The organism is Bradyrhizobium icense, from assembly GCF_001693385.1.
Lineage (GTDB): Bacteria > Pseudomonadota > Alphaproteobacteria > Rhizobiales > Xanthobacteraceae > Bradyrhizobium > Bradyrhizobium icense.
Genome location: NZ_CP016428.1, coordinates 7,430,001 through 7,487,346 on the forward strand (window position 1 = coordinate 7,430,001; position 57,346 = coordinate 7,487,346).

General features: G+C 63.4%; 47 protein-coding genes, 2 tRNA genes, 2 rRNA genes and 1 riboswitch (2 of these 52 only partly in view). Of the genes, 22 read left to right on the forward strand and 29 right to left on the reverse strand.

From position 1 onward, the window contains the following. The 4 genes from LMTR13_RS34460 to LMTR13_RS34475 all read right to left on the reverse strand — a co-directional run. Positions 1-250, reverse strand: a 23S ribosomal RNA gene (locus LMTR13_RS34460) (it extends 2,594 nt beyond the left edge of the window). A gap of 393 nt (positions 251-643) precedes the next feature. Continuing rightward, a tRNA-Ala gene (locus LMTR13_RS34465) sits at positions 644-719 on the reverse strand. A gap of 35 nt (positions 720-754) precedes the next feature. Next, positions 755-831, reverse strand: a tRNA-Ile gene (locus LMTR13_RS34470). Between the two features lie 240 nt (positions 832-1,071). Further along, a 16S ribosomal RNA gene (locus tag LMTR13_RS34475) occupies positions 1,072-2,560 on the reverse strand. Together the 16S and 23S rRNA genes with 2 tRNA genes alongside form the textbook arrangement of a ribosomal RNA operon. Positions 2,561-3,400: 840 nt before the next feature. On the opposite strand from LMTR13_RS34475, the gene LMTR13_RS34480 reads away from it, so the two are divergent. From LMTR13_RS34480 to LMTR13_RS34495, 4 genes are all read left to right on the forward strand, one after another. Then, positions 3,401-5,470 (forward strand): M23 family metallopeptidase, encoded by a 2,070-nt coding sequence (locus LMTR13_RS34480; RefSeq protein ID WP_065731629.1) that lies wholly within the window; start codon positions 3,401-3,403, stop codon positions 5,468-5,470. A 152-nt stretch (positions 5,471-5,622) separates the two neighbouring features. Continuing rightward, complete coding sequence (locus LMTR13_RS34485; protein WP_065731630.1) at positions 5,623-7,248, forward strand: SMP-30/gluconolactonase/LRE family protein; 1,626 nt, start codon at positions 5,623-5,625, stop codon at positions 7,246-7,248. A 286-nt stretch (positions 7,249-7,534) separates the two neighbouring features. Further along, complete coding sequence (locus tag LMTR13_RS34490) at positions 7,535-7,894, forward strand: SPW repeat protein (protein ID WP_065733214.1); 360 nt, start codon at positions 7,535-7,537, stop codon at positions 7,892-7,894. A 77-nt stretch (positions 7,895-7,971) separates the two neighbouring features. Next, positions 7,972-8,235: a hypothetical protein gene (locus LMTR13_RS34495; protein ID WP_065731631.1), complete on the forward strand. Its 264-nt coding sequence runs from the start codon at positions 7,972-7,974 to the stop codon at positions 8,233-8,235. Between the two features lie 71 nt (positions 8,236-8,306). On the opposite strand, the gene clpB is transcribed toward LMTR13_RS34495, so the two are convergent. Further along, on the reverse strand, positions 8,307-10,946 hold the full coding sequence (clpB, locus tag LMTR13_RS34500; protein WP_065733215.1) for an ATP-dependent chaperone ClpB: 2,640 nt from the start codon (positions 10,944-10,946) through the stop codon (positions 8,307-8,309). A gap of 222 nt (positions 10,947-11,168) precedes the next feature. Here clpB and LMTR13_RS34505 point away from each other — a divergent pair, with 222 nt between their 5' ends. Then, a complete protein-coding gene (locus LMTR13_RS34505) occupies positions 11,169-11,954 on the forward strand; it encodes an MOSC domain-containing protein (RefSeq protein WP_065731632.1) in 786 nt (261 codons plus the stop codon). 443 nt (positions 11,955-12,397) lie between these two features. On the opposite strand, the gene LMTR13_RS43925 is transcribed toward LMTR13_RS34505, so the two are convergent. From LMTR13_RS43925 to LMTR13_RS34520, 4 genes are all read right to left on the reverse strand, one after another. Next, positions 12,398-12,649, reverse strand: coding sequence for a transposase (locus LMTR13_RS43925; protein ID WP_083219346.1), 252 nt, complete (start codon positions 12,647-12,649; stop codon positions 12,398-12,400). Continuing rightward, entirely contained in the window at positions 12,544-13,497 is a 954-nt protein-coding gene (locus tag LMTR13_RS41440; protein WP_065731633.1) for a transposase, read from the reverse strand. Before LMTR13_RS41440 ends, LMTR13_RS43925 begins: the two co-directional genes overlap by 106 nt. Positions 13,498-14,129: 632 nt before the next feature. Continuing rightward, on the reverse strand, positions 14,130-15,419 hold the full coding sequence (gene fsrB, locus LMTR13_RS34515; protein WP_065731634.1) for a siderophore utilization protein FsrB: 1,290 nt from the start codon (positions 15,417-15,419) through the stop codon (positions 14,130-14,132). Positions 15,420-15,514: 95 nt separating this feature from the next. Then, positions 15,515-17,506, reverse strand: coding sequence for a TonB-dependent siderophore receptor (locus tag LMTR13_RS34520; protein WP_065733216.1), 1,992 nt, complete (start codon positions 17,504-17,506; stop codon positions 15,515-15,517). Positions 17,507-18,925: 1,419 nt separating this feature from the next. On the opposite strand from LMTR13_RS34520, the gene LMTR13_RS34530 reads away from it, so the two are divergent. Next, on the forward strand, positions 18,926-20,254 hold the full coding sequence (locus LMTR13_RS34530; RefSeq protein WP_197520869.1) for an IS1182 family transposase: 1,329 nt from the start codon (positions 18,926-18,928) through the stop codon (positions 20,252-20,254). A 109-nt stretch (positions 20,255-20,363) separates the two neighbouring features. Here LMTR13_RS34530 and LMTR13_RS34535 read toward each other — a convergent pair whose 3' ends face one another. Further along, positions 20,364-21,239 (reverse strand): TIGR02594 family protein, encoded by an 876-nt coding sequence (locus tag LMTR13_RS34535; protein ID WP_065731636.1) that lies wholly within the window; start codon positions 21,237-21,239, stop codon positions 20,364-20,366. A gap of 253 nt (positions 21,240-21,492) precedes the next feature. On the opposite strand from LMTR13_RS34535, the gene LMTR13_RS34540 reads away from it, so the two are divergent. Continuing rightward, complete coding sequence (locus tag LMTR13_RS34540; protein ID WP_065731637.1) at positions 21,493-22,365, forward strand: alpha/beta fold hydrolase; 873 nt, start codon at positions 21,493-21,495, stop codon at positions 22,363-22,365. 12 nt (positions 22,366-22,377) lie between these two features. Here the strand turns inward: LMTR13_RS34540 and metW are convergent, their stop codons facing one another. Next, positions 22,378-23,046 carry a methionine biosynthesis protein MetW gene (gene metW / locus LMTR13_RS34545; RefSeq protein ID WP_065731638.1) on the reverse strand — a complete coding sequence of 223 codons (669 nt, stop codon included), beginning with the start codon at positions 23,044-23,046 and terminating at the stop codon, positions 22,378-22,380. Between the two features lies 1 nt (position 23,047). Then, positions 23,048-24,250 (reverse strand): homoserine O-acetyltransferase MetX, encoded by a 1,203-nt coding sequence (metX, locus tag LMTR13_RS34550; RefSeq protein ID WP_065731639.1) that lies wholly within the window; start codon positions 24,248-24,250, stop codon positions 23,048-23,050. An 84-nt stretch (positions 24,251-24,334) separates the two neighbouring features. Next, positions 24,335-24,414: riboswitch (SAM riboswitch) on the reverse strand. Positions 24,415-24,625: 211 nt separating this feature from the next. On the opposite strand from metX, the gene LMTR13_RS34555 reads away from it, so the two are divergent. Genes LMTR13_RS34555 through LMTR13_RS34565 form a run of 3 tightly spaced genes read left to right on the forward strand, consistent with a single transcriptional unit; the run spans position 24,626 to position 27,549 of the window. Then, positions 24,626-25,474 (forward strand): chorismate mutase, encoded by an 849-nt coding sequence (locus tag LMTR13_RS34555; RefSeq protein WP_065731640.1) that lies wholly within the window; start codon positions 24,626-24,628, stop codon positions 25,472-25,474. Between the two features lie 27 nt (positions 25,475-25,501). Next, positions 25,502-26,599 (forward strand): histidinol-phosphate transaminase, encoded by a 1,098-nt coding sequence (gene hisC, locus LMTR13_RS34560; RefSeq protein WP_065731641.1) that lies wholly within the window; start codon positions 25,502-25,504, stop codon positions 26,597-26,599. An 8-nt stretch (positions 26,600-26,607) separates the two neighbouring features. After that, positions 26,608-27,549, forward strand: a complete 942-nt coding sequence (locus LMTR13_RS34565) for a prephenate/arogenate dehydrogenase family protein (protein ID WP_065733217.1) — start codon at positions 26,608-26,610, stop codon at positions 27,547-27,549. 103 nt (positions 27,550-27,652) lie between these two features. Here the strand turns inward: LMTR13_RS34565 and LMTR13_RS34570 are convergent, their stop codons facing one another. Continuing rightward, positions 27,653-28,840: a DUF2125 domain-containing protein gene (locus LMTR13_RS34570; protein WP_065731642.1), complete on the reverse strand. Its 1,188-nt coding sequence runs from the start codon at positions 28,838-28,840 to the stop codon at positions 27,653-27,655. Between the two features lie 111 nt (positions 28,841-28,951). On the opposite strand from LMTR13_RS34570, the gene LMTR13_RS34575 reads away from it, so the two are divergent. The 4 genes from LMTR13_RS34575 to LMTR13_RS34590 all read left to right on the forward strand — a co-directional run bounded on the left by LMTR13_RS34575 (position 28,952) and on the right by LMTR13_RS34590 (position 34,052). Beyond that, the gene (locus LMTR13_RS34575; protein ID WP_065731643.1) at positions 28,952-29,557 is read left to right on the forward strand and encodes a gamma-glutamylcyclotransferase; all 606 of its coding nucleotides are present in this window, start codon (positions 28,952-28,954) and stop codon (positions 29,555-29,557) included. A 153-nt stretch (positions 29,558-29,710) separates the two neighbouring features. Further along, positions 29,711-29,953, forward strand: a complete 243-nt coding sequence (locus LMTR13_RS34580; protein WP_065731644.1) for a hypothetical protein — start codon at positions 29,711-29,713, stop codon at positions 29,951-29,953. Positions 29,954-30,045: 92 nt separating this feature from the next. Then, entirely contained in the window at positions 30,046-31,479 is a 1,434-nt protein-coding gene (locus LMTR13_RS34585) for a methyltransferase domain-containing protein (RefSeq protein ID WP_065731645.1), read from the forward strand. Then, positions 31,476-34,052: a sulfatase-like hydrolase/transferase gene (locus LMTR13_RS34590; protein WP_065731646.1), complete on the forward strand. Its 2,577-nt coding sequence runs from the start codon at positions 31,476-31,478 to the stop codon at positions 34,050-34,052. Before LMTR13_RS34585 ends, LMTR13_RS34590 begins: the two co-directional genes overlap by 4 nt. A 37-nt stretch (positions 34,053-34,089) precedes the next feature. On the opposite strand, the gene LMTR13_RS34595 is transcribed toward LMTR13_RS34590, so the two are convergent. The 3 genes from LMTR13_RS34595 to ftsE form a co-directional block, all read right to left on the reverse strand. Then, positions 34,090-34,803 (reverse strand): YdcF family protein, encoded by a 714-nt coding sequence (locus LMTR13_RS34595; protein WP_065731647.1) that lies wholly within the window; start codon positions 34,801-34,803, stop codon positions 34,090-34,092. A 116-nt stretch (positions 34,804-34,919) separates the two neighbouring features. Continuing rightward, positions 34,920-35,891 (reverse strand): cell division protein FtsX, encoded by a 972-nt coding sequence (locus tag LMTR13_RS34600; protein ID WP_065731648.1) that lies wholly within the window; start codon positions 35,889-35,891, stop codon positions 34,920-34,922. After that, positions 35,884-36,543, reverse strand: coding sequence for a cell division ATP-binding protein FtsE (ftsE, locus tag LMTR13_RS34605; RefSeq protein ID WP_065731649.1), 660 nt, complete (start codon positions 36,541-36,543; stop codon positions 35,884-35,886). The genes LMTR13_RS34600 and ftsE overlap by 8 nt, the downstream gene beginning before the upstream one ends. A 252-nt stretch (positions 36,544-36,795) precedes the next feature. Here ftsE and LMTR13_RS34610 point away from each other — a divergent pair, with 252 nt between their 5' ends. Beyond that, positions 36,796-37,695 carry an MJ0042-type zinc finger domain-containing protein gene (locus LMTR13_RS34610; protein WP_065731650.1) on the forward strand — a complete coding sequence of 300 codons (900 nt, stop codon included), beginning with the start codon at positions 36,796-36,798 and terminating at the stop codon, positions 37,693-37,695. A gap of 37 nt (positions 37,696-37,732) precedes the next feature. Next, entirely contained in the window at positions 37,733-38,110 is a 378-nt protein-coding gene (locus LMTR13_RS34615; protein WP_065731651.1) for a response regulator, read from the forward strand. Between the two features lie 152 nt (positions 38,111-38,262). Here LMTR13_RS34615 and LMTR13_RS34620 read toward each other — a convergent pair whose 3' ends face one another. Then, the gene (locus LMTR13_RS34620; RefSeq protein ID WP_065731652.1) at positions 38,263-40,896 is read right to left on the reverse strand and encodes a TIGR02302 family protein; all 2,634 of its coding nucleotides are present in this window, start codon (positions 40,894-40,896) and stop codon (positions 38,263-38,265) included. Positions 40,897-41,065: 169 nt separating this feature from the next. On the opposite strand from LMTR13_RS34620, the gene LMTR13_RS34625 reads away from it, so the two are divergent. The 3 genes from LMTR13_RS34625 to LMTR13_RS34635 all read left to right on the forward strand — a co-directional run bounded on the left by LMTR13_RS34625 (position 41,066) and on the right by LMTR13_RS34635 (position 44,167). Next, complete coding sequence (locus LMTR13_RS34625) at positions 41,066-41,446, forward strand: carboxymuconolactone decarboxylase family protein (RefSeq protein WP_065731653.1); 381 nt, start codon at positions 41,066-41,068, stop codon at positions 41,444-41,446. Between the two features lie 142 nt (positions 41,447-41,588). Further along, positions 41,589-42,497 (forward strand): NAD(P)-dependent oxidoreductase, encoded by a 909-nt coding sequence (locus tag LMTR13_RS34630; protein ID WP_065731654.1) that lies wholly within the window; start codon positions 41,589-41,591, stop codon positions 42,495-42,497. A gap of 227 nt (positions 42,498-42,724) precedes the next feature. After that, entirely contained in the window at positions 42,725-44,167 is a 1,443-nt protein-coding gene (locus tag LMTR13_RS34635) for a L,D-transpeptidase family protein (RefSeq protein WP_236843228.1), read from the forward strand. A gap of 73 nt (positions 44,168-44,240) precedes the next feature. On the opposite strand, the gene lysA is transcribed toward LMTR13_RS34635, so the two are convergent. From lysA to argH, 3 genes are all read right to left on the reverse strand, one after another. Beyond that, positions 44,241-45,506 carry a diaminopimelate decarboxylase gene (lysA, locus tag LMTR13_RS34640; RefSeq protein WP_065731656.1) on the reverse strand — a complete coding sequence of 422 codons (1,266 nt, stop codon included), beginning with the start codon at positions 45,504-45,506 and terminating at the stop codon, positions 44,241-44,243. A 174-nt stretch (positions 45,507-45,680) separates the two neighbouring features. Further along, complete coding sequence (gene lptM, locus LMTR13_RS34645) at positions 45,681-45,944, reverse strand: LPS translocon maturation chaperone LptM (RefSeq protein ID WP_065733218.1); 264 nt, start codon at positions 45,942-45,944, stop codon at positions 45,681-45,683. A gap of 123 nt (positions 45,945-46,067) precedes the next feature. Beyond that, positions 46,068-47,465: an argininosuccinate lyase gene (gene argH / locus LMTR13_RS34650; protein WP_065731657.1), complete on the reverse strand. Its 1,398-nt coding sequence runs from the start codon at positions 47,463-47,465 to the stop codon at positions 46,068-46,070. A 123-nt stretch (positions 47,466-47,588) separates the two neighbouring features. Here argH and tlpA point away from each other — a divergent pair, with 123 nt between their 5' ends. Then, entirely contained in the window at positions 47,589-48,266 is a 678-nt protein-coding gene (gene tlpA / locus LMTR13_RS34655; protein WP_418219735.1) for a thiol:disulfide interchange protein TlpA, read from the forward strand. 150 nt (positions 48,267-48,416) lie between these two features. Here the strand turns inward: tlpA and LMTR13_RS34660 are convergent, their stop codons facing one another. From LMTR13_RS34660 to LMTR13_RS34685, 6 genes are all read right to left on the reverse strand, one after another. Then, complete coding sequence (locus LMTR13_RS34660; protein WP_065731658.1) at positions 48,417-48,605, reverse strand: putative motility protein; 189 nt, start codon at positions 48,603-48,605, stop codon at positions 48,417-48,419. Positions 48,606-48,813: 208 nt separating this feature from the next. Next, a complete protein-coding gene (locus LMTR13_RS34665; RefSeq protein ID WP_065733220.1) occupies positions 48,814-49,695 on the reverse strand; it encodes a 3-hydroxybutyryl-CoA dehydrogenase in 882 nt (293 codons plus the stop codon). Positions 49,696-49,846: 151 nt separating this feature from the next. Further along, on the reverse strand, positions 49,847-50,791 hold the full coding sequence (locus LMTR13_RS34670) for an electron transfer flavoprotein subunit alpha/FixB family protein (RefSeq protein ID WP_065731659.1): 945 nt from the start codon (positions 50,789-50,791) through the stop codon (positions 49,847-49,849). Beyond that, positions 50,791-51,540 (reverse strand): electron transfer flavoprotein subunit beta/FixA family protein, encoded by a 750-nt coding sequence (locus tag LMTR13_RS34675; protein WP_065731660.1) that lies wholly within the window; start codon positions 51,538-51,540, stop codon positions 50,791-50,793. Before LMTR13_RS34675 ends, LMTR13_RS34670 begins: the two co-directional genes overlap by 1 nt. Positions 51,541-51,678: 138 nt before the next feature. Next, on the reverse strand, positions 51,679-52,251 hold the full coding sequence (locus LMTR13_RS34680; protein WP_065731661.1) for a cob(I)yrinic acid a,c-diamide adenosyltransferase: 573 nt from the start codon (positions 52,249-52,251) through the stop codon (positions 51,679-51,681). A gap of 23 nt (positions 52,252-52,274) precedes the next feature. Beyond that, on the reverse strand, positions 52,275-52,469 hold the full coding sequence (locus LMTR13_RS34685; RefSeq protein WP_065733221.1) for a twin transmembrane helix small protein: 195 nt from the start codon (positions 52,467-52,469) through the stop codon (positions 52,275-52,277). A gap of 147 nt (positions 52,470-52,616) precedes the next feature. Here LMTR13_RS34685 and LMTR13_RS34690 point away from each other — a divergent pair, with 147 nt between their 5' ends. Further along, positions 52,617-53,510 carry a YihY/virulence factor BrkB family protein gene (locus tag LMTR13_RS34690; protein WP_065731662.1) on the forward strand — a complete coding sequence of 298 codons (894 nt, stop codon included), beginning with the start codon at positions 52,617-52,619 and terminating at the stop codon, positions 53,508-53,510. Here the strand turns inward: LMTR13_RS34690 and LMTR13_RS34695 are convergent. Then, a complete protein-coding gene (locus LMTR13_RS34695; RefSeq protein WP_065731663.1) occupies positions 53,434-54,699 on the reverse strand; it encodes an ATP-binding protein in 1,266 nt (421 codons plus the stop codon). The two genes, LMTR13_RS34690 and LMTR13_RS34695, sit on opposite strands and share 77 nt — an antisense overlap. 64 nt (positions 54,700-54,763) lie before the next feature. Beyond that, positions 54,764-55,666, reverse strand: coding sequence for a tRNA glutamyl-Q(34) synthetase GluQRS (gene gluQRS / locus LMTR13_RS34700; RefSeq protein ID WP_065731664.1), 903 nt, complete (start codon positions 55,664-55,666; stop codon positions 54,764-54,766). A 37-nt stretch (positions 55,667-55,703) separates the two neighbouring features. On the opposite strand from gluQRS, the gene LMTR13_RS34705 reads away from it, so the two are divergent. Further along, a complete protein-coding gene (locus LMTR13_RS34705; RefSeq protein WP_065731665.1) occupies positions 55,704-56,351 on the forward strand; it encodes a DNA-3-methyladenine glycosylase family protein in 648 nt (215 codons plus the stop codon). A 116-nt stretch (positions 56,352-56,467) separates the two neighbouring features. On the opposite strand, the gene LMTR13_RS34710 is transcribed toward LMTR13_RS34705, so the two are convergent. Beyond that, on the reverse strand, positions 56,468-57,346 hold the 3' portion of the coding sequence (locus LMTR13_RS34710; protein ID WP_065731666.1) for a LysR family transcriptional regulator. It continues 9 nt past the right edge of the window; 879 of the gene's 888 nt are visible here — the last part of the coding sequence; the start codon falls outside the window, past its right edge; the stop codon is at positions 56,468-56,470.

Sequence of the window (57,346 nt, forward strand, 5' to 3'; positions counted from 1 at the left end):
TGAATTCAGAGATTTCATACCTTCACTTGATAACTGGAAATCCAAAACCTCACGGCTTGGTCTCACACATTGCTGTCCGAACCCCAAGATAGAGATCTTGGAGTTCCAGCTATCGAAGGTGGGTTTCCCCATTCGGAAATCCGTGGATCAAAGCTTCTTCGCAGCTCCCCACGGCTTATCGCAGCGTAGCACGTCCTTCATCGCCTCTCAGCGCCAAGGCATCCACCGAACACCCTTAAGGCACTTGATTGCTCTCATTATCAATGTCCACACACTCGGCAGAATGTTGTCTGCGCAATTGCCTCAAGATCGAAATCAAAAGGCACGCACCCTCGATGAATGCTATGCGCAGCCGGACACTGATTAGAAAGACCAGCTTGCTTCGTAAGATCGAACCGATAGCGAGGCGGTCAAGCTTCGCTAAAAAGATCATTTACAACCCGATCATCTTGCGATGAGCGAGCGCCGAAATGACCTGGAGATTATGAGTGAGAGCCCGCAAATTGCTTTGCAGATCCCAAACTCGGATCGATCTCCTCTTTACGATGTCAGATATCACGCATGACGCCGTCCATCCGGACTGCGCATGCGAAGTGATGTTTCGCGGACGATTATTCGAGGCATCTCGATCTTCGATTTCATCTGGTGGAGCCAGACGGGATCGAACCGACGACCTCATGCTTGCAAAGCACGCGCTCTCCCAGCTGAGCTATGGCCCCGTACCAGAAGACGAATGCTCCGCACTCGATCAAAGTGGTGGGCCTGGGAAGACTTGAACTTCCGACCTCACGCTTATCAAGCGCGCGCTCTAACCAACTGAGCTACAAGCCCCTAACGCTCCTTCCATGAAGGATCAGGGACATGCTCGCACAATCGGCTCACGCCAATGCATCGCACAAGCGCCAAACCTTCGCACAGCGCTAAGCCCCTGGCGCGTGTTCGTCCGCGAAGAAAGAGAAACGTAGACGGCGAAATCCCGCCAATGCAGCTCAACAATCCTGACGATTGTTGGCCACTGATGTTTCTAAAACGATCCGATAGATAGCAAGCTATCTGAAGGATCATCCTTAGAAAGGAGGTGATCCAGCCGCAGGTTCCCCTACGGCTACCTTGTTACGACTTCACCCCAGTCGCTGACCCTACCGTGGCCGGCTGCCCCCTTTCGGTTAGCGCACCGTCTTCAGGTAAAACCAACTCCCATGGTGTGACGGGCGGTGTGTACAAGGCCCGGGAACGTATTCACCGTGGCGTGCTGATCCACGATTACTAGCGATTCCAACTTCATGGGCTCGAGTTGCAGAGCCCAATCCGAACTGAGACGGCTTTTTGAGATTTGCGAAGGGTCGCCCCTTAGCATCCCATTGTCACCGCCATTGTAGCACGTGTGTAGCCCAGCCCGTAAGGGCCATGAGGACTTGACGTCATCCCCACCTTCCTCGCGGCTTATCACCGGCAGTCTCCTTAGAGTGCTCAACTAAATGGTAGCAACTAAGGACGGGGGTTGCGCTCGTTGCGGGACTTAACCCAACATCTCACGACACGAGCTGACGACAGCCATGCAGCACCTGTCTCCGGTCCAGCCGAACTGAAGAACTCCGTCTCTGGAGTCCGCGACCGGGATGTCAAGGGCTGGTAAGGTTCTGCGCGTTGCGTCGAATTAAACCACATGCTCCACCGCTTGTGCGGGCCCCCGTCAATTCCTTTGAGTTTTAATCTTGCGACCGTACTCCCCAGGCGGAATGCTTAAAGCGTTAGCTGCGCCACTAGTGAGTAAACCCACTAACGGCTGGCATTCATCGTTTACGGCGTGGACTACCAGGGTATCTAATCCTGTTTGCTCCCCACGCTTTCGTGCCTCAGCGTCAGTATCGGGCCAGTGAGCCGCCTTCGCCACTGGTGTTCTTGCGAATATCTACGAATTTCACCTCTACACTCGCAGTTCCACTCACCTCTCCCGAACTCAAGATCTTCAGTATCAAAGGCAGTTCTGGAGTTGAGCTCCAGGATTTCACCCCTGACTTAAAGACCCGCCTACGCACCCTTTACGCCCAGTGATTCCGAGCAACGCTAGCCCCCTTCGTATTACCGCGGCTGCTGGCACGAAGTTAGCCGGGGCTTATTCTTGCGGTACCGTCATTATCTTCCCGCACAAAAGAGCTTTACAACCCTAGGGCCTTCATCACTCACGCGGCATGGCTGGATCAGGCTTGCGCCCATTGTCCAATATTCCCCACTGCTGCCTCCCGTAGGAGTTTGGGCCGTGTCTCAGTCCCAATGTGGCTGATCATCCTCTCAGACCAGCTACTGATCGTCGCCTTGGTGAGCCATTACCTCACCAACTAGCTAATCAGACGCGGGCCGATCTTTCGGCGATAAATCTTTCCCCGTAAGGGCTTATCCGGTATTAGCCCAAGTTTCCCTGGGTTGTTCCGAACCAAAAGGTACGTTCCCACGCGTTACTCACCCGTCTGCCGCTGACGTATTGCTACGCCCGCTCGACTTGCATGTGTTAAGCCTGCCGCCAGCGTTCGCTCTGAGCCAGGATCAAACTCTCAAGTTGGACTTGAAACCTTGAACCGGCTGATCACAACGTTTGACGAGGTCCCACCATATATATCGCCGACGATTCACATCGCTGACGACGATGGTGTAACCTTTAAAACGTGTACCGCCGAAGTCTTTCGTCCAGCCTCAATACTTCAATACTTGCGTATTCAAGTGATCGAGACTCGCAAGGACTCCGCCGTCCACGTTTCTCTTTCTTCATCTTCACTTGTCAAACAGCCCGGGACCCCAGGGATCCCACCCTTCCATCTCTGGAAGGTTCCGCGCCCACCCATCCGACGACAAATGACAACCGACTTGTATCGGCTGCTGAGTCACTCATCGTAATGAGGAGCTTACGGGGCGCGAATAGATGCCTTGGCCTCGGGGCCAATGCATCGCCGCGCTCAGTGGCCGGGTTATAGGCCCGCCCGATCGGGGTTGTCAACGCCCTTCGTCAACAAATTGTCGCATCACGTCGAAGAATTTTGAGACGCCAAGAAGTCCCTATGTTTCGGGCCTTTGGCCGCACTTGAGCCACAATCCTGCGACGTTCTGACTATAAGGTATGCATTGAATCACCGGATGCCAGTGGGGGCTGCCGGGAGTTCATCTACCCGGGACAGGCGATCTCGATGAACCCGTCGCCTTTCCCATGCGGCCAGGAAACTTCGAGAGACCTGCTGACCATTGACGTTCGAGAGTGTGGCCGGTCTTCTTCTGGCCTCTGATTCCCGAATTTCCATGCGTGCGGCAACGCCATGCTCCGGAATCGCTCCCTCAAAAGGGCGAAAACGTGGGGTCTGGGTCGGGCGAGGTCTTGTCGGATGTTAATGGAAATTGGGGGGACACAGGGTTGAGCCAGAAGGCGCCACGCGGAAGCGGCTACGGACGCGAGATCGGGATCATTGATCTCGGTCACGAGCCGCCCCTTTCCGTCGATGGCTCCGAGGCTGCGGTGATCGATCGCCGCCGTGTCTCCGTACAATGGTTTAGTGGCACCATCCTGACCGGTCTGTGCGGCGCGGCCCTCATCGGCGGCGCCGTTTTCGCTTCCCTCGATGGCGAAATGACCTTTGCCAAGGTGCCCGAGCGCGTCGAAGGCGCGCTGCGCGGTGCGTTCAGCGCCAACGATCGCACCGCTACCCTGCACAAGAGCGACCGCCTGCCGCCGCCCGGCGAATCCACCGCCTCGCGCAATGTGGTGCGGGTATCGACGGTTACCCGCGTCGGGAACCGCGACGTGATGCGGGTGCGGCCATTCGTTCGCATCTCCGGCAATCTGTCGATGACGACGAGCGATCTCAGCTCTAAAATCCCGCCGTTCAACGCGCAGCGCATGCTGACCGATGTCGGCACCACGACGCAGACGGCTTCCGAGGATCCGAACAATCCCGAGGCGGTCGAACCCGACGCCGAGGTTTCTTTTGTCACCAAAGACCTCGCAGCGGTGTTGCCGAAGGCGAAACTCTCCGCCGTGGTCGCGCTGGACGAAGTCTTGATGCGGGTACGGGATGCCGCGAATTGGCGGGGCTCGGGTGGCGTCCGCTACACGGCGCTTGCCAATGCCGCCGCCGACGCCAGCGGCGCCCAGTCCGATCTCAAGCTCGCCTACGCCACCGAAGGCAACGTCTCCGATCCCTATGCCGGCTTTGAAACCCGCATCGTGCCGGAAAATGTCACCCTGCTGCCGAAGACCAAGGATCAGATCACCGGCGGCAATCCGACCGGCGAGCGCGTTCACATCGTGAGGAAGGGCGACAGCGTCGCTTCGATCCTCCGCGACCAGGGCGCGACGCCCGATGAAGCCAGGGCGATCGCGTTGACCCTTGGCGCCCGCGGGCGCGACGGCGGACTGAAGGAAGGCCAGAAAGTCCGCATCCTGATGGCGCCCTCGGGCCTCGGCCCTGCCGCCCGGCTGCAGCCGTATCGCGTGATCGTCGCCAACGACACAACCGTCGAAGCCGTGGCCGCGCTGTCGGACGTCGGCAAATATGTCGCGGTCGACGTGCAGAGCATGAATACCGTCGCCGAAGCCCCCGCCGGCAAAGATGACGACGATGACGATGAGGATGACGGCAGCGGCGTCCGGCTCTACCAGAGCATCTACGAGACCGCCATGCGCAACAAGGTGCCGGCCGCCGTGATCGAGGACATGGTCCGCATCTATTCCTACGACGTCGACTTCCAGCGCAAGGTGCAGCCAGGCGACTCCTTCGACGTGTTCTTCGCCGGCGACGACGAAGCCACCCCCAGCACCGAAAAGACCGAGGTGCTGTTCGCTTCCCTCACCGTCGGCGGCGAGACCAAAAAATACTATCGCTTCCTGACCCCCGACGATTCCGTCGTCGACTTTTACGACGAGACCGGAAAGAGCGCGAAAAAGTTCCTGGTCCGCAAACCCGTCAACAACGCGATCATGCGATCGGGCTTTGGCGGACGCCGCCACCCGATCCTGGGCTTTACCAAGATGCACACCGGCGTGGACTGGGCGACCCCCTACGGCACGCCGATCTTCGCCTCCGGCAACGGCGTGGTCGAGAAGGTCGGCTGGGAAGGCGGCTACGGCAAATACGTTCGGCTGAAACACAACAACGGCTATGAGACCGCCTACGGCCACATGTCGGCCTTCGCCAAGGGCATGGAGCCCGGCAAGCGCGTTCGCCAGGGCCAGGTGATCGGCTTCGTCGGATCGACGGGCATGTCGACCGGCGCCCATGTCCACTACGAAATCCTGGTCAACGGCCGCTTCGTCGACCCGATGCGCGTCAAGCTGCCGCGCGGCCGCTCGCTCGAAGGCTCACTGCTAACGAGCTTCGAAAAGGAGCGCGACCGTCTCGACGCCCAGATGAGCAACCGCGGCACCTCGGCGCGGGTTTCCGAAGCCACCGGCACCACGCCGCAGACGCGCCAGGTCAGCCGGTGAACCTTCGATAACATATCTGGAAGGCCGGCAGGACTTCTCACGCCGCGCGTCGGACTTGTGGCAGCACTCTGCGCAAGCGCCCGACGGTTTCGTTTGCCAAACCTCCCGCCGCGACAAATACTGCCTCCCATAAAATCCGTGGGAGGTACGTCATGACGAGCAGGCTTGCACTCGCAGCCACTGTTGCGGCGATTGTTTTTGGATACGCGGCTGGCGCATCGTCGCAGACCTATGAGGTCACCAAGCTGGTTCCGGGCTCGGCGTTTCATGGCGTGCACGGGCTCGGGGTCGACAAGGCCGGCCGCCTGTTTGCCGGCAGCGTCGCGGGCGCCGCGCTCTACGAGGTCGATCGCGCGAGCGGCACGGCGAAGATTGCGGTCCCCTCCCCCGAAGGCATGTCCGACGACATTGCGTTCGCACCCGATGGCACCATGGCATGGACCGCCTTCCTCACTGGCGATCTCTATTCGCGTAAGGGCGATGGGCCGGTGAAGAAACTCGCCTCCGGCCTGCCCGGGATCAACTCGCTCGCCTTCCGCAAGGATGGGCGGCTGTACGCGACGCAGGTGTTTCTCGGCGATGCGCTGTACGAGATCGATGTCGACGGGGTGAAGCCGCCGCGCAAGATCATGGAGAAGATGGGCGGCCTCAACGGTTTTGAATTCGGGCCGGACGATAGACTGTACGGCCCGCTGTGGTTCAAGGGCCAGGTCGCCAGGGTCGACGTCGACAAGGCCGAACTTTCCGTGGTCGCCGACGGCTTCAAGATTCCGGCCGCGGTCAATTTCGATTCCAAGGGCAATCTCTGGGTGGTCGATACCGCGCTCGGCCAGTTGGTGCGGGTCGATCCGAAGACCGGCGCGAAGAAGATGGCCGCCCAGCTCAAGCCTTCGCTCGACAACCTCGCGATCGATGACAAGGACCGCATCTTCGTCTCCAACATGGCCGACAACGGCATCCAGGAAATCGATCCCCAGACCGGCGCGGCGAAGCAGGTCATATCAGGCAAGCTGGCGCTGCCCGGCGGCATCGGCGTCGTCTCCGACGGGGCGAAGGATACGATCTACATCGCCGACGTCTTCGCCTACCGCACCGTGGACGGCGCAACCGGCGAAGTCTCCGAACCGGCGCGCATGCATGCCGACGGCGTGACGCTGGAATATCCGATGAGCGCCACCGCCAAGGGCGACGACGTGCTGCTGTCGAGCTGGTTCACCGGCACGGTGCAACTGATCGACCGCAAGACCGGCAAGACCAAGGAGATGCTGCACGGTTTCAAGGCGCCGCACGACGCGGTCAAGCTCAGTGACGGCTCCATCCTCGTCAACGAGCTCGGCAGCAAATCGCTGGTCCGCGCCAGCGGCGAGCATGGCAAGGACCGCACCGTGGTGATCGGCAACCTCGAAGGCCCGGTCGGCCTTGCCGCCGGATCGGGCGGCACAATCTATCTGACCGAAGCCTTCGCCGGACTGGTCGCGAAGGTCGAAGCCAACGGCGAGAAAACCGTGGTCGCGAAGGACCTGAAGGGACCCGAAGGCATTGCAATGGCGCCCGACGGCAAGCTGATCGTCGCCGAGGTCGGCGCCAGGCGAATTGTTCAGATCGACCCGGCCAGCGGAGCCGTCACTGAAATCGTAGGCAACCTGCCGATCGGATTGCCGGCCGCGCCCGGCGGCCTGCCGAGCAACATTCCGACCGGCGTCGGTGTGGGAGCGACGGGGACGATCTATTTCTCGTCGGATATCGAGAACGCGATTTACAAGGTGGTGAGGAAGTAGGCGCATTACCAGCAACGGGTCTGTTGTGTAGGACTATTTCCTTAGTTATCGGAGCGAACCCTGCCTTTGGGCTATCCGGGGCCGAACAGTCTGCATGCCCCCGGCAAATCGATTGGCCGGGCCTGGTGAACTGGCTTGGCACGCCGCAGCCGACGGCCCGTACCTGCCACGGGGGCAATCGCAGCACCCCGGCGGTTTCATTAATTTGCGTCCCGCCGCAGCCCCGATGGAACCCGAACGGCCGTTGCCCGGTTGATTAACTGGCAAATCTTCAATGGAGGATGCCATGGAGAATTGGAGCAACGCAAAACTGTGCGACGTCGCGAACTTCGTCCTCGGCGCGGTCCTGTTCTTCTCGCCCTGGATGTTCGGCTTCGACGCTGGAGCGGCTTCCGGCAACGCCTATGTCACGGGTCTCGCAATCGCAATTCTGGCGATCGCGGCGCTGGCGGCATTCGCGGTGTGGGAGGAGTGGCTGAACCTGATCGTCGGCCTGTGGGCGCTGGTATCGCCTTGGGTGCTGGGCTTCCAGGGGACCACGGCGATGACGGTGCACGTGTTGATCGGCGCTGCCGTGGCGGTGCTGGCGGCGATCGAAATCTGGATCATGACGCAAAATCCGCCGCGGCTCACCACGGGCCGCTGAAGCGCCTTGCCCGCGCACCGCCCGCCGCATGCTGGCGGCGGGCGGTTGTTGGCGCGACGTGAAGGGAACGAGCAGCAATGAACCGCATTACCCGGGACGACGTCATCAAGGCAGTCAGCGGGGCTGACGAAGTCACGATCGCCCAGATCATCGGAACCGGCGCCACAGTAGATGAGCTGGCGGAGGCTCAAGCCTGGATGGCCAATGACGAGCCGATGCTGAATGCGGGCCGGCCGCTGGCGACCGGCCGGGTCCGCGAACTCGTGGATATATTGACGGAGCTCGAGCCCGAGGACGACGATCCCGGCGAGCCGGGGCCTGCCGTCAGTTCAACGGAATGATGCAGCCACGGAACCCCTAGCCGAAAGCCCCGAACCTCCCGTGTTCGGGGCTTTCGCGTTGGTGTAGCGCCTCAATTCAGCTTCCGCTTCGGCACCGGCGCTTCGAACTGCGCGATCTCCGCGGTCTGCGCGGCCTTGCCGTTGAAGGTCAGCACATTGCCTTCGCTCGAGATCACGACACGGTCGCCGTCGGCGATCTCGCCGGCGAGGATCATCTCGGCCAAGGGGTCCTGCAGGTTGCGCTGGATCACCCGCTTCAGCGGGCGGGCGCCGTAGGCCGGATCCCAGCCCTTGGCGGCCAGCCAGTCGCGCGCCGCAGCATCGAGCGTCAGCGTGATCTTGCGATCCTCCAGCAGCCTCTGCAGGCGAGCGAACTGGATCTCGACGATCCGGCCCATCTCGCTCTTCTGCAAACGGTGGAACAGGATGATCTCGTCGACGCGGTTGAGGAATTCGGGCCGAAAATGCGCCCGCACCATCCCCATCACCTGTTCGCGCACCGCCATCGTGTCCTCGCCTTCCGGCTGGTTCACCAAAAACTCCGAACCGAGGTTCGAGGTCATGATGATCAGCGTGTTGCGGAAGTCGACGGTGCGGCCCTGGCCGTCAGTCAGCCGGCCGTCGTCGAGCACCTGCAGCAGCACGTTGAAGACGTCGGGATGCGCCTTTTCGATCTCGTCGAACAGCACCACCTGATAGGGCCGCCGCCGCACCGCTTCGGTGAGCGCCCCGCCCTCGTCATAGCCGACATAGCCGGGAGGCGCGCCGATCAGCCGCGAGACCGAATGCTTTTCCATGAACTCGGACATGTCGAGGCGGACCATCGCGGTCTCGTCGTTGAACAGGTACTCGGCCAGCGCTTTCGTCAGCTCGGTCTTGCCGACGCCGGTCGGGCCTAAGAACATGAACGAGCCCATCGGGCGGTTCGGGTCCTGCAGCCCGGCGCGCGAACGGCGCACGGCGGTTGCCACCGCACGCACGGCTTCGGCCTGACCGACCACGCGCTTGCCGAGGCTGTCCTCCATCTTCAGGAGCTTGTCCCTTTCGCCTTCCAGCATCTTGTCGACGGGAACGCCGGTCCAGCGCGACACCACCTGCGCGATGTGGTTGGCGGTCACCGCCTCCTCCATCATCTCGCCCACGTCTTCCTTGGCTTCGATTTCGGCGAGCTTCTTTTCGAGTTCGGGAATCCGGCCATAGGCGAGCTCACCGGCACGCTGGAATTCGCCGCGGCGCTGGGCATTGGCGAGTTCGATGCGCAAGGTGTCGAGTTCGCTCTTCAACTTCTGCGCGTTCGACAGCTTGTTCTTCTCCGCGCTCCAGCGCGAAGTCAGGTCGGCCGATTGCTTCTCGAGCTCGGCAAGTTCCTTTTCCAGGGTCTGCAGGCGGGTTTTCGAGCCGAGATCGGTTTCCTTCTTCAGGGCCTCCTGCTCGATCTTCAGCCGGATGATTTCCCGGTCCATCGAATCGAGCTCTTCCGGCTTGGAATCGACCTGCATCTTCAGCCGCGCCGAGGCCTCATCCACGAGGTCGATGGCCTTGTCGGGCAGGAAACGATCGGTGATGTAGCGGTTCGACAGTGTGGTCGCGGCGACCAGTGCGGAATCGGTGATGCGAACGCCGTGGTGCTGCTCGTATTTGTCCTTCAGCCCACGCAGGATCGAGATGGTGTCCTCGACCGTCGGCTCGGAGACGAAGATCGGCTGGAAACGCCGTGCCAGCGCGGCGTCCTTCTCGACATGCTTGCGGTATTCGTCGAGCGTGGTTGCCCCGATGCAGTGCAGTTCGCCGCGCGCCAGCGCGGGCTTGAGCAAGTTGGACGCGTCCATCGCACCGTCCGCCTTGCCGGCGCCGACCAGCGTATGCATCTCGTCGATGAACAGGATGATCGAGCCTTCGGCTGAGGTTACTTCCTGCAGCACCGCCTTCAGCCGCTCCTCGAACTCGCCGCGGTACTTGGCGCCTGCAATCAGCGCCCCCATGTCGAGCGACAGCAGTTTCTTGTCCTTCAGGCTCTCGGGCACGTCGCCGTTGAGGATGCGCAGCGCCAGGCCTTCGACGATGGCGGTCTTGCCGACGCCCGGTTCGCCGATCAGCACGGGATTGTTCTTGGTGCGGCGGGAAAGCACCTGGATGGTGCGGCGGATTTCCTCGTCCCTGCCAATGACTGGGTCGAGCTTGCCGTCGCGCGCGGCTTGCGTGAGATCGCGGGCATATTTCTTCAGCGCGTCATAGGCGTTTTCGGCCGATGCGCTATCGGCTGTACGACCCTTGCGCAGCGATTCGATTGCCGCATTAAGGTTTTGCGGCGTGACGCCGCCCTTGCTCAGAATGGTACCGGCCTCGCCGCTCTTCTCGAGCGTCAGGCCGAGCAGCAGCCGCTCGACCGTGACAAAGCTGTCGCCGGCCTTCTCGGCGGCTTTTTCCGCCGCGTCGAAGGCGCGCGCCATATCGGGGGCAAGATAGATCTGCCCGGCGCCACTGCCCGAAACCTTCGGCAGCTTCTTCAGCGCATCCTCGGTGGCCTTGAGAATGGCGCGGGAATTACCGCCGGCGCGGTCGATCAGACCGCCGGCAAGCCCCTCGCTGTCGTCCAGCAGCACCTTGAGCACATGCAGCGTCGAGAACTGCTGGTGACCGTCGCGCATGGCGAGCGATTGCGCAGACTGGATGAAGCCGCGCGCCCGCTCGGTATATTTTTCAATATTCATCTTTTTGCTTCCCTCGGCATGCCGCTCCCACCCCTGAGGCATGATTGCGGCATCTTCATTGGGTATCCGCGGACCGCATTGACATTCCTCAACCGGCCGCAGTCGTCGCCCGCTTTCCGCGGCTTGCCTCGAATGTGGGCATCGCGGGGGAAAAACGGAAGGTGCTCACTCACAAATTCGGGAACGGTTGGCGAAAGCCGCAGGAATCCCTTAAGAAGCCGCATGGACGCCATTTCCCCCGCCCGGATCGCCGGGATTTACCGTTACCCCGTCAAAGGCCTGACCCCGGAGCAGCTCGACCGCGCCGAGCTCAAGCCCGGGCAAACCCTTTTGGCCGACCGCCGCTATGCCATCGAGAACGGCCCCTCCGGTTTCGACCCGGCGGAGCCGAAATGGCTGCCGAAGCCGCACTTCCTGATGCTGATGCGGGATGAGTGGCTGGCCGGCCTGCACACCCATTTCGACGACGCGAGCAGCGTTCTCTCGATCCGCCGGAACGGCGAGATTGCAGCCCAGGGCGACCTCACGACGGCCGAGGGCCGGCGGACAATCGAGAACTTCTTCGCCACCGCCTTTGCCGGCCAGATCAAGGGCCCGCCAAAGGTACTGGAAAGCCCCGGCCACAGTTTTTCGGATGTCGCCCGCAAAGTCGTCTCGATCATCAACCTCGCCAGCGTGCGCGCCGTCGAGGATATCGTCGGCGCGCCGGTCCATCCGCTTCGCTTCCGCGCCAATCTCTATGTCGAGGGCTGGCCGGCCTGGCACGAATTCGACCTGCTCGACCGAACGCTTGCGATCGGCGATATCAGGCTGAAGGTGGTGAAACGCATCGTCCGCTGCGCCGCCGTCAATGTCGATCCCGATACTGCCCAGCGCGACCTCGCGATTCCTCCGGCGCTGCAGCGCCGGCTCGGCCACGGTGATTGCGGGATCTATGCCGAGGTGATCACCGGCGGCAGCATCAGCACCGGCGACGCGATCGCGGCGGAGCAGCCGGAGTTGCTGTAGGGCGTCTCCTGCCATTGCAAGTACGACGCTCACGCGTTCGTCATCCCGGCCAACGGTCGCGAATGCGCGCCCGATGACAGGCTCCGGCGGGGATCCAGTACGCCGCGGCTTATCGATTCAATCACTGCTGTCTCTGGAATGCGGGGTCGCCCGGTCAAGCCGGGCGATGACAATTGAGTGTAGGTCGGCGATCTCGCGACATGAACTGCCCGAGGTTTGCCTAAGAATCTCCCGCCCTCTCATTTAGAGGGCGCAGGGAAGACCGCATAGGCGTTAAGGTAGCGCGAGCATCGATTGATACCGACGTTTTCGAGGAGGCTCGCGCAGGTGCCGCCCAAGCGCTCGTTTTCTGCGGCGGAAGCAACGGATGGTTGGTTGTGGAATGATCGCTTGTAGCAAGGATGCAACGAGTTGTTGCAGAATACGCCAAGCGCCAGGTGTCGTCAGGCGGCCTGCATCCAGCGGGGAGAGTCCTCGAAGTCGCAGGCAAGCGGCTCGAGCAGCAGGATGATCAAGAGGTGGGCCAGCAGGTAGGGCTTGGCGGAGCGCGGATCGGTTCCAGGTGGCGTCTTGAGACCAATCAGGCTCTTCAGTCGCTTGAAGCCAAGTTCGATGCGCCATCGCAGTCGATAGAGCGCGAGTACATCCTTGGTGGAGGACTCGTCCCGTGCGAGCGACGTGACAGAATGACCCAATCCGCGGCTTCCAGAGTTTCTTTGGAGATGACGCGGTTTTCGTCTTGTGCGTCTCGCCGGGCTTTACGACGCGAAGCCGCGACTGCACCGGCGGGCTTCTTGACTGCGACCAGACGCATAGCCAGAGGCGCACCGTCCTTGCGTTTGATCCAAATCCTCCGATCGATCAGTCCGTGCGCCTTCGCCGCACGCAATTGGGCCATCAGATCGAACGGAAGGCCTTTGGCATCAAGCCAACGTGCGTTCTTCCAGCCCGCTCGGATCAAAACGTCTGCCCCGGCGTCGCGGACAGCGGCGATGCGGTCAGGTTGCAGATATGCGCGGTCAGCAATGCGGATCTCGTTCTTGACCACCGGTATCCGGTCAAACGTTTCGCCCTCTTGCTGATCTGTCAGCTCGAAGTGACCAAAGCGCTCATATGGCAGATCGAATGCACTATGAACGCGCCAAAGCTCACTGTACCTGCGCGCAGCCGGTCCTGCCTGAGGCACTGTCGTCGCATCGATAATACGGATCAGGCGGCCTCGGCTCGCCTTCGGGGCTGCCGCAGCGAGCAAGCCCTCCACCAGCACTGCAAACCAATCGCCACATTGACGCAGGCGATAGAACAACGCCACGCTGCTGAGGTCGGCAAGGCCAACAGAAGCGGCCCACGCGGCTGTCGATCTCAACCCTCTTTCACCCAGACAATAGGCCAGCATCAGCCGAAGTAACGACACCGCATCTGGAATTTGGCGCCGCCGCACGAAAGCCTTCGTCTGGCGCGCACTTATCTCAAGCTGCGCAGCCCCGCCGAGCTGCGTAACCACTCTCGTCCAGTCCTCGTTCAGAAGCGATTCGTCTGCCATCCCGCCTTGGAATCACACGTGATTCCAACACTCAAGGATAAACTTAACGCCTATGGGGAAGACCGGGCGCGCGCCGCACCCGCGGTCTCGTGTGCAATTGCGCATAGGAAAAACGCACACGAGCATACAGGTACAGCGGGAGCATCCCGGCCTTCCCTGCGCAATGGCTTTACGGCTTACTTCGTGCTCTTCCCGGAGAACGGCTTTCTTGCCTCCGTCGCCCCCGAGAAGCTTCGCTTCTCTCGGACTTAACGCCAGCACCGCGGCGCCAGAACCACACGACTTCGCCGTACGCGTCGGGCGCCACCGTCTTGTGCGCCATTCGCGTCCATCGCATCTCACCGCACGTTCGTGACGATCGCGAAGCGCCCCTCATCCGCCGTGAGACGGGCGGATTTATGCGGCTGATTTGGGTGAGAACGAAAGCAGTATATTTTTGATTCGTGGGCTTGACACGATTTCTGAAAATCCGAAGCGATTTGCCCCGTCGTGTTGATTTGTCGCAGCTCCGGCGTGAAAGCGTGCTTGCAGGGCAGGCAAATCAGTAGCGGTAGGGTGGGCGAAGGGCTCCTGGCCGTGCCCACCATTCTCAATCCCGATCCCGATTCGGAGGCCCGACCGGCTCGATGGAGCTATTCCGCCGGCGCGAGGTGTCCGCTCGCGCGTGCTGCAGCGGTCTCGCGCACCCGGACCCGGGCACGGCGCTTGCGCCACCAGATCACGACGCCGGTCACCGATAGCGCCGCAACCACCAGCCCCATCACCGAGATCAGGATGCGGCCGGGCAGCCCCACGATACGTCCGGAATGCAGCGGGAACTGCGCCTGCACGAAGATGTCAGCGGCGGTGCCGACCCACGGCAGTCGCTCGCCGATCGGGCGTCCATCCTCGCTGTCGTAATAGAGCTGCGCGGGGCCGACGCCGCCGGCGCCATGGTCGTCGCCGGGGTGGAAGAAAGCCGCGGCATACACACCGTGCGCCGGGCCGTAGTTGATCGAGCCGACAGGCGTGGTCCATCCGCGCCTCTTGCCGTCGGCCGCGGCGCGCGCGGCGATATCGGCATACGTGACCTTGGGTTCGATCGGATCGTCGAGATGCCGATACGGACGCTGCTCATACGGCGTCGGGGTGTAGTTCGATACCGTCTTCATCAGCGGCGAGAACACCTCGAAATACAGGTTGAGCGAGAACGCCGTGAAGGCAATGACGAACAGCAGCGCCCAGGTCCACAGGCTGAAAGCGCGGTGGATATCGAAATTGATCCGATAGGCACTGCCTGAGGTCTTGATCTTCCAGGCCGGCGCCCAGCGCGTCCAGAAGCCACGGCCGAGTTCGCGCGCAACGGCAGGTGCCCGCTCAGCCCTGGCGCGGCGACGGGACGGCAGCGTCAGATAAAAGCCGACGAAGCAATCGATGGTCCAGATGATCGCGATGACGCCGAGCACGCGCATGCCCCAGCGATCGCTGCCCCAGAACTCCGGAATGTGCATGGTGTAGTGCAGCTTGTAGAGGAACGAGACGAAGTTGGCGCGCGTCACCGGCCACACCGCTCCCCAGTGGCGCCGCCCGAGCTCTACGCCGGTGTTGGGATCGAGGAAGATCTGATTGTAGTCGAGCTCATATCGCTTGCCGGTGGCGGGATCGATCCGCGGCAGCACGAAGAACCACAGCGAATGGTCTTTCTCCGGGGTCATGAACATGTGGACGACGCGCGCACGCGGATCGCGCTGCTCGATCAGCTTGACAAGCTCGACGGAAGGAATCGCGGGACCGCTGCTGGTCACATCGAACAGATTCTTGTTCAAGAGGTCATCGATCTCGTGATCCCACGAGATGATTGCGCCGGTGACGCCCGAAAAAAACAGAAAGCCGGCGGTGAGAAGGCCGGCCCAGCGATGCAGTCGCCCGAAGATTGATTTCATGGCTTCGCCCGTGCTGTTGGTGCCTCAATTAGCAAACGTCATCACCGCCGGTCGACCGACCGGCGGTGATGTATCCATCGCATTTCGCAGCCGACCTACCATCGATAGGTCAGCTTCGCGATCGCCTTGCGGCCCTCGGCATAGAAGCAGCTTGTGTAGCCGTAGCAGGCTGCGACATAGCGGGTGTCGGCGATGTTGGTGACGTTCAGCGCCAGGCGATAGTTGTCTTTGGTGTAGGCCAGCAGCGCGTCGACCGCGGTCGAGGCCGGCACCTTGAAGGTGTTGGCATCGTCGCCGAAGGTCGAACCGACATAACGGACGCCGCCACCTATTTGGACGCCAGCGAGCGGCCCACTCTGCAGCGTGTAGTCGGTCCACAGCGCGAACCGGTTGAGCGGCACGGTGGTCGGCGCCTTGCCGACGTTTACGGGGTCCTCCGTGACCACGGCATCGATGTAGGAGTAGGCGCCGCGGACGTTGAAACCTTCGATCAGCGTAGCAGTACCTTCGAGTTCGATGCCGCGCGAGTTCACCTGCCCCCTCTGCTCGGCAGTGTACGATGGAGGCGCGAAGGTCACGACATTGGAGCGCGTCAGATCGAACGCCGCCAGAGTGATCAGCGCATTGATTCCGACCGGCTGGTACTTCACGCCGACTTCATACTGGACGCCGGTTTCCGGCTTCAGCAGCTCGCCCGCGGCGTTGACGTTGAGCACCGGCAGGAACGATTCGGCGTAGCTGAAATACGGCGCGATGCCGTTGTCGAAATTGTACATCACGGCCGCACGAGCGGTGAAGGCCGAGGCGTCGGTCGTAGCGAAAGACTTGTTGAAACGGTCGTCGAGATCGGTCGAGGCGAAGTCCTGCCGGCCGCCCACCAGGAACGAGAGACGGCCGAGTTTGATCTGGTCCTGCGCGTAGAACCCGATCTGCGACTGCTTGATGGCCTTGTCGTCGTAGGGGCCGTCATTGGTCCATGTGTTGGTGTAGACAGGCGCAAATACGTTGATCTTGCCGGTGCTGTACCCTGAAGCGGCGTCCCGGAACGACGTGTTGCGGTAGTCGATGCCGAACAACGTGGTGTGGCTCAAAATGCCGGTGACGAACTTGCCCTGGAGCTGGTTATCGACCGCGAAGGAGTTGATGGTCGATGCACCGCCTGCGCCATAGCGCGACATCAGGCCTGCGGCTTCGTCGGCCGCGGAGGCGTAGCCCAGGCCGTAGAAGCTCTGCTGTTCGTTGTGCATCCACGCATAACGCAGGTTCTGCCGGAACGTGAGGGCCTCGTTGATGTCGTGCGACAGCAGGTATCCGGCCGTGGCCAGTTCGGTATCGAACCGGTTGAAATTGGGTTCGCCGCCGAAAAACGTGTTCCGGATGAAGCGGCCGTTATTGGCAAACGCCGTGCCCGATGCCGGCAGGAATTGCAGGCCCCAGCCCGTGGTGTCCTTTTGATAATTGGCCAGCAGGGTAATGGTGGTGGCGTCGTTCGGCTTGAACGTCACGGAGGGCGCGATGAAGACGCGGTTGTCCTTGGTGAAATCAACCTGGGTTTCGCCGTCGCGGACGACGCCTGTCAGGCGCCACAACACGGTGCCTTCCTTGTTGGCGGAGCCGCCGATGTCAAATTGGCCCTGGTAGCGATTGAAGCTGCCGCCCGAGACGGAGATCTCGCCGAACTGGTAGGCCGTGGGCAGCTTGCTGACATAGTTGAGAATGCCGCCGGTGCCGCTGCCGCCGTACATCACCGAGGATGGCCCCTTCAGCACTTCGAGACGTTCGGCGCCGTAGGGCTCCAGACCAAGGAAGTGCACATACTGACTGCTGGGCAGCCGCAGGCCGTCCAGATAAAGGCCCGGCATGGTCATGTCGAAACCGCGGATCTGCAGTCCGCCGAATCGCGTATCGGAACCGCCGTTGACGTCGCCGCTGACGCCCGCGGTATAGCGCAGCGCCGCGCCGACCGACTCGGCCCCCTGGTTTTTGATCTGGTCTGTCGTGACGACCGAAATCGACTGCGGGGTTTCGATGATCGGCGTGTCGGTCTTGGTCGCGGTCCCGGTGCGGGTTGCGACGAAGCCGCGCACGGGACCGTTGGCGCGTTCGCCGGCACCTGGGCCCGATGCAGGCACAGCCGGTGCCGCCTGCGGGTTGGCAGCGGCGCGAGAGATGCGCGTCGCGCGCGTGGTCGCGGCGCGGCGGGATGGCTGGGCCGCCGCCGGGCGCGCGCGCTCCTGCGGCGCGTCCACGGTGACCGGCGGCAGTGACGACTGCGCCAGCGCAGCGCCTGTCGGCAGGGAGAGGGTGAAACTGCTGACTGCCCCGAGGCAGATCGTTCGCAAGAGTTGAAGTCGAGTGGCGGAAAACGAATGAAATGCTGTTGGTGTCAACCTTAGATGCCCCGAAGTCTGCCGGCTTTGGCCGGTAGGATTTTTGATGCCTCGCTCTAACGCAGACATCCTCGGAGTTCGATGGGTGTGGTTGCTAGAATCGCTCCAGATCGCGCGGTTCCATGCAAGCGGCCGCCGCAATGCGACTTGGAGGAATTCTAATTCGCTGATGACGCCCCGCGATCTTCAGATCATCGACGCAAATGTGTGCCAGCTAGCCCGCCGAAAAAGATTCAATATGCGATACATCACCCGTCTTGCGGTTGAGCCGGTCTCGATGGTGACGCGCATCGACGCTGCGCGGACGTGAGGTCGCCCCCGATTGGACTTTCAGATCCCAAGCGCGAGAAAGCCGCGACAAACCACGATCAAACCCACGGCAATAGCCTTGTTGAGAGCATTCAAATTGAACGGAACGGCTTAACGCAGCCGATCTCAGGCAGCTCAGGCGTCCATCACTTCGCCTATTAACTCAAGGCAGACAACGCCGGTGTTCTTGCCATATAGTTCAGCACTCAGACGAGCGGGATGTCTGTTCGGAGGATTGAGGTCATGCGTAAAACACAGGGATCGTTACTCCTGGCTATCGCTGCTGTCCTTTTCAGCCCACCGGTAGGGGCGCAACAGGTTGCGGCCGAAACGCCGCAGACAATGCTGTCGGCTCAGATTCGTACGCAGGGGTTTACCTGTGACAAGGCGCTCGGCGCCACCAGGGACAGAAAGCGATCCCAGCCGGACCGTGTCGTCTGGGTCCTCAAATGCAGCAACGCGACATACCGCGTCACACGCGCCCCCGACATGGCAGCGAAGGTCGAACCGCTCCCGTAAGCGGATCACCTGCGCTCAAACGAGCGCCGGGAGATGGATCTTCTGACCACGGCTGCCTCTCCCCATTAGCGCCGTAGGGTGGGCAAAGCCACGGGTCGCGCGAATGCGCGCGCGATGACAGGCTACGCGTGCCCACCGTGCGTGCGAACCGTCGGCGATGGTGGGCACTGCGCTTGCGCGCCTTTGCCCACCCTACGAGGCTGTGAATCTTTCATTTCGGCTTGGCGGATGTAGCGGAGATCAAGGCGGTCGTGATTCTCTATGTGCGTTGATTCGCCGGAGAGAATAATGGCTGACGAAGGGCTCTTTGGAGAATTGCCGGAACAGGTAAAGCCCCGAGCGGGTGCGGAGCCGCGTGGAGCGCCGCGACTGCGCGAGCCAATGCGCGAGCAGATCGAACTTCGCGCTGTGGATATCGAGAGCCTGATCGGGCAAGAGCATCCGGCGCGCGTGATCTGGGGCTATGTTGAGGGGCTGGACCTGAGCGAGCTTGAGGATCGGGTCAAGGCGCGGGAGAATACGCCCGGCCATCCGCCGCCATCGCCACGACTGCTGCTGGCTCTTTGGCTTTACGCCACGAGCGATGGCGTGGGCAGCGCGCGTGCCTTGGCCCGCCTCTGCGAGAACCATGACGTCTATCGCTGGCTCTGTGGCGGGGTGTCGATGAACTATCACACGCTGTCGGACTTCCGGGTCGGTTGTGCCGACCTGCTCGACCGGTTGCTGAGCGAGCATCTGGCGGCGCTGAGCAAGGCGGGGCTGGTCGATCTGGAGAAGTTGACCCAAGACGGGGTGCGGATACGGGCCAATGCGGGGACCGGATCGTTCCGGCGCGAGGCGACGCTGGATCGGCAGATGGCGCAGGCCCAGGCGATAGTGGAGGAGCTGAAGCGCGAGGTCGATGCGGATCCGGAAGCCAGCAATCGGCGCATCCGGGCCGCCAGGGAGCGCGCGGCGCGCGAACGCAGCGAGCGCGTACAGGCTGCGCAAGCGGCGCTGGCCGAGATCAAGCGCAAGCGAAAGCAACTCGACGAGAAGGGCGGCAATGGCAAAAAGCCGAAGGAACCGCGGGCCTCTACCACAGACCCGCAGGCACGGGTGATGAAGATGGCGGATGCCGGCTTCCGTCCAGCCTACAACGTGCAGGTGGCCAGTGCAGCGGGCGAGCTGATCGTGGTCACGGTCGATGTCGATAACAATGGATCGGATCGCGGCCTGATGCGGCCGATGCTGGAACGAACGCGCTCACTGCTGGGCTGCTTTCCCCGCCGCCACCTCGTCGATGGCGGGTTCTGCAGCGCCGAGGACATCGAGTGGGCGCATGGCAAAGGCGTTGACGTCTACTGCCCACCAACACAATCCAGGAGTGGCATCGATCCTTATTTGCCCCGGCCCGGCGACAGCCCGGGCGTGTTGGCCTGGCGTGCCCGCATGGCCAGCGAAGATGGCAAGGCGCAGTACCGAGCCCGCACGATCTGCGAATGCATCCATGCCCGCTGGCGCAACTGGGACCTGCGGCAATTGACCGTCCGCGGCATCGACAAGGTCCGCGCCGTCGTGCTCTGGTTCGCGCTCACCAACAACATCTTGCAGGGCCACCGTCTCGCCAAAACCTAGTGGCACCGCCAACGTCCGTCTCTTCACAACGGTCGGATCAACTCACACCCTGACCTCGCCTTGCCAATCCCCGCGGACCCAAAAGCTTCACAGGCTCTACGGGTTCGCCTCAGTTCGTCGGCATGACGTAGGCGTAGATCCGGCCGCGCGAGACCGGCATCTCGCGGACGCGGTTGCCGCTGTTGCCGGAGATCATGATCGGATTGCCCTTGGCGTCGATGCCGGTGATGACGCCGACATGGCCGCCGCGGCGGCCGCGCGACATCACGGCGATGGCGCCGACCTGCGGGCCGGAAATGCGCTGACCGTATTTGGCGAACGAGCTCGCCATGTCCGAGCCGGTGCCGCGATACCCGGAATGCTGCAGCACCATATTCATGAAGCGGGCGCACCACAGGCTGCCGCGTCCCGTCGGATTGCCGCCGAGATATTTCCGTGCCTCGGCGACGACGTTCGATGAGGTGTAGCCTGAGGCCATCGCGCCGGCGGTCGGCGTTACCGTTGAACTGGATTCGACGCTCGTTCCCGGCGTGACGCTTGCGTTGGCATCGGCAAGGCCGCGCGCGTGCATCTGGGTGACCGCGCGCTCCCAGCGCGATGCGTGCGCGGCGTGCCGGAGCCGGGCACGACGGCCGGCGCGATCGGCGCGCGCTGCCTTGTTGGACGAGACGAAACCGCCGGGTGTCACCATCTCGGCGCTACTTCCCATGAAGCTCGTTCCCATGAAGCTCGGGTTGTTCTCGGCAAAGCCGCCCGCCTGCATGTGTGCACCCCTGCGCTCCCAGCGCGACATCCTGAGAGCATGGCGATGGTGGCGATATGTGTAATGCTTGACGTGATGGCCGGCGCGATGGGCGCGAGCGTGTTGCCCTGCGCCGTGATTTGGTTTTGCTGAAGCCGGAGAGACAAATACGAAGATGGAAGCCGAACATAGTGCCAACGCGACGAAACGAAGCGACCGGCGAAACGCAAACAACTGACTCATACTTGGTCCTCTAACACTCCCAAACTTTGCGTTCGTCTACGAACGAACGCGGCCGGCGTTTTGCGTTTGGCGATGTGACGAGAGGAAGATTTTGTGTGGCGGTGCGGGAACAATTCCAGGGTGATTCCGCGACGATTCGATGGCAAAAATGAACCTTTCCTGCCGCATTGCAGCCCCGAGAATTAATTGCAATTTTGTGGGTTAGCTGCGCAAAGAAGTTACGTAAAAACAAGAAAATCGAGAGGAATCCGAAATGCCCTATGCCGTCGCCAAGGATAGCGTCCGTCTTCATTATGAAGAGGCCGGAAACGGGACGCCGATCATCTTCCTGCACGAGTTCGCGGCCGACCACACCAATTGGGAGCCGCAGATGCGCTACTTCTCGCGCGGCCATCGCTGCATCGCCTATTCGGCGCGCGGCTATCCACCCTCCGACGTGCCTGATACGGCCGACGTCTACACTTACGAGCATTTCTACACCGACGCGCTCGCCGTGCTCGATCACCTCGGCATCGCGAAAGCGCATTTCGTCGGCCTGTCGATGGGCTCCTATTCCTCGCTGCAGGTCGGCCTCAATTCGCCGGAGCGTGCGCTGTCGATGACGCTCGCCGCCGTGGGCGCCGGCTCGTCACTCGAACATCTCGACGCCTTCCGCGCGCAATGCGTCGCCAATGCCGCGCAGTATGAAACGATCGGTTCAGTTGAAGTCGCAAAGGTGACGCGCGAGGCGCCGAGCCGGATTCCGTTTCTGCTGAAGGACCCGCGTGGCCACGCCGATTTCTACGCGGCACTGGCGCGGCATGACGCCAGGGGCTCGGCCAACACCATGCGCAGCTTTCAAGGCAAGCGGCCCTCGATCTACACCATGACGGATGCGATCCGACGCGTGCCGACGCCGGCATTGATCCTGTGCGGCGACGAGGACGACAATTGCATCGGGCCGAGCCTGTTCCTGAAGCAGCATCTGCCGGCCGCGGGGCTTTCGTTCTTTCCGAAGTCAGGCCACGTGCTCAATCTCGAAGAGCCTTCGCTGTTCAACGAGATGGTCGAGCGGTTCATCGCGCTGGTGGAAGCCGGCCGATGGCCGGTGCGGGACCCGAGGTCGATGGTGGCCGCGATGGTCTGACCGCAGCGATCCCTATTTCCCCTTCCCGCCCCGGCTCAGCAAAAACACGCCCTGCTCGCCGAACATGTTCCAGACCCACCAGGGCAGGTTCAGCGGCACCGGGCGGCCGTAGAGATCCAGCGCCACCGCGCGCTCCATCTTGACGTTGATCTCGTCGCAGAGCTGGACGAAGTCCTTGATGGTGCAGAAATGGATGTTCGGCGTGTCGTACCATGTCGCCGGCAGGTTCTCCGTGCGCGGCATGTGGCCGCCGACGAGCAGTTGCAGCCGCATCTTCCAGAAGCCGAAATTCGGGAACGACACGATCGCGCGCCGGCCGATGCGCAGCAGGTTTTCCAGCACCGGCTTCGGCTGTCGCGTCGCCTGCAGCGTCTGCGAAAGGATCACGTAATCGAAGGCATCGTCTGGATAGTTGACGAGGTCGGTATCGGCGTCGCCCTGCACCACGGCCAGCCCCTTGGCGACGCAACGGTTGACGCCCTCGCGCGACAGCTCGATGCCGCGGCCGTCGATGCCGCGGCTCTCCAGGAGCTGCAGCAGTTCGCCGTCGCCGCAGCCGACGTCGAGCACTTTTGAGCCGGCCGGAATCATTTCGGCGACGAGGAGATGATCGGTGCGATACTTGCCGGTGCGATCGGGCGCTATGCCGCCGAGCGGCAACGCTTGTTCCTGAAGGGCCATATCAACCGCCTGTACTATCAAGGCCGCGCGCCTTGCCCGCGGATTCCAGGAAGGCGCGAGAAATGTCGAAGAACTCGGGCACGTCGAGCAGGAAGGCATCGTGGCCGCGGTCAGTCTCGATCTCGGCGAACGACACCCGCGCACTGGAGGCGTTCAGCGCATGCACCAGCGCGCGCGATTCCGAGGTCGGAAACAGCCAATCGGAGGTGAACGACACCACGCAGAAGCGGGTCTTGATGCCGCGAAATGCTTCCGCCAGCACGCCGTCATGGTCGGCGGCGATATCGAAATAGTCCATCGCGCGCGTCAGATAGAGATAGCTGTTGGCGTCGAAGCGCTCGACGAACGACGAGCCCTGATAGCGCAGATAGCTTTCGACCTGGAAATCCGCATCGAACGAAAACGTCGGCAGCTCGCGATCCTGCATCCGCCGACCGAACTTGCGATGCAGCGCGGCGTCGGAGAGATAGGTGATGTGTCCCGCCATCCGCGCCACCGCCAATCCGCGATGCGGATGCGTGCCGCGTTCGAAATAACGCCCGTGGTGCCAGTCCGGATCGGCCATCACGGCCTGCCGGCCGAGTTCGTGAAACGCAATGTTCTGCGCCGAATGACGCGTCGAGCAGGCGACCGGCAGCGCGGAAAACACCCGTTCCGGATAGGCTGCCGTCCATTGCAGCACCTGCATGCCGCCCATCGAGCCGCCGATCACGCACAACAACGTTTCGATGCCCAGCCGGTCGAGCAACATGGCCTGCGCGCGGACCATGTCGGGGATGGTGATGATCGGAAAATCCAGCCCCCACGCCTTGCCGGTCGCTGGATTAGTCGAGGCCGGACCGGTCGATCCCATGCAGCCGCCGATCACGTTCGAGCAGATGATGAAATATCTATCGGTGTCGAGCGGGCGGCCGGGGCCGACCATGATTTCCCACCAGCCGGCCTTGCCGGTCAGAGGGTGCACGTTGGCAACATGCTGATCGAGCGTCAGCGCGTGGCAGATCAGGATCGCGTTGGAGCGGTCGGCGTTCAGCTCGCCATAGGTCTGGTAGGCGATCTGGAATGGCGCGAGATCGATGCCGCAATCGAGCTTCAAGGGCTGATCGATGCCGAATTTGGCCACCGGCGAGGTCGGATGATCGGCCTCGTGGGCGCGGTCCTCGCTGTGAATCGACGGACTGGATACCGACTGCAATTGTGTCATCCCGACCTTCCTCCTCGCGGAGGTCCTTACAGACAGAAATCAGGCCGTAAAAAAACCCGGCCTGAACGAAAGGTTCGGCCGGGATCAAATCTGTCCCCGGCCTGTTTAGCGAGTTGTTTAACGTGGCTGCAAGCCGGCCGGCTCAAATGACCACGGAATGGAACAAAACTAGTCCGAAGCACGCCCCCCGTCAAGGCAGCCGCATGGTTAACCGGGGTCATAGATGTCCTCATGATGACGAGGCGCTTGCGCCGTCTCGAACCATGAGGGAGAACGGGCCTCCATCCTTCGAGACGCGGCGCAGGCGCCGCTCCTCCAGCAATAACGGCGAAGCCGTTATGCGGGGATGAGGATCACGATTTGCCGAGTTGAAACATGTCCAAGGCTCCCCCGGCTCCGCCCTCGCTGCAGGAATTGCGCAAGGAGATCGACGCGATCGACGAGCAGGTCCATCGCCTCTTGATGGCGCGCGGCGACATCATCGACCGGCTGATCCAGGTGAAACAGACCCAGGAAGTGGGCTCGGCGTTCCGGCCCGCGCGCGAGGCCAGCATGATGCGCAGCCTGGTCGAGCGCCACCGCGGCATCCTGCCGCTCGACACCATCGAGAGCATCTGGCGCGTCATCATCTCGACCTTCACTTACGTCCAGGCGCCGTTCTCGGTGCATGCGGATGTCTCGGTCGGCGAGCCCGCGATGCGGGATTCGGCGCGGTTTCACTTCGGCTTTGTGGTGCCCTATGTCGGGCATTTCAGCGCACAGGCCGCGGTGGAAGCGGTCGCGAAGTCGAAGGGCGATCTGGCGCTGGTCTCGGCGGTCTCGAGCCGCACGCCGTGGTGGAGTGCGCTGGAAGCCGAAGGGGCGCCAAAAATCATTGCCCGGCTGCCGTTCCTCGAACGCGCCGATCATCCGGCGGCGCTGCCGGTGTTCGTGATCTCGCGCGTCGCCGATGATGCCATGGTGACGGAGGTGCAGATGTGGAGCGTGCGCGTCTCGGGGTGGAACGCCGATATCGCCCGCGCGCTGGCGCCGCTCGCCGAAATCGTCGCGGTGCCCGATACCGCTTTCGACGGCGCGGCGCTTTTGGTGTCGGATGCCGGCACCGGGTTCGAAAAGATCAAGGCCGCCCTGATCCAGGCCGGCGCCTCGGTGCGCTCTTCGGCTCTCGTCGGCAGCCACGCAACGCGCTATACGGTGCCCCCGAACGGGTCGGCGAAGCCTTAAACGCCGCCCGAAATTCCGGAGTTGAAGATGAACCGCCCCGTGCCGAATCCCGGCATTCTCGATATTGCGCCCTACACGCCCGGCAAGACGCCGGTGCCGGAGCCGGGCCGCAAGGTGTTCAAGCTGTCGGCCAACGAGACCCCGTTCGGGCCGTCGCCGAAGGCGATCGAAGCCTACAAGGACGTGGCTGATCATCTGGAGGACTATCCGGAAGGAACCTCGCGGGTGCTGCGCGAAGCGATCGGCCGCGCCTACGGGCTCGATCCCAGCCGCATCATCTGTGGCGCCGGCTCGGACGAAATTCTCAACCTTTTGGCGCACACCTATCTCAGCCATGGGGATGAAGCGATCTCCACCACGCACGGCTTCCTGGTCTACCCGATCGCGACCATGGCGAACGGCGCCAAGAACGTCATTGCGCCCGAGACCAATTTCACCGCCGACGTCGACGCCATCCTCGCGCGCGTGACGCCGCGCACGAAACTGGTGTGGCTCGCCAACCCGAATAACCCGACTGGCACCTACGTGCCGTTCGATGAGGTCAAGCGGCTGCGCGCTGGCCTGCCATCGAATGTGCTGCTGGTGCTCGACGCTGCGTACTCCGACTACGTGTCGCGCAACGATTACGAACTCGGCCTGGAGCTGGTGGCCACCACCGAAAATACCGTGATGACGCATACCTTCTCCAAGATTCACGGGCTGGCCAGCTTACGGATCGGCTGGATGTTCGGCCCGGCGCACATCATCGATGCCGTCAACCGCATCCGAGGTCCCTTCAACGTCTCGACGCCGGCGATGCTGGCAGCGGTCGCCGCGATCGAGGACACCGCGCATGTCCAGAAGTCGAAGGCGTTCACCGAGGAGTGGCGCAACTGGCTGACGGAAGAGATCGGCAGACTCGGACTGAAGGTGACGCCGAGCGTCGCCAATTTCGTGCTGATCCACTTCCCGACCGAGAAGGGCAAAACCTCAGCCGACGCAGACGCGTTCCTCACCAAACGCGGCCTGGTGCTGCGGGCGTTGAACAATTACGGCCTGCCGCACGCGCTACGCATGACCATCGGTACCGAGGAAGCCAACCGCCTCGTCGTCGACGCCTTGCGCGACTTCATGGCGGCCAAGTGAGCAGCCAAGTGAGCGCGGTACCGATCTTCCGACGCGTCGCGCTGATCGGCTTCGGCCTGATCGGCGGCTCGATCGCGCGCGCGGTGCGGGCCCAGGGGCTTGCGAGCGAAATCGTCACCACCGCGCGTTCGGAAAAGACGCGCGCGCGGGTTACCGAACTCGGCATCGTCGATCGCGTGCTGGAGACCAACGCCGAGGCCGTCAACGACGCCGACCTCGTCATTCTCTGCATCCCGGTCGGCGCCTGCGGCCCAGTCGCGCAGGAGATAGCGCCTTTCCTGAAAGCCGGCGCGATCGTTTCCGACGTCGGCTCGGTCAAGGGCGCCATCGTCCGCGAAATGGCGCCGCATTTGCCGGGCCATGTTCATTTCGTTCCGGCACATCCGGTCGCGGGCACCGAGCACTCGGGTCCCGATTCCGGCTTCGCCGAACTGTTCATCAACCGCTGGTGCATTCTCACGCCGCCCGAGGGCACCGATCCTATGCCGGTCGAAACTCTGCGCGCGTTCTGGGCCGGCATGGGCGCCAAGGTCGAGATCATGACGCCGGATCATCACGACCTGGTGCTGGCGATCACCAGTCATCTGCCGCATCTGATCGCCTACACCATCGTCGGCACCGCGGACGAATTGGCGCAGGTGACGTCGTCGGAAGTGATCAAATTCTCCGCCGGCGGCTTTCGCGACTTCACCCGCATCGCAGCCTCGGACCCGACGATGTGGCGCGACGTGTTCTTGAACAACAAGGAGGCCGTGCTGGAAATGCTCGGCACCTTCAACGAGGATTTGTCAAAACTCACCCGGGCCATCCGCCGCAACGACGGCGAGGCGCTGTTCGAGCATTTCACCCGCACCCGCGCCATCCGCCGCGGCATCGTCGAGATCGGCCAGGATTCGGCCGCGCCGGATTTCGGCCGCCCGCATCCGCCGCTGGAAAAGAAGGCGGAGTGAGGGAGCGTCGTCGTTCCTGCGAACGCAGCGCTGGAGCCCCAGCTCCGCTCAACAATTGAGATCGGTGATTATGGGTCCCTGCGTTCGCCGGGACGACGGAGAGTCAAAACAGCGGCGGCACCTGGCCCACTTTCAGCGGGCCCAGAAACACCGCGCCGTCGACAAAGCGCAGCGGGAAGGCGCGCGCTTTTCGCCCCTCCAGCTCCGCCTCCTTGCCGAGCGAATTGATGCCTGCCGCGACGCCGGCATTGGCGTTCTGCTTGACGACCCTGCCCAGCCCCGGGATCGCCTTGTCGAGCGCGCCGAACAGATTGTTGAGGTCCTGGCTCTTGACGCCGGGTGCGACGCGGTCGAGCGTTGCCTGCGGCACGCCCTCCTCCAGCATCTTTTCAAGACCGAGTGCCGGGATCACGCGCTCCAGTCCCGTCACCGTCATCTGCAATTCGCCGTCGATCCGTCCCTGGGTGTTGAGGCTCAACGTCCCCGCGGCCACCGAGATCAGATCGCCCTGTTGAATCCGCGACCGCACGATCTCGACATGGCCGCCCGCCGCCTGCAATTCCCTGAACCGCTCGGGCCACGGCTTCGGCGTAAAATCCTTCAAGCCGGTGAGTTTTGTCTGGATGTCGGCGTCGAAGGGCGCGGCGAGTATCGGGTGCACCTCCTGCACGCTGCCGCCTGTTATCTGCAGCACCGCTTCGATCACGGGCTTATCCCTGGTCGAGCCATCGGCGAGGCGGCCGTGCAGCTCGATATGGCCGGCGCGTGCGAGCGGCGTCGCCACCTGTGCGTTGACACGGTCGATCGAGGGATTGTCGAACACGATGGACGCGCGCTGCGGGATGTCAGGCAGCCCCGACACGCTGCTGCGGCCGGTGGTCCAGTTCACCTTCATCGACGGCGGCTGGCCGCGATCGGCGAGCGTGGCCGGCGCCTTGAATTCGGCGATCAGAAGTTTCGGCTGGTAGATCTGCGCGATCACCATGATCTCGCCGAGCCGCGCGGTGAACGGCACCTGCGCGCCTGCGGTCTGCGACACCAGCGATACGCTGGCGTCATCGCAGCGGACTTCGAAGCGGAACGGGAAGCCGGCCACCGAACGCTTGCCGCACGCATAGACCCGGCCGGCTTTCGCCTCCTGTGCGGCCCACGCATCAGCGCGCACGCCGACTTCGGAAGCGGCATAGAACCAGAAGGCGCTCCATGCCGCGGCAACAACAAGGAGCAGTGCAGGCGCGATGAAGAGGCGCCACAGCGGGCGCCGGCGCGGCGCAGGGGTCATGTCAGGCATGCGGCGTCCTTTGGCTAGCGATTTTGGCGAATGTAAGTATCCGCTCGCCGCAACAAAAGGCATTGAATCCACTTCGCTTTGTCGCGCCGTTCTGGTAGCGGTGCACCCGGCATGTCCGCAATTGAGTTCAACAATACGGAATTCTCGCAAGGCGACCTCTGGGTGTTCGGCTACGGCTCCCTGATGTGGCGCCCGGGCTTCGAATTCGTCGATCGGGTTCCGGCGCGGCTGATCGGCGAGCACCGCGCGCTCTGCGTCTACTCCTTCGTCCATCGCGGCACGCCGGAAAAGCCCGGCCTCGTGCTCGGGCTCGACCGCGGCGGCGCCTGCCGCGGCATTGCGTTCCGGGTCGCGGAGAAGAACCGCGCCGCCACCATCGCCTATTTGCGCGAGCGCGAGCAGGTCACCTCGGTCTACCGCGAGGTGATGCGGTCGGTGTGGCTGGAGAACGATGCGCGTCAACGCGTCAGCGCACTCGTCTACGTGGTCGATCGCGGCCACGTGCAGTATGCCGGCCGGCTGTCGGTGGCGGAACAGTTACGTCACGTGCTGCAAGGGCACGGCCAGTCCGGCGTCAACCGCGACTATGTTATCGCCACCGTCAAGGCGATCGAGGCGGAAGGCTTTCGCGATTCGCAACTGCACCGGCTGGCGGCAATGCTACACACCCAGCATCCGCTCCATCCGCCTGTTCAGGATGCGCAAGACGCGACCTAGCCTGGCTCGCACGGAACCTGTGGTTACCACCCCACATGCCGCCTTCTGAAATTGCTAACGGGTTCGCTTGTTGATAGAATCTCGCGCTTCTATCGCAACCAGCGATATTAGCTATTCCCTCGTCGACCCCCCTTTGCCAAAGGCCTTGCCGGAATGACCGAACGCCTGAACAACATCAGTGGGACTGCCCTGCTGGGCAGCACGTTCTATTTGATCTCGATCGATCCGAGCTTCGCCTATCTGGATCCGGGTTCCGGCAGCATGCTTCTGACCGCCATCCTCGGCGTCATGGCTGCGGCGACCTACACGTTGAAGGGGTACTTCTACAGGGCAACCGCCCTGTTTCGCAAAGATCGCCCCGAAGCCGACGCTCCCGCCGGGCAGACCAAAGATTGAGTGCTTCATCCACTGCGTGAGATCAGGCTTCCCGAGTTAGACGCGAAGAGCGTGCTCTCGAATCGGCGCGCAACGAATAGAATTCGAAGGACATGACCCCCGAGCCTGGCTCATTTCGCGACGCGAGCAATCGAATTTTCTATCACCAGGGCGAGGTGTTCCGGAGCTTGAGCGCGGAAGCAACCGCCAACTGGCATCAGCTCCGGCAAACGGCCTTCTTCCAGGAGCTCGTGAAAAGCGGCGCGGTGGTCGGCACCGAAACGGAAGACCGCCCAGAGATCACGGCGCCGGTCTCCAGCCATTGGACCGGTGTTTTGCGGCACGAACGGCTGCCGTTCATCTCATATCCCTATGAGTGGACGTTCGGGATGTTGAAGGATGCGGCGCTACTGCATCTCGAGGTTCTCGAGCGGGCGCTGGAGAACGGTTGGACGCTGAAGGACGGCTCCGCCTACAACGTGCAATGGCGCGGCCAGCGGCCGGTCTTCATCGACGTCTCATCGTTCGAACCCTATCGCGCCGGCGATTCCTGGATTGGATATCGGCAGTTCTGCATGATGTTCATCGTTCCGCTGCTGCTCAAGGCGCATCGCGACATCCAGCTTGCTCCGCTTTGCCGAAGCAATCTGGAGGGCGTCGATCCCGAAGAAGGAATGAAATTCATTTCGATGCGCGACATCTTGCGGCGCGGGGTCTTCACGCATCTCTATCTGCACGCACGGCTGCAGGGGCGCGCCAAACAAGCCGAGACCCGCATGCAGGCCCCGGCTAGCTCGCCGGGAAAGTGGCCGATACGGCAAACCCGCGAGATGACGCTTGGCATGGTCCAATCGATAAGGCGGATGGTCGGAAAGCTCGAACGCAAAGGCGGCGCCACCGTCTGGTCGGACTACGAGAAAACCCATTCCTACGACAACGTTTCGCTCGCCGAAAAGAAGCACTTCGTCGAACGGCACGTCCGCGGCAAGCGATGGCGGATGGTCTATGATCTCGGCAGCAACACCGGAACATTCGCACGGCTGTGCAGCGATCACGCCGATCAAGTCGTCGCCGTCGATCAGGACGAGCTTGCCGTCGACACGCTCTATCGCCGCCTGAAGGCGGAGAAGCCAGGTAACGTCACGCCGCTGGTGATGCCGTTGAGCAACGCATCGCCGGACCAGGGCTGGCGCGGCCGGGAAAGGAAATCGTTCGACAGCCGTGGCAAGCCGGATCTGATCCTGTGCCTCGCGCTGATCCATCACATGGTGATATCGGCGAACATTCCGATGCGGGATTTTCTGCAGTGGCTTTGCGGCTTTGCGGCTGCAGTCGTTGTAGAATTCGTGGGCCCGGACGACGAGATGACCCTGCAACTATTGAAGAACAAACGAAACGCGTATCCCGACTACACACAAGGCCAGTTTGAATCCATCGCCGCTTCGATGTTCGAAATCATCGATTCCGCGCCGCTCAAAGAAGGCCGCCGCCGCATCTATTTCCTTCAACCGAAGCTTCCGTCGGTTCAATCCCAGACTGCGACATGAGTGCACCTGTCATCGAAAGCACCGCACCGAAGCCGAACTCGTTCCTGCTGCATCTCGCGCTATCGGCGGTTGCCGTCGCGCAGCCGCTCTATTCCGTCACCGGAAAGACCCTGAACTTTTTCGTCGCATGGCGAATGAGCGGGGTCGAATATACGCTTTGCATACTGTTCGTCTATTTCGTCCCGCCGATCATCACATGGCTGCTCGTCTCGCTCGGATACCGCTTGCACAGCTATCTGGGGCGAGCTCTATCGTTCCTGGTTTTCTGGCTCTACATTTCTCTGACCTGCCTGGTGCCGTCGCAACAGCTTGCGCGGACCATGCACGTTTCTCCGAGTTACGAGGCGATGCTCGGGATTGTCGCCCTGCTGCTCGCGGGAGCGGCGTTCCTCGCGAGCGTTCTGCTGGCAAAGCCGAAGGCACAGGGCTTCGTCCGCTTCTTTGCGGCAGTCACCATTGTTTTTCCCGCGATCATGATGCTACGTGCCCACGATGCGGGCGTGATCGAATTCTCCGAGGCGCCCCCGGCAGAGAAGATGACGGCCGCAGACCGGCCCAACGTCATCCTGATCATTTACGACGAACTGCCGCTCACCACGATTCTCGATGCAAACGGACTGATCGACGGGGAAAAGTTTCCAAACTTTCACGCGTTCGCGCAGGGGGCAACCTGGCTGCCAAACGCACGCGCGATGTCGGGCTTTACCGAGACAGCCGTGCCACCCATTCTTGCGGGACAGGTGCGGCAGACCGGGGTTCCGGCGACCTACAAGAGCTATCCGGAGAATATCTTCCAGAGGCTCGGCCCAAGCTACGACGTTCTCGATCTGCAATTCGCGACCGATTTGAATCCGGCGAGACCACCGGGCGAATCGGCGGGTGCGATGATTGAGGATGAACGCCGTTGGAAGATCGTCTCGGACGCCGCGATCATCTATGCGAACGTCGTAACGCCGCCACCGCTGGCTATCGGGCTTCCGGCCATCAACACCCAACATAATCGGTTCGGCGAGGACGTCCACAGGTCGTGGCGCGGCACCCGACACCAGGAGAAGTTCATCGCGGCGCTGGGACAGGCCAGGCAACCGTTTCTGGCCGTCTACCACAACGTCTACCCGCACAATGGCTGGAACCATTATCCGGCGGGACGCCCCTATCCCGACTCCCGATGGGGCGATTACATTTCGCTAGACCGCCGAACTACCATGCTGGGCGACGACAATGCCCGGATCATGCACGACTACCAAGCCCATCTACTTCAATCGATGCATGCGGACAAGTTGCTCGGCGAACTGTTCGCGCAGCTGAAAAGCAACGGCCAGTACGATCACTCCATCATCGCCGTGGTGGCCGATCACGGCGTTTCGCTATGGCCGGGTGGGAGCCCGCGCGATCCCAGCGACTTCCGGCTGCCCGACGTTCTCAACATTCCGCTGATCATCAAGCTTCCCGGACAGACCGGCGGGAAGATATCGTTCGATACCGTACGAACGATCGACATCTATCCTTCCATCCTCGATCATCTCGACGTTGCCATTCCGCAGCGCTTGCAAGGCAAATCGTTCATGCAATCCGTTCGGAACGCGGCACCGGCTGAAGGGGTCAAGTCGACGCCGCACCGTGACGATGTGACGTTGAGACGCCGGCTAGATTGGTTTGGAACGGGAACGTCGATGGCCGACCTGTACGGGTTCGGCAGGTTTAGCCGATATGTCGGGCGCCATGTCGGCGAGTTCCAGTTCACCCACTTGTCCGACGCCGCCGTGCGTCTGTTCGGCACCCGCTTCAACCGCACCGGCCCGCAGCTTTCATCGCGCATCGATGCGCAGATCAATGGCGGGGCGCAGGACGGTCAAACCCGCAACATCCTGGTCGCGCTGGGGGACCGAATCTGCGGTGCCACCCAGACGACGGATCTCGAGGTGAGCGGGCTGGCGAACTCGTTTACACTCGTCGTCGCCGACGAGTGCGTTGACCTGCTGAACAAGGGAATCAGGGTCTTCGTCGTCGGCTCCGACGGGCAACTCGCAGAAATACCCGTCGAAGGCGAGCAATCCACGACGGTTGCGACAATCGATCGGACGCTCGCAAGTCTGGCCGAGTTGATCGGGAGCCTGCAGCGCGCAGGAGAAAACGGTCAAGGGCCGGTGGAACTCGGCGCGCTACGCGAAGGCGGCGTAGCCGTGCCCGATCTCCTTGTGCGGGACGGCTGGCTGGTAACGCCCTGGGGCGACGTCGTGCTCACGCGCGACGGGCAGACATGGGTGGTGGATTTGTACTCCGCCCCGAAGGACGTCTGTAAGGCGGTTTATCTCGGCGCCAACAATATTCCCGGCGTGGTCCGCATTGCGACATCGGCCTTCGCGCGGGACGAGACCAACATTCCGGTAACGGCCGAGCAGGCCGATCTCGCTTGTTCGAATACGGAATCGGACATCGTCCGGATCATCGCGGTCGAAGCACGTACGCCCGTCGACCGCTCCATCACGACCGATGCATCGATGGCCCGCCTCGCGCTGGATAAACTCGCAGCCGTCTGGAGAAGACTAAAGACAACGCTCGGCGAGAATTAACCTCACGGGCATTGGCAGGCTGAGCACGAGGGGCCCATCAGTTGACGTGCGCCGTCGCCGGCCGGCGCGGCGCAGGCGGGGGCTGATCGGAAGGTTCGGGCACGAGATCGATGCCCGCACTGGCCAGCCGCACCCGCACCTCCGCGGCGACATATTTCGCGTATTCCGACAGCAACAGGCGCAGCGTGGCGCCGCTGGTCCACCACGGCTCGTCGCGCCATTTGTCGCCGATCACCGCGAACGGAATCAGCGTGACATCCGGCATCGCATGGGACAATTCCAGGATGGCGCGCGGCATGTGGTAGTTCGATGTCACCACGATCAGCGACTTGAAGCCACGCTCGCGAGCCCAGCGCCGCGTCTCCGCGGCGTTGCTGCGGGTGTTGACGGCGGAGCGGTCGAGATCGACGCAGCAGCCGAGCAGCGACTGGTTGTCGGGCAGCGAACGCGAAATATCGCGCGCGGCGTTGGTCGGATGCACGCCGGAAATCAACAGCCGCTTGCCGTAGCCGCCGGCCAGCAATTCCATCGCATCCGACACCCGCGACGAGCCGCCGGTGAAGACCACGATGCCGTCGGCGTTGCGCGCCGGCTTGATTTCGGCGCCGCGCAATTGCGAGAGAAAGGCGATGAAGCCTACCGCCGCGCCGACGAACAGGATCGCCATGGAGCCGACGATGGCCGCGCGCAGCCATCCGCGCGGCCGCGCGGCCCGCGCTCTCGGCGTGCTATCGTCGTGCTGCAAATCCATATCGTGCGGCAACCCTCGTCCCACGGATAATTCTAGAACGTTTTCAGGCGAAGTGGAGTCCCGATCCCCTCGTCAAGTCCGTGACTTGCTTCACTGCAAACGCCATTAGCCTCACGTCAATCGATATCATCGAGCGTCGCAAACAGCGTCCGCCGCGACGCCCAGGCGGTAATGGCGGCGATCGCCACGGCCTGTACCGCCAGCGCCAGATAGCCCGACGGCGGCAGCGAAAACGTCCCGAGCAGCGCCGCGAACTGATCGCCGACGGGGGTGCCCGAGAACCAAGCGGCGATCGATTCGGAAAAGCCAAAACCCAGCATCGCGGCGCCGCCGCCGATCACCCCGCCCTCCAGCCCGAGCCTGAGAAAGTGCCGCAGGAAATGGTTGGCGATATAGCGGTCGCCGGCGCCGACGAAGTGCAGCACTTCGACGATCGGGCGGTTCGCCGCCATCGCGCCGCGGGTCGCGAACGACACCGAAATGATCGTCGCCACGATCACCAATGCGAGAATTCCGATGCCGGCGAATACGGTGGCGCCGGTCATCGAACGCATGCGCTCGATCCAGGCGCGGTGATCGTCGACGCTTGCCGACGGCGCCACTTGCGTCACCCTGGAGCGCAGCGCAGCGAGGTCGAGCGTGGTGCCGGGCTGCACGCGCGCGACGACGACGCGCGGCACGGGCAACTGCTCGATCGACAGCCCGCTGCCGAGCCACGGCTCCAGCAAGCTGGCCGATTCATCCTTGCTGAACGGCTTGACCTGGACGATGCCGGGCTGCGCCCGCATCGCCTCCGCCGCCGCGGTCACGTCGCGCTCGAGATCGCGCCCTGCCTGGGGACGCACCTGCATGGTGATTTCGCTGGCGACTTCCGACTGCCATTCCGCGGCCGATGCGCTGACGAGCAGCACGGTTCCGGTGGTGATGGATGCTAGGAACGTCATGATGGCGACGACGGCGACCAGCGCGCGGCCGGAGATCGACGCCCGCGGCACGATCGGCGACATGTTGCGCGCCCGCGCCGGCACCTGCGGACGCTCGGTCCCGAGGTCCACCAGTGGCCCATGCTCGTCACCGGCCCTACTCATAGATGTGCAACCGTCCCTGGTGCAGCACCATCCGCCGCGCCTCGTACTGGTCCATCAGCGTGATGTCGTGGGTCGCGATGATCACCGCGGTGCCCAGCCTGTTCAATTCGATAAACAGCCGCAGCAGGCGCCGGCCGAGCGTCGGATCGACGCTGCCGGTCGGCTCGTCCGCCAGCAGCAATTGCGGCCGCGAGATCACCGCGCGCGCGATCGCCGCGCGCTGCTTCTCGCCGCCCGACAGGATCGGCGGCAGGGCGTCCATGCGCTCGCCGAGGCCGACCCACTTCAAGAGGTCGATCACCTCCCGGCGATAGCTGGATTCGTCACGGCCCATCACGCGGAACGGCAGCGCCACGTTCTCGTAGGTCGTCATGTGGTCGAGCAGGCGAAAATCCTGCAGCACGATGCCGATGCGCGTGCGCAGATCCGCGATCTGATCCTTGCCGAGCAGTGAGACGTCCTGGCCGAACAGGTTGACGAGGCCGCGGGTCGGCTTGAGCGACAGAAACAATAGCCGCAGCAGCGAGGTTTTGCCCGCGCCTGAGGGACCGGTGAGGAACTGGAAGGAATGGGCCGGAATCATGAAGGAGAGGTCGCGCAAAATCTCCGGGCCGAGCCCGTACCGCAAACCGACATTTTCGAACCGAACCAAGCTCAGCTCCGCTCGACATGGACCGCGACCGAGCTCCGCTCGGCATGGACCGTGGCCGAGCTCCGCTCGGCGTGGACCGCGGCCGGAAACCCCGGACTTGAACCTGAACCCGGACCCGAACCTGAACTTCGGGCTCGTGGCCCGCTGGTTTGGGCGCCAACCGGACAAAACGGTTTTGCGGCCGTTATGGTTTCCGATTCGTTAACGGTCGGTATGTAGCATCCGGGCGAAGACACTGGTGAGCTGGGCTCCATGCATATCGTTTGTCCCCATTGTACAACATCTTACGCCATCAATCCGGCCACCCTGGGCACCGCCGGGCGCACCGTCCGCTGCTCCCGCTGCAAGGAAACCTGGCTGGCGCGGCCCGAGGACGCGATCGAACTGGCGGCCGCCGTGCCGGCAGCCATGCCGGCCCCGGCGCCATCGAGCCAGCCGGCCGCCAACGACGCCGCGGCCGAATGGGAAGCGATGGCGCGCGAGGAGGAGGAGGCACAGGACACCCCGGTGGTCGACAGCCCCTCGATTTCGCCCCGTTGGCCGGCCGAGGGCGAAGGATCGCGCCAAGGTGGCAACAGCGGCGGCGATAGCGACTGGCCAGCGGTTGCCCGGCGGGATGCGGAAGGCCATGAGGATATCCCGATCACCACGCATCGCGAGCGGCTGGCCCGTCTTTTCCGGTTGCCTTCCCTGCCCCGTATTCCGTTCATGCCGTCCGTCGGCCTACCGACCGCCTGCGCCGCAATGGGCGCGCTGATACTGGCGCTGATGATCTGGCGCACCGACATCGTGCGGCTTCTGCCGCAAACCGCGACGTTCTACAAGATGGTCGGGCTGGAAGTGAACCTGCGCGGGCTGGCGTTCAAGGACATCAAGATCACCAACGAGACCGTGGACGGCAAGCCGGTTCTGGTCATCGAGGGCGTGATCGTCGGCGAGACCCAAAAGCCGGTCGAATTGCCGCGGCTGCGCTTCTCCGTCCGCGACGCGCAGGGCGCCGAGATCTACGCCTGGAACGCGGTGCTGGAGCAGCCGGTGCTCAAGCCCGGCGAGCGCGCCTATTTCAAGTCGCGGCTGGCTTCGCCGCCGCCCGAAGGCCGTAATATTGACGTACGCTTTTTCAACAAGCGGGATCTGGCCGGCCACGCCTGAACCCGGCCGCGCTTCCGCAAGGCGAGATCAAGACTTCATGCCACGCGTGCTGATTGCCGATGACGAAGACTCCATGCGCTCGCTGGTGGCGCGCGCCATCGCCATGGATGGCCACGAGACCGTCACCGCCGAGGACGGCGCCGACGCGCTCGATATCCTGACGCGCGAGCAAGGCCTGTTCGACCTGCTCTTGACCGACATCCAGATGCCGGTCATGGACGGCATCGCGCTGGCGCTGACGGCGGCGCGCGATTTTCCCAACCTGAAGATCCTGCTGATGACGGGCTTCGCCGACCAGCGCGAACGCGCCTCCGGCCTCAATGCGATCGTGCACGACGTGGTGACGAAACCGTTTTCGGTGCACGACATCCGCACCGCGGTGGCGGATGCGCTGGCGGCAAGGGAGGCGGGGTAAGCCCCATCAACGGTTGTCGTCCCTCGCGAAGGCGGGGGACCCAGTACGCCGCGGCTTCTCGATTCAAATACTGATGTCTCTGGGATACTGGGTCACCCGCCTTCGCGGGTGACGACAGTTTGGGGTGATGACGGCCGGTTGAGCCACGCCCCTCAATAATCCTTCAGCAGCCGCTCGATGTAATCGAGCTCGATCTGCGGGCGGGACGGATCGCCGAGACGGCGGCGCAGTTCTTCCAGGATCCGGCGGACCCGCTGCACGTCGATCTCGCCGGGGATCTTCACCGTATAGTCGTCGGTGAATTCGTTATGGCGCATCGGCCGTCCCAGCGGATCGGTCGAGTTGGCCGCGCCCTGCTGGCGGCCTCTGGGGTTGCCGGGGCCGTCGCCCGGCTGGTCGCCGTCACCCTGCTGCATGGCTTCCGCAAGGCTCTGAGCCCCCTTGCGCAGCGCCTCCAGCGCGCGGCCCTGCGAGTCCACCGCGCCATCGGCATTGCCCTCGCCGAGCCGGCCGGTGGCATCGCCCATCGCCGAATCGGCCTGATCGAGCCCGTCCTCGCCGTCGCCTTGCTCGCCGCCCTGCCCCTGCTGGCCTTGACCCTGTTGGCCTTGCTGCCCCTGCTGGTCGCCGCGCTGCCCCTGCTGGCCGCGCTGGCCCGGGCCCATGCCGCGCTTGGCGAGCTCTTCCTGCAACTTCTTGAGGCGGTCGCGCAGGCCCTGCTGGTCCTGCTGCAGGTCGCCCATGCTCTGGTCGCCCTGCTTGCCGCGCATGCGGTCGCGCCGCGAATCCTGGCCCTGCTTGTAGGTCTTGTCGCGCAATTGCTGCTGCTTGCGGATCATGTCGCCGAGCTCGTTCAGCGCCTGCTCCATCTCGTTGTCGCCGCCCTGGCCGGGCTGCGCCATCTGCAGGTTTTCCAGCATCTGCTGTAGCTGTTCGAGCAACTGCTTGGCGGCCTCCTTGTCGCCGGAACGCGACATCCGCTCCAGCCGGTCGAGCATGCTCTTGAGATCCTGCTGGCTCAGCATCTTCGTGTTGGGATCGAGCGGGCGCGCCTGTTGCTGCGGGTTGTTGCGGAACTGCTCGGCGAGCTGGCGCAGGAAATTATCCAGCGCAGCGCGCAGATTATCCGTCAGCTTCTTGATCTCTTCGTCGGTGGCGCCACGCTCCAGCGCCTGCTTGAGCGCCTCCTGCGCCGCCCGCAGCGCCTTCTCGACGTCGGTGATGTTGCCGTCCTCGATGGTGACGGCAAGCGCCCACAGGCTGGCGACGACGTCGCGCATCGCGGCATCGGTGCGCGCCGCCTCGAGTTGGTGCTTGACGCTGAAGAGCCCGAGATAATGCCCGGCCTCCGGCGTGAACAGTTCCGGCGCGATCATCAGCGCATCGAGGGCGGTATAAACTTGCGAATTCTGATTGGCGTCGAGTGCCAGAATGCGGCGCTGCTCGATCAGGGCGCGGGCGAGGGGCTTGGTGAACAGCCGCTCGGGTAGCCGCATGTTGAAGGGCTCGCTCTTGCCCTCGTTGCCGGCCTCGTCCTTGGCCGTGAGTGTCAGCGTCACATCGGCGCCGGCATAGGGATCCTCGCTGAGATCCTTCACGGTCTGACCGACGCCGCTGCGGGTGCGTGCATTCGGCAGCACCAGCGCGAACTGCGGCGGCTCGAACAGCGGCCGTGGCTCGGCCGTCTTGCCGTCCTTGTTCGCTTCCTTGCCGGCTTCCTTGCTACCATCCTGGGCCGCATCGGCCGGACGGGCGGCGAATTGCGCGCGCGCTTCGCTGACGCCGTAATCATCCTCGAGCTTGTAGGACATCTGCAGCGAGCCGCGGGCCTGGCGCTCCGGATCTTTCGCCAGCGAGATGCTCGGGGCACGGTCGGGCGTCGCCGCAAAGCGCCACAGCGGCTGGCCGGATGGGGCACGGACATGCGCGGTGCCGTCACCGGCGATCTTGAAATGCCGTTCGTTGGTGCCCTTGGGGGCCTGCTCGCTCGGCGCCACCTCGGTCACGCCACCGCCGACGGCGACGTCGATATTGCCGCCGCTGGAGCGCACCAGCAGCGTGCTGCCTGCGGGCACCGGCAATGGCGCTCCGCTATCGGAAGCAGCCGCATCCCTGTTGGCGGCGGACAGAATGACCGGCGGCTTGCCGGTATAGAGCGGCGGGGTCACCCAGGCATCGACCCGGACGTTGGCCGGCGCCAGCACGCCGTTCCAGTCGAACGCCGCGGCAATTCGCAGCGCGCGCTCGTCGCCGGCGGCGACATAGGCGGCCGCCAGCATCACCATCACCAGCGCGCGCAGCGCCCAGGGATCGTGGATCGCCAGCCGTGGCGACGGCAGCCCGGCGCGGATCCGTTTGATCGAGGCCAGCGTGCGCTCGCGCTGCTCCCGCCAGAGCGCCTGGGCGATCGGATCCTTGGTGGAGAGTGTGTCGGTCAGCGCGGTCGCCGGGCGATGGCGAATGCCGGTGCCGCGGTCGAGCCGGCTCAACGCCTCTTCGCGGCTCGGCCAGCGAAACCGCGCGAGCGGGAACAACGCGGCCAGCGCCGCGAGGGCGAACAGGCCAATGCCGATCGCGCGTCCAAGGAACGGCAGCGCCAGCCACAATCCGGCCCAGGACGCCACCAGGAACAGCCCCACGACGCTCAGAAACCGGACAAGCCCCGGCCAGGTACGTTCCCACGCAATCGCGTATTGGGCCCGTCGCAGGGCCTGCGTCAGTTGAAGCCGCGCGACCGCATCCGGCTCGCGCGCGGGCTTAGTGGGGTCGGGGGGAACGCCGCTCAACAATCTCTCCGGGTCGTCGACAAGTCAGCCTAGCACAACGGCGGCAATGAGGCACCCGTTCCCGGGGTAACCCACACCCGGAAATACGCATAACATAACACGAAGGCGTGACTGCGGGCGTCCCACCTCGTAACGTCCGCGCCGAACCGTAAAACTACGAGGAAACGACATGGACCAGAAGACGCACGACAAGGGGCTGGAAATTCGCAAGGTGGTGCTCGGCGAGGCCTACGTCGACAACGCGCTGAAGAACGCCGATAGTTTCAACAGGCCGTTCCAGGAACTCGTCACCGAATATTGCTGGGGCGCGGTGTGGGGCCGCGAGGAACTGCCGCGCAAGACGCGCAGCATGCTCAACCTCGCCATGATCTCGATCCTCAACCGGCCGCACGAACTGAAGGCGCACATCAAGGGCGCGCTGACCAACGGCGTCAGCCGCGACGAGATCCGCGAGATATTCATGCAGGTTTCGATCTATGCGGGAATTCCGGCAGGCGTCGACAGCTTTCGCATCGCGCGCGAAGTGTTCGCGGAACTGGATCAGGCGTGACGCTCTCGCCCCTCATGGTGAGGAGGCGCGCCAGCGCCGTCTCGAACCATGTGGCCCCGCCAGTGCCATTCATCCTTCGAGACGCCGCTTACGCGGCTCCTCAGGATGAGGACTGCCTTCAGACAATTCAGGAAACACCACCATGGAAATCGGATTCATCGGCCTCGGGAAGATGGGCTTCCCGATGGCGCGTCGCCTGATCGAGGCTAAGCATCAACTCACCGTGTTCGACACGCGGCAGGAAGCCATAGGCAAGCTCGTCGCGCTTGGCGCGCAAGCCGCATCCTCGCCCAAAGACATCGCCGACCGCTGCGAGACGGTGCTGGCGAGCCTGCCGTCGCTGCAGGCCTCGCTCGACGTTGCGACCGGCGCGGGTGGCGTGATCGAGGGCAAGCGCGTCAAACGCTTCGTCGATCTCTCCACCGTCGGCTCGCAGATGGCGGCGAAAATTCACGGCCTGCTGGCCAAGAAGGACATCGTGCAGATCGACAGCCCCGTGAGCGGCGGCGTCGGCGGCGCGGAAAAGGGCACGCTCGCCGTGATGGTCTCCGGCCCGCGCACCGATTACGAGCTGACAAAACCCGCGCTCGACGTGATCGGAAAAGTGTTTTTCATCGGCGAAAAGCCCGGCTCGGCGCAGACCATGAAGCTCGCCAACAACTTCCTGTCGGCGACCGCGATGGTCGCGACGTCGGAGGCGGTCGTGATGGGCGTCAAGGCAGGACTCGATCCGGCCGTAATGATCGACGTCATCAACGCCGGCTCCGGCCTCAACACGGCGAGCCGCGACAAGTTTCCGCGCTCGGTGCTGCCGCGCAGCTTCGATTTCGGCTTTGCCACCGGGTTGATGGTGAAGGACGTGCGGCTTGCGCTGGAAGAGATGAAATCGCTGGGACTGTCGATGGAAGTTGCCGAAGCGGTTGGGCGCTTGTGGGAAGTCATCATCCGCGACGAGGGCGCGGAGTCGGATTTCACCGCGGCTATCAAGCCGATCGAAAAGGCGGCTGGCGTGGTGGTCGGCGGTGCGAGGGGTGGCGTCGCGGCGAAGTAGCGCTCACGGGGATGGTGAGCGGGTGCGCGGCGCGGCCCCGACGCTGGTCCATGAGCTTTTGCGCAGTTCCAATTGGCAAGTGCACCGAGTGGCGTTACGTTCTCACGGTACTCGAGTAGAAGCCGGCGTTAACCCGATCGATCGGTGGGACGCGCATGACGCCCCGTTGCGTAAGTTCGAAGTGCAGGCAAAGGCGGCTGCGGTCTGCCTATCTTGGTGTTACCGTTTTGGCCGCGTTGATCGCCGCGGGAGACAATGCGGGCGCCAGAAACGGCCGGAGCGAACGCCCGATCGAGTCCATTCAGTCGCGCAGCGCCGGTGAGCCGCTCATGGCCATCGTTTCGCTCCGTAACCAACGGATCACTGTCTACGACGCCAAGGGGTGGATCCTGCGGGCACCGGTATCGAGCGGCACGAAGGGGCGCGAGACGCCTGCGGGCATCTTCAGCGTCATCCAGAAAGTCGAGGAGCATTACTCGAACCTGTATGACGATGCCTACATGCCCCACATGCAGCGCATCACCTGGTCGGGCATCGCACTCCATGGCGGCGTCCTGCCGGGGCGACCGGCATCTCATGGCTGTATCCGCCTGCCATTCGACTTCGCCGAACGCCTGTTCGACGCGACGGCAATGGGCATGCGGGTGATCGTGGCGCCCACCGATGTGGCGCCCGTTGAGCTCGCCCACCCACTTCTGTTCCAACCCAGGCCGGGCGCCGCCGCCTTGGCCGCCGCCCGCGTTGCAGAAGCGCAAGAGGCGGCGAGGAAAGCCGCCGAGGCACGCGCAGCCGCCGCGACGGCCTTGCGGGAGGCCACGCAGGCCCGGACGCCAGTTCGCGCGGCGGAGAATCTGAAGCGCATAGCCGAGGCGCAATTGGCAGCCGCCGAGACTAAACTTGGCTCCGGCATCTCGGCGGAAGCAAAGGAGCAGGCTGAGGACGCCAAGGCGCAGGCTGTCGCCAAAGTCGCGGAGCTGCAGCTGCAATGGGACGTGGCCAACGTGGATCTGCAACTGAGGCTCGATGCCGTCACGTCTGCGCGTGAAGCCGCCGCCGCGGCGGAGACTGCGCGCGTCGCGGCAGCCGAGGCGGCCCGTCAGGTCGCAAGCGAACTCCAGCCCGTATCGGTGCTGATCAGCCGCAAGACCCAGCGGCTTTATGTCCGTCAGGCATTCAAACCCATACTTGAAAGTCCGGTCACGATCGCAGACCCTGACCGTCCAATCGGCACGCATGTCTTCACCGCCATCGAGCGCACGAGCGACGATGCCGAGGTGCGATGGAACGTCGTCTCATTGCTGGGCAGCGGACGTGCGCCGAGTGGCACGGTTGAGGTCGGCAACCGGGCCCACGGGAGCAGTAGTCGCGGCGTTGAGCCGGCGCCGACGAATCCGGACAGCGCAAAGGCCGCGCTCGACCGCATCACCATTCCACAGGACGTATTGGATCGCATCGGCAACATTACGCCGCGATCTTCCCTGATCGTCACGGACGAGGCGATGAGTTCGGAAACCGGCAAGGGAACGGAATTCGTGGTGCTGTTAAGCGGCGAGCCGCAAGGCGGCATCAAGAAGCGGCGGCGCAGTCCGGGGAGCGAATTCCGTTACGCTTACCCGCGCAGCCTTCCTTTCTGGCGCTCGCCTTTCGGAAGTCCCTTTTCTAACTGGTGAGTCCGCTCTTTATGCCGCGGCGGGTGTTGTTGGAAGGATAAAGAGCACCGTTATTGCGGCGTTACCAGTGGCCTCACAACCACGGCGCAGGCCGATCCATCGCGATCAATTTCTCGACCTCGATGCGCGGTCGGACCACGGCGTACTGGTCGTCCTTGACCAGGACTTCCGGCACCAAGGGCCGCGTATTGTAGAAGCCGGACTGCACCGCGCCGTAGGCGCCGGCGGTCATGATCGCCAGGAGATCGCCGGCCTTGGGCTCGGGCAAATTGCGGTCGAGCGCAAGATAGTCGCCGGTCTCGCAGACGGGGCCGACGACGTCGGCCGTGATCGTTCGCACGCCCTTGGCCGACTCGCGAACCGGCAGGATGTCATGGTGGGCTTCGTACAGCGTCGGACGGATCAGATCGTTCATCGCGGCATCGATGATGACGAAGTTCTTGGCCTCGCCCGGCTTCACATAGATCACGCGCGAGACCAGGATGCCGGCATTGCCGACGATCATGCGTCCCGGCTCGAACATCAGCGTGCAGCCGAGATTATGCGTCACCCGCTTGACCATCGCGGCATAGGCGGACGGCAGCGGCGGTGCCTCGCGGTCGGCGTGATAGGGAATGCCGAGCCCGCCGCCGAAATCGATATGCTCGATCTTGTGGCCGTCGGCGCGCAACGTGTGCACGAAATCGGACAGAATCCGGAACGCGGTTTCCATCTTGCTGAGATCGGTGATCTGGCTGCCGATATGCATATCGGTGCCGGTCACCTGGATCCCGGGCAACTTGGCCGCGCGGGCGTAGACCTCGCGTGCGCGTTCGATCGGAATGCCGAACTTGTTCTCGGACTTGCCGGTGGCAATCTTGGCGTGGGTACCGGCATCGACGTCGGGATTGACCCGCAAGGAAATCCGCGCGGTTTTTCCGGCTTCGACCGCGAGCCTCGACAGCAATTCCAGTTCAGGCTCGGACTCGACATTGATGCAGAGAATGTCGGCGGCGAGCGCCGCGCGCAGTTCGGGCTCGGTCTTGCCGACGCCGGAGAACAGAATCTTGCTTGCCGGAAATCCCGCCGCCAGCGCCCGCTTCAACTCGCCGCCCGAGACGACGTCGGCGCCGGCCCCGAGTTTTGCCAGCGTGCGCAGCACCGACTGGTTGGAATTCGCCTTCATGGCGTAGCAGACCAGCGTCTTCTCGCCGGCAAAGGCCTCGGTGAAGACGCGGTAATGCCGCTCCAGCGTCGCCGTCGAATAGCAATAGAACGGCGTGCCGACGGCATCCGCCAGTTCGGACAGGTTCACGGCCTCGGCGTGCAGCACGCCGTTGCGATAGTCGAAGTGATTCATGCCTAGTGCCCCGAATCCGAAGTTCGCAATACCTCGTAGCAGCCACCTAGCGAACTTCGGATTCGGAAGGGCACTAGGTATCTATGGTTTCAGCACCGCTTTTCGATTTGAAGTTCCTGATCAGACTTGCCTCAGAGAGTGCAGGAACTTCAAATCGGCGGCACTGGCTCAGTCTCAGTCCAGGAGCGGATCGAGAACGAATTTCTTCTTGCCGCCCTTGGGGGCGCTGGGGCCGGCCTCGGATCCGTAGGTCGAATTGAAGACGCCGGGCTGCGCCGCGCGCTCGGCCTCGCTATCCGACGTGGCCTGCGCCTGCGGCGGCGCGCTCGGCGGCAGATCGAGCCCGCCCTTGCGTCCGCAGCCCCCGAGCGCGAGCGCGGTCACGCTCAACAGGATGATGGCCCATCCCGACGATGACGGGCAGTAGTTACTGATCACGACGAAATCCCCAATGCGCGCCGCACCATACAAAGGTTGCCGCAATCTGGCGAGTGCCGATCGGCCACGGAAACCCAAGAAAATCCAAGGAAAAACCCAAGAAATTGCAGCGAAATTTTTTCCTCAGCCCGATTTTTGCTCTTTTTCCAGCCGCTTCAGCCAGGCTTTGGCCTGCGAACGCACGTTCTTCGGCGCAGTGCCCCCATAGCTGGTCCGGCTTTTGACCGAGGCCTCCACCGACAGCACGCGCAGGGCGTCCGAAGTGATCTTCGGCTCGACCTCCTGCATCGCCTTGAGCGGCAGTTCATGCAGCGCCACACCCTGCTTCGATGCGAGCGCGACGATTCGCCCGGTGACGTGGTGGGCGTCGCGGAACGGCATTTTCAGCGTCCGCACCAGCCAGTCGGCGAGATCGGTTGCGGTGGCATAGCCCTCGCCGGCCGCGGCCCTCATCCTGTTCTCGTCGGGGACGAGGTCGAGGACCATGCCGGTCATGGCGCGAATCGCGAGCGACAGCGCCGAAAACGCCTCCATCGCGCCCTGTTTGTCCTCCTGCATGTCCTTTTGATAGGCGAGCGGCAGCCCCTTCATCACGATCAAAAGCCCGTTGAGCGCGCCGATCACCCGGCCTGTCTTGGCGCGCACCAGCTCGGCCGCATCCGGATTGCGCTTCTGCGGCATGATCGAGGAGCCGGTGGTGAACTTGTCGGAGAGCCGCACAAGGCCGACCAGCGGCGAGGTCCAGATCACGATTTCTTCGGCAAAGCGCGACATGTGCACGGCCGCGATCGAGGCCGCGGACAGGGTTTCCAGCACGAAGTCGCGGTCCGAGACCGCATCCAGCGAATTGGCCATCGGACGGTCGAAACCGAGCGCCTTGGCGGTGGCAGTGCGATCGATCGGAAACGAGGTTCCGGCGAGAGCTGCGGCGCCGAGCGGCGATTCGTTCAGCCGCTTGCGCGCATCGGCAAACCGGCCGCGGTCGCGCGCCGCCATCTCGACATAGGCGAGCAGATGGTGCCCGAAGGTGACGGGCTGGGCGGTCTGCAGATGGGTGAAACCCGGCATCACGGTCGCGGCATGCTCCAGCGCGCGGCTGGCCAACGCGTGCTGAAAGGCCGCCAGCGCCGCATCCGTCTCGTCGATCGTGTCACGCACATAGAGCCGAAAATCGGTCGCGACCTGGTCGTTGCGCGAACGCGCGGTGTGCAGCCTTCCTGCGGCCGGTCCGATCAACTCGGAAAGCCGGCTCTCGACATTCATATGGATGTCTTCGAGCGCGCGCTTGAAGTCGAACGCGCCCTTGCCGATCTCTGACAAAATCGTGTCTAGACCCTTGCCGATATTTTTCGCATCACTCGCGGAAATAATGCCCTCCGCAGCCAGCATCGCGGCGTGGGCCTTGGACGCGGCGATGTCCTGGGCATAGAGGTGACGGTCAACGTCGATCGAGACGTTGATTTCCTCCATGATCGCATCGGGACGCTCGGTGAACCGGCCGCCCCACATCTTGTTGCTCATGACTTCTCAAGCCCTGCCATCTATATCGTCGAGCCCATACGAAACGCCGCGCCGGTTTCGGCCGTAACTCGACCGTAGTCTTGAGCCCTGCATAGCCATATCTGGTACAGGATGACAAACGATATGCCCGAAATGTCCTCGCCCCGCCCGGCCACGAGGCGCCGGATCCCGATCGCCATCGGCGCGGTGGCTGCTGCGGGCGTGGTCGGATTGGGCGCGTTTTACGGGCTCGGCAGCTTCAAGCGCGGCACTGGTGGCGATCCCTCCTGTACCGGAGCCGTCGAACTGGCCCGCAAGATCGCCCCGCTGGCGCATGGCGAGGTGGCTGCGCTGACCATGGCGACGACCCCGCTGCGGCTCCCCGACCTCGCCTTCGAGGATGGAGAGGGCAAGCCGCGAAAACTGTCGGAATGGCGCGGCAAGACTGTGCTGGTGAACCTGTGGGCCACCTGGTGCGTGCCTTGTCGGAAGGAAATGCCGGCGCTGGACACTCTGCAGGGCAAGCTGGGCGGCAAGGATTTCGAGGTGGTCGCGGTGAACATCGACACCCGCGACCCCGAGAAGCCGAAGAACTTTCTCAAAGAGGCCAATCTGACCCGGCTCGGCTATTTCGCCGACCAGAAAGCCAAGGTTTTTCAGGATCTTAAGAACATAGGCAAGGCGCTGGGCATGCCCACTTCGGTGCTGGTCGACGCCCAGGGCTGCGAGATCGCCACCCTTGCCGGCCCCGCCGAGTGGGCCAGCGAGGACGCCATCAAGCTGATCAAGGCCGCGATGAAGCCGATGAAGGCGGGGCCTTAGTGGACCGAAACGCGCCGGCGCCGGCCCCCGCTGCCAGAGGAGCCGCGTCAGCGGCGCCTCGAGGGATGAATGGCACCAGCGGAGCCATATGGTTCGGGATGCGCGAAGACGCGCTCCTCACCATGAGGATTTAATGACGCGACGCGCTTATCAGGCCGCAATATCGAGGTTGCCGCCGACGCCGGGGGCGAGATTGGCGGTCGAGGGCGTGCCGAGCAGCGTCTGAACCGCCGCCTTCTCGGCGTCCGCATTCTGTTTGATGATCGAGGTCTGGATCTGCTGCTGCGTGCCGGCCGCCTGCATCGCGAGCATGCTCGAAACCATCGCCATCATATCCATACGCAGCACTCCTCAAACCTGAGAGCACCCTACCCCGGCACCGGTTAACGAATACTTGGCGAAGGGCGAGCGGTAGAGAAGCAGGCCGAGTGCAACCGAATTCGTAGGGTGGGCAAAGCGAAGCGTGCCCACCATTTCGAGCGACATATCAAGAGGCGTGGTGGGCACGCTGCGCTTTGCCCACCCTACGGCACCGACGGCGCGATTTTCAGCGCGTCGGGACCGGCTTGTCGCCGCGATAGTCGTAGAAACCGCGCTGGGTTTTGCGCCCGAGCCAGCCGGCCTCGACATATTTTACGAGCAGTGGACACGGCCGGTATTTCGAATCCGCCAGTCCCTCATGCAGCACCTGCATGATCGACAGGCAGGTATCGAGCCCGATGAAATCGGCCAGTTCCAGCGGCCCCATCGGATGGTGCGCACCGAGCTTCATAGCGGCGTCGATCGCCTCGACGTTTCCGACGCCCTCATAGAGCGTGTAGATCGCCTCGTTGATCATCGGCAGCAGGATGCGGTTGACGATGAAGGCCGGGAAATCCTCCGATACCGCGATCTGCTTGCCGAGCTTGCCGACAAATTCCTTGGCGGTATCGAAGGTCATATCGTCGGTGGCAATGCCGCGGATCAGTTCGACCAGTTCCATCTGCGGCACCGGATTCATGAAATGAATGCCGATGAAGCGCTCGGGACGATCGGTCGAGGCGGCGAGCCGGGTGATCGAGATCGACGAGGAGTTGGTGGCGACGATCGCCTCCGGCTTCAGTACCGCGCAGAGTTCGTGAAAGATCTTGCGCTTGACCTCTTCCTTTTCCACTGCGGTCTCGATCACGAGGTCGCAATCCGAAAGCCCGTCGAGCGTCTCGGTGGAGGTGATGCGGTCCAGCGCCTTTTTGCGCGCGTCCTCGGTGATGGCCTGCCTGGCGACCTGGCGCGACAGATGGCCGTTGATGGTGGCCATCGCCGATTTCAGATGCTCGTCGGACACGTCATTGAGCACCACGTCGAGACCGGCCAGCGCCGCGACTTGCGCGATGCCGTTGCCCATCTGGCCGGAGCCGATCACGCCGACCTTCTTGATTGTCACCGCCATCTTGTCATCCACCGGAACGGCGCGCACCTCGCGCCTGTTCGTCCTGGTCCCGTTTTGGCACGCTATATTCACGCGAAGCCGAAAATCCACTTCGCTTTAGCATAAAACACCGGCCGGATGTTACGCATCCGGCCGGTGTTTATCGCTGTGGTTACTTTCCGAGCTTACCGAGTGCGTCGGTCAGCTCAGGAACCGCCTGATAGAGGTCCGCGACCAGGCCATAATCGGCAACCTGGAAGATCGGCGCGTCTTCATCCTTGTTGATCGCAACGATCACCTTGGAATCCTTCATGCCGGCGAGATGCTGGATTGCGCCGGAGATACCGATGGCGACATAAAGTTCCGGCGCGACCACCTTGCCGGTCTGGCCGACCTGCCAGTCGTTGGGTGCATAGCCGGCATCGACCGCGGCGCGCGAGGCGCCGACGCCGGCGCCCAGCTTGTCGGCGAGCGGCTCGATATATTTGGCAAAGTTCTCGCGGCTCTGCATGGCGCGGCCGCCGGAAACGATGATTTTTGCCGAGGTCAGTTCCGGACGGTCGCTCTTCGCCACCTCTTCGCCGAGGAAGCTGGAGAGGCCCGGATCGGCCGCAGCAGCGGCGTTCTCCACCGGCGCACTGCCGCCCTCACCCGTCGCGGCAAAGGTCGAAGTCCGCACCGTGATCACCTTCTTGGCGTCCTTGGACTTCACCGTCTGGATCGCGTTGCCGGCGTAGATCGGCCGCTCGAAGGTATCGGGCGAAACCACCTTGATAATCTCGGACACCTGCATCACGTCGAGCAGGGCGGCGACGCGCGGCATCACGTTCTTGAAGCGCGAGGTCGCAGGCGCGACGAAGGCATCATAGGAAGGCGCCAGCGATACGATCAGCGCGGCCAGCGGCTCGGCGAGATCGTGGGCATAGGCGGCGTTGTCGGCCAACAGCACCTTCTTGACACCGGCAAGCTTGGCTGCGGCATCGGCCGCCGCCTTGGCATTCTCGCCGGCGACCAGCACGTGCACGTCGGCCCCGAGCGCGGCGGCTGCGGTCAGAGTCTTGCTGGTCGCGTCCTTGATCGACGCATTGTCGTGTTCGGCAATAAGAAGCGTCGTCATCAGAGAACCCCGGCTTCGGTCTTGAGTTTGGAAACGAGCTCGGCGACGTCCTTGACCTTGACGCCACCCTTGCGGCCGGGCGGTTCCGCTGTCTTGAGCACTTCGAGATGCGGCGTGAGATCGACGCCGTAGTCGGAGGCGCTCTTGTCATCGATCGGCTTCTTCTTCGCCTTCATGATGTTGGGCAGCGACGCGTAGCGCGGCTCGTTCAGACGAAGGTCGGTGGTGACGATCGCCGGTCCCTTCAGCTTCACGGTCTGCAGGCCGCCATCGACCTCGCGCGTCACCTTGAAGTCCGAGCCTTCGACTTCGAGCTTGGAAGCAAACGTCGCCTGCGACCATCCGAGCAGCGCGGCCAGCATCTGGCCGGTCTGGTTCGAATCGTCGTCGATCGCCTGCTTGCCGAGAATGATGAGGCCGGGCGTCTCTGCGTCGGCCACGGCCTTCAGAATCTTCGCGACCGCCAGCGGCTCGACATTGCCCTCGGCCTTGACGAGGATGCCACGGTCGGCGCCCATAGCGAGACCGGTCCGGATCGTTTCGGAGGCCTGCGCCGGGCCGATCGAAACCACCACGACCTCGGTCGCCTTGCCGGCTTCCTTCAGCCGCAACGCTTCCTCGACGGCGATTTCGTCGAACGGATTCATCGACATCTTCACGTTGGCGAGTTCCACGCCCGTTCCATCGCTCTTGACGCGGACCTTGACGTTGAAATCGACCACCCGCTTTACCGGCACAAGAACCTTCATCGATCCTCTTTCGCTTGAATTCTGGGGTTTGATCAGCTTGTTATTAGCTTGGGCGCGGAACCTAAAGGTCCCGCTATCGGCGGTCAACGCGCGAAAGCCAAAAATCGGCCCGGACGAGGCCTACTTTCAAGGCCTACCTTAACGGTTCTGACCCGGCACCCACAACACGTCTCTGGCCCCATTGTCGTTTACCGCACGGCTGGCGACGAACAGGAAATCCGACAGTCGGTTCATATATTGAATGGCAGCCGCACTCACCGGCTCCTCCGGCCGCGCCGCGAGTTCCACCATGATCCGTTCCGCCCTGCGACATATGGTACGGGCGAGATGCAGGTATGCGGCAGCGGGGGTGCCGCCGGGCAGCACGAACGACGTCAAGGGCGCGAGATTCTCGTTCAGCGCATCGATGTCGCGCTCGAGCCGCTCGACCTGACTTGACAGCATCCGGAGCCGCTCGGCCTTGCCGTCGCGCTCGGGCACCGCAAGGTCGGCCCCGAGATCGAACAAATCGTTCTGGATCCGGCCCAGCATCGCATCGAGTTCGCTGATATTGCCGAGGTGCAGCCGCACCACGCCGATGGCGGCGTTGGCTTCATCCACGGTGCCGTAGGCGCTAACGCGCAGATCGTATTTCGGACGGCGCTCGCCGGTGCCGAGCGCCGTGGTGCCGTCATCGCCGGTCTTCGTATAGATGCGGTTGAGTACGACCATGGGCTCTTTCCTTTTTCCTGCCCTTATTTGCTCATCGCCCACACCACGACCATGGTGATGACGATGGCGATGAACTGCAGCAGCACCCGAAGCCGCATCAGGTTTTGCGAGCGGCTCGGCGAGCCGCCGCGCACCATGTTGACGAGGCCGAGCAGCAGCACGATAGCCACGGCAGCAACCGCGACGGGGAGGACGATCGAACTCAGAAAGGATGCCATCGGCGGTACATAACACTGCGAGACGCCGACTTCCACACGTTCACAGCCCTCGCACAGCCGCTCGACGATCTGGCCCTCAATCCAGTAATATCGGGTAGCAGCCCGAGTTTTTGGGGCCGGATCGCCGCCCCCTGATCGAGGTAAGATGTGAGGTTCATTCGCTACGTCTACCTCGTCGTCATGGAGGCGTTCTATACGTTCCTCGCCGATGACGGCTGGGCGATCGCGAGCCACATCGCGCTGTCGACCTTGATGGCGCTATTCCCGTTTCTGATCGTGCTGACGTCGCTGGCCGGCTTTTTCGGCTCCAAGGAGCTCGCCGATGGAGCCGTCGGACTGTTGCTGCAAACCTGGCCGCAACAGGTCGCCGACGCGCTGGCCGGCGAGATCCACGACGTGCTGACGACGACGCGCGGCGGCATCCTGACCGTCGGCGCGGTGCTGGCGGTCTATTTCGCCTCCAATGGCGTCGAGGCGTTGCGGGTTGCGCTGAACCGCGCCTATTCGGTGGTCGAGCCGCGGGCGTGGTACTGGCTGCGGCTGGAATCGATCGGCTATACGCTGGTCGCCGCCGTCACGTCGCTCTTGATGGCGTTCCTGATCGTGCTCGGTCCGCTGATCCTGGAGACGGCGCGCCGCCACATTCCGTTCTTCGTCGAGAGCAACGAAAGCCTTCTCACCTTCGCCCGCTACGGCATCACGATCACGGCGATGACGGTGGCGCTGTTCGTGCTGCATGCCTGGCTGCCCTGCGGCCGGCGGAGCTTTCTGCAGATCCTTCCCGGTATCGTCTTCACGATGGTGGGATCGCTGATCTCGGGCATCGTGTTCGGCCAGTATCTGGCGCGCTTCGCCAGCAACTACGTGACGATGTATGCGGGGCTTGCCTCGGTCATCATCGCGCTGGTGTTTCTGTACTTCATTTCGGCAATTTTCGTCTTCGGCGGCGAACTGAACGCAGCCATCATGAAGTCGCAGTTGCCGAAGGGGATGTCGCTGCATGCAGCGCAGTCGCCAGGGCGCGCGGGCTCACAGGCTTGACCAGAAAGATCTCGGCGCCGGCGGCGCGCGACGCTGCCTCGTCCTCGCTGCGGCCTGATATGCCGATGATCGGAATGTGCCCGAGCGGCGGCTCCAGCGAGCGAATGCGCCTGATCGCCTCGACGCCGTCGATGCCCGGCAGGACCATGTCCATCAACACCGCATCGAATGCTCCTTGCGCGAGCCGATCGGGCGCCGCCTCGCCCTGGCCGATGAACTCGGTCTGGTGACCGAGTTCGGTCAGGATCGTGTTGAGCACGACACGGCCGAACGGGTTGTCTTCGACGCTGAGCAGGCGCAACGGCCGGGGTGAACTGATCGATACCTCGCCATCGGCGCCGGACGCCACCGTCTCGGCGTCCTTTGCGGGCGACATTACGACATTGAGGGTAAAGGTGGTGCCGCCGCCCCCGCGTTGCGCCACGGCGATGTCGCCGCCCATGGCGCGCGCCAGTTGCTTGACCGACGATAATCCGAGGCCAGCGCCGCCGAAGCGCGACGCAATCGAGACATTGGCCTGCGAGAACGGCCGGAACAGTCGCTTGATTTCCTTCAGCGTAAGGCCGATCCCGCTGTCGGAGATCGCGAAAGAGACAGCGACCTTGCCCTTCGGGCCGCGCACGGGCGTGACCTGCAGCCCAACACTGCCCCGTTCGGTGAATTTTACCGCATTGTCGATCAGGTTCTCCAGCGCAGCGCGCAGGCGCACGGGATCGCCGATGGCAAATCCCGGGAGTTCTTCGGAGATCTCGACCGACGATTGCAGGCCCTTGGCCGCGGCGCGCCCGGTCAGCGAATCGGCGGCATTACGGGCGAGCGTATGCAGGTCGAAGAAGTCCTGCCGCACCTCGAGGCCGGGACCGCCGCTGCGCGCGGCGTCGACGAACAGCGTCGCAAGGCTCGCCAGATGTTCAGCGCCCGCCTTGATGGTGTCGACCCAGCGGCGTTCGCGCTCGTCGAGGTCCGAGGTCGCGAGCAGGTTGCTGATGGCGAGAATGCCGGTCAGCGGCGTGCGGACCTCGTGCGCAAAGGCCGCCAGCGCGGTCTCGACCATGCCGGGCGCGGCGACGGCAGCGATGGCGGACTTACGCGTGCCGCGTTTTTTGGCCGCGGCGCCGGATACGCGCTTTTTCGCTCGCCGCTTCGTGACCGGACCTGTGATGCGCCGTGAGCGCCGCTTTGCCGCCATGGTCCCCCTTCCTCTGCCGCGACCAGCATGACACGCGATGGCGGCCGGTGTCACGGAGACGTTTTCAACAACCCGCAGTAGTACTACGGGAATCGTCGGGCAGACCGACGAGGCTGCGAATGTCCGCAGGCGTGGCACCTTGCCCACGCAATTCGCGCAAGGCCGTGGCTTGCGTCGATTTCGACAGCTTGTGTCCCGAGACATCCTCGACGAGTCGGTGATGCCGGTACACCGGTTGCGGGATACCGAGCAACTGCTGCAACAACAGGTGGACGCTCGTCGACCAGAACAGGTCCCTGCCCCGCACCACGTCGGTCACGCCCTGCAGGGCGTCGTCAATCACAACGGAGAGATGATAGCTGGTCGGCGTCTCCTTCCGGGCCAGGATGACGTCGCCCCACGCTTCGGGGCGCGCGGCGACGACGCCGGTCTCGCCGCCGGGCCCTGCACCCTCTTCCCGCCAGGCCAGTTCCTTCGTGCGCGCGAGCGCTGCCTGCATGTCGAGCCGCAGCGCGTAAGGCACGCCTTGCGCGATCAACTCGCGGCGACGGTCCGGCGACAGCGATTTCGCGGCGCCCGGATAGAGCGGCGCCCCGTCGGGGTCGCGCGGCCAGGGCGCGCCGGCCTCGCGCTGCGCGACCAGACGGGCGATTTCCGCGCGACTCTCGAAGCTCGGATAGATCAGCCCAAAGCCTGCCAATTTTTCGACCGCTTCGCGATAGCGCGCAAAGTGCTCCGATTGCCGCCGCACCGGCGTCTCCCAGCAAATGCCGAGCCAGGCGAGGTCTTCGTAGATCGCCGCCTCGAATTCCGGCCGGCAACGCGTCGCGTCGATATCCTCGATACGCAGCAGAAACCGCCCGCCGCGCTCGCGCGCGAGGTCAAAATTCAGCAGCGCCGAATAGGCATGACCAAGATGGAGGTAGCCGTTCGGGCTCGGAGCAAATCGGAAAACGGGTGGCGGCATTGATCTCTTTCGCGGGACATGGTGGTTTTAAGGGGCAATGACCATCCACCTCAACAGCCAGTCCGATCTCGAAGACGCCGTCCTCGCCCTGGTCAAGCAAGACCCAAGGCTCAAACCGATCCTTGAGCTGACTGGCATGCCGGCGCTGCGGCAGCGCGAGCCCGGGTTTGCCGGGCTTGCTGGCATCGTCTGCGGGCAGCAATTATCTACCGCGAGCGCCGGCGCGATCTGGGCGCGGCTGACGGCCGCATTCGATCCGTTCGATCACGAGGTCATCCGCAAGACCCGCGCCGACCGCCTCGGCCGGCTCGGACTGTCGGCCGCCAAGATCAAGACCCTGAAACACATCGCGCGCGAACTCGCCGCCGAGCGGCTCAATCTCGAGGTGCTGGCGGAAGAGGACGCGGATGCGGCCCACCACACGCTGACCGCGCTGCCCGGCATCGGCCCGTGGACCGCCGACATCTACCTGCTGTTTTGTCTCGGCCATGGCGACGCCTGGCCGGCCGGCGACCTCGCGGTGCAGGAGGCCGTGAAGATCGGGCTTGGCCTGAAGATGCGCCCGACCGCCAAGCAGATGGCGCCGCTGGCGGAACCCTGGCGTCCCCTGCGCGGCGCGGCGGCGCATCTGTGGTGGAGCTATTATCGCGTACTGAAGAAACGCGAAGGCGTTCTGGCCAAGTAGGCCGCACGTCCCGCAAGAGGCGCCCTGACACAAAATCTCGAAAACAACCCCATGCAAAGTAGAATTGGGCCGCTTTTTGCAACGCGTCGGCGCCTCGACCTGATCTCATTCCACCGCTACCCGCGCAACCTCACCCGGTCCTCGCGCGCGCAAGCGGTGACGAAGTCGATCACCGCGCGCACCGCCGGGAGTTCGACGAGGTCCGGATGCGCCAACAGCCAGATATCGGCAACGCTGAGCAGTTTCTGCGGGGCGACGCGAACGAGATCGGGATAGACGGAGGCGACGAAGCAGGACAGCGCCGATATGCCGAGACCGGCGCGGGCGGCGGCCAGCATGTCGCCCTGCGACGAGCAGCGCATCACGACCGATCCCTGCCGCGTGATGACATCGCTCCAGCGCGCCAGCCGCTCGTTCGAGGCGCGGTCGGCGAAGCCGATGACGCTGTGTCCCTTCCATTCGTCGCGCCGCTCCGGCAGACGCCGCCCCGCGGCGTAGTCGCGCGAGGCATAGAAGCCGGTGCCGAGGCGGCCGATCTTGCGGCCGATTAGGTTTTCCTCGCCGCTGTCGACCGGCCGCAGCACCACGTCGGCCTCGCGGCGGCGGACGCTCGCCGGAAACGGATGGGTAATGATCTCCAGTTGGATGTGGTCGTGCGCGTGCAGGAAGGACCTGAGGCGCGGCATCAGCCAATGCGAGGCGAGCGTCGCCCCGATCGATAGTTTTACGACGCCCCTCGCCTGCGCGCCGGTCGCCGACACCGCGGCTTCGGCGCGCAAGGCAGCCGCCGCCATCGCATCGACATGCTCGCGAAACTTGCGGCCCTGCGAGGTCAGCGAAAGTCCGTCATTGGAGCGCGCGAACAGGGGAATGCCGAGCTGGTTTTCAAGCTCGGTGATCTTGCGCCCGACGGTCGGGTGGCTGGAGCGCAACTGCCGCGCCGCCGCCGCGAGACTGCGGGTCTCGGCGACCGCCACGAAAGTTTTGCAAAGGTC

Excerpts from the sequence above, each read along its gene's own strand:
- LMTR13_RS34485 (WP_065731630.1), top strand. The coding sequence starts at position 5,623 with ATGACGAGCAGGCTTGCACTCGCAGCCACTGTTGCGGCGATTGTTTTT.
- LMTR13_RS34490 (WP_065733214.1), top strand. The coding sequence starts at position 7,535 with ATGGAGAATTGGAGCAACGCAAAACTGTGCGACGTCGCGAACTTCGTC.
- LMTR13_RS34495 (WP_065731631.1), top strand. The coding sequence starts at position 7,972 with ATGAACCGCATTACCCGGGACGACGTCATCAAGGCAGTCAGCGGGGCT.
- clpB (WP_065733215.1), bottom strand. The coding sequence starts at position 10,946 with ATGAATATTGAAAAATATACCGAGCGGGCGCGCGGCTTCATCCAGTCT.
- LMTR13_RS34505 (WP_065731632.1), top strand. The coding sequence starts at position 11,169 with ATGGACGCCATTTCCCCCGCCCGGATCGCCGGGATTTACCGTTACCCC.
- LMTR13_RS41440 (WP_065731633.1), bottom strand. The coding sequence starts at position 13,497 with ATGGCAGACGAATCGCTTCTGAACGAGGACTGGACGAGAGTGGTTACG.
- fsrB (WP_065731634.1), bottom strand. The coding sequence starts at position 15,419 with ATGAAATCAATCTTCGGGCGACTGCATCGCTGGGCCGGCCTTCTCACC.
- LMTR13_RS34530 (WP_197520869.1), top strand. The coding sequence starts at position 18,926 with ATGGCTGACGAAGGGCTCTTTGGAGAATTGCCGGAACAGGTAAAGCCC.
- LMTR13_RS34535 (WP_065731636.1), bottom strand. The coding sequence starts at position 21,239 with ATGAGTCAGTTGTTTGCGTTTCGCCGGTCGCTTCGTTTCGTCGCGTTG.
- LMTR13_RS34540 (WP_065731637.1), top strand. The coding sequence starts at position 21,493 with ATGCCCTATGCCGTCGCCAAGGATAGCGTCCGTCTTCATTATGAAGAG.
- metW (WP_065731638.1), bottom strand. The coding sequence starts at position 23,046 with ATGGCCCTTCAGGAACAAGCGTTGCCGCTCGGCGGCATAGCGCCCGAT.
- metX (WP_065731639.1), bottom strand. The coding sequence starts at position 24,250 with ATGACACAATTGCAGTCGGTATCCAGTCCGTCGATTCACAGCGAGGAC.
- LMTR13_RS34555 (WP_065731640.1), top strand. The coding sequence starts at position 24,626 with ATGTCCAAGGCTCCCCCGGCTCCGCCCTCGCTGCAGGAATTGCGCAAG.
- hisC (WP_065731641.1), top strand. The coding sequence starts at position 25,502 with ATGAACCGCCCCGTGCCGAATCCCGGCATTCTCGATATTGCGCCCTAC.
- LMTR13_RS34570 (WP_065731642.1), bottom strand. The coding sequence starts at position 28,840 with ATGCCTGACATGACCCCTGCGCCGCGCCGGCGCCCGCTGTGGCGCCTC.
- LMTR13_RS34575 (WP_065731643.1), top strand. The coding sequence starts at position 28,952 with ATGTCCGCAATTGAGTTCAACAATACGGAATTCTCGCAAGGCGACCTC.
- LMTR13_RS34580 (WP_065731644.1), top strand. The coding sequence starts at position 29,711 with ATGACCGAACGCCTGAACAACATCAGTGGGACTGCCCTGCTGGGCAGC.
- LMTR13_RS34585 (WP_065731645.1), top strand. The coding sequence starts at position 30,046 with ATGACCCCCGAGCCTGGCTCATTTCGCGACGCGAGCAATCGAATTTTC.
- LMTR13_RS34590 (WP_065731646.1), top strand. The coding sequence starts at position 31,476 with ATGAGTGCACCTGTCATCGAAAGCACCGCACCGAAGCCGAACTCGTTC.
- LMTR13_RS34595 (WP_065731647.1), bottom strand. The coding sequence starts at position 34,803 with ATGGATTTGCAGCACGACGATAGCACGCCGAGAGCGCGGGCCGCGCGG.
- LMTR13_RS34600 (WP_065731648.1), bottom strand. The coding sequence starts at position 35,891 with ATGAGTAGGGCCGGTGACGAGCATGGGCCACTGGTGGACCTCGGGACC.
- LMTR13_RS34610 (WP_065731650.1), top strand. The coding sequence starts at position 36,796 with ATGCATATCGTTTGTCCCCATTGTACAACATCTTACGCCATCAATCCG.
- LMTR13_RS34615 (WP_065731651.1), top strand. The coding sequence starts at position 37,733 with ATGCCACGCGTGCTGATTGCCGATGACGAAGACTCCATGCGCTCGCTG.
- LMTR13_RS34625 (WP_065731653.1), top strand. The coding sequence starts at position 41,066 with ATGGACCAGAAGACGCACGACAAGGGGCTGGAAATTCGCAAGGTGGTG.
- LMTR13_RS34630 (WP_065731654.1), top strand. The coding sequence starts at position 41,589 with ATGGAAATCGGATTCATCGGCCTCGGGAAGATGGGCTTCCCGATGGCG.
- lysA (WP_065731656.1), bottom strand. The coding sequence starts at position 45,506 with ATGAATCACTTCGACTATCGCAACGGCGTGCTGCACGCCGAGGCCGTG.
- argH (WP_065731657.1), bottom strand. The coding sequence starts at position 47,465 with ATGAGCAACAAGATGTGGGGCGGCCGGTTCACCGAGCGTCCCGATGCG.
- tlpA (WP_418219735.1), top strand. The coding sequence starts at position 47,589 with ATGCCCGAAATGTCCTCGCCCCGCCCGGCCACGAGGCGCCGGATCCCG.
- LMTR13_RS34660 (WP_065731658.1), bottom strand. The coding sequence starts at position 48,605 with ATGGATATGATGGCGATGGTTTCGAGCATGCTCGCGATGCAGGCGGCC.
- LMTR13_RS34665 (WP_065733220.1), bottom strand. The coding sequence starts at position 49,695 with ATGGCGGTGACAATCAAGAAGGTCGGCGTGATCGGCTCCGGCCAGATG.
- LMTR13_RS34670 (WP_065731659.1), bottom strand. The coding sequence starts at position 50,791 with ATGACGACGCTTCTTATTGCCGAACACGACAATGCGTCGATCAAGGAC.
- LMTR13_RS34675 (WP_065731660.1), bottom strand. The coding sequence starts at position 51,540 with ATGAAGGTTCTTGTGCCGGTAAAGCGGGTGGTCGATTTCAACGTCAAG.
- LMTR13_RS34680 (WP_065731661.1), bottom strand. The coding sequence starts at position 52,251 with ATGGTCGTACTCAACCGCATCTATACGAAGACCGGCGATGACGGCACC.
- LMTR13_RS34685 (WP_065733221.1), bottom strand. The coding sequence starts at position 52,469 with ATGGCATCCTTTCTGAGTTCGATCGTCCTCCCCGTCGCGGTTGCTGCC.
- LMTR13_RS34695 (WP_065731663.1), bottom strand. The coding sequence starts at position 54,699 with ATGGCGGCAAAGCGGCGCTCACGGCGCATCACAGGTCCGGTCACGAAG.
- gluQRS (WP_065731664.1), bottom strand. The coding sequence starts at position 55,666 with ATGCCGCCACCCGTTTTCCGATTTGCTCCGAGCCCGAACGGCTACCTC.
- LMTR13_RS34705 (WP_065731665.1), top strand. The coding sequence starts at position 55,704 with ATGACCATCCACCTCAACAGCCAGTCCGATCTCGAAGACGCCGTCCTC.